This is a genomic window from Pseudomonas sp. HY2-MNA-CIBAN-0224 (assembly GCF_040310285.1).
GTDB lineage: Bacteria > Pseudomonadota > Gammaproteobacteria > Pseudomonadales > Pseudomonadaceae > Aquipseudomonas > Aquipseudomonas helleri.
The window spans coordinates 1-57,671 of record NZ_JBEOPQ010000012.1; the positions used below are offsets into that span (position 1 = coordinate 1).

Consider the following 57,671-nt stretch of genomic DNA (forward strand, 5'->3'; position numbering starts at 1 on the left):
GAGCTTGCCTCGCGATCTTTAAAAGATCAAAAGATCGCGAGGCAAGCTCGCTCCTACAGAGTGATCTTTTAATCGATCACCCGCGCACTCCACTCGCCATTGACCAAGCGCTGCAAGCCCAGCGGGTTGCTGTTTTGCAACGCTGCGGGAAGCAGGGTGTCGGGGTAGTTCTGGTAGCACACGGGGCGCAGGAAGCGATCAATTGCCAGCGAACCCACCGACGTACCGCGAGCATCCGAGGTGGCCGGGTAAGGGCCGCCGTGGACCATGGCATCGCACACTTCGACGCCGGTCGGGTAGCCGTTGACCAGAATACGCCCGACCTTTTGTTCAAGGATCGGCACCAGCCACTGATAGTGCTGCAGGTCGCCCGGTTCGCCAGTCAGGGTGGCAGTCAGTTGCCCGCGCAAGGCCAGCAAGGCCTCTTTTAACTGCGCGTCATCAGCCACTTCGATGATCAAGGTCGCCGGGCCAAACACTTCTTCTTGCAGCAACGGGTCCTTGTCCAGCAGCAGGCTGACATCGGCCTTGAATAGTTGTGGCTGCGCTTGCGTGCCGCTCTGTGCGTGCCCCGCCAGATGGCTGATGCCCGCGTGATTGATCAACTGCTCGACGCCCTTGGCGTAATTGCGCAGGCCACCGGCATTGAGCAAGGTGTGCGGCGCCTGTTCGCTCATGTATTGGGTCAGTTGTTGCACAAACCCGGTGAACTCAGGCGAGCGCACGCCGATGACCAAGCCCGGATTGGTGCAGAACTGGCCGCCGCCCAAGGTCACCGATGCGGCCAGGTCTTTGGCGATGCTGGCCGCGCGTGCTGCCAGGGCTTGAGGCAGGAGGATGACCGGGTTGATGCTCGACATCTCGGCAAACACCGGGATCGGCTGTTCGCGCTCGGCGGCCATTTTGCTCAGGGCATTGCCGCCATGCAGCGACCCGGTAAAGCCCACGGCCTGGATAGCCGGGTGCTTGACCAGCGGCTCGCCGACGCCTGCGCCAAAAATCATGTTGAACACGCCTTTGGGCATGCCGGTTTTTTCGGCGGCGCGGATAATCGCGCAACCAACCTGATCGGCGGTCGCCATGTGCCCGCTGTGGGCCTTGAACACTACCGGGCAGCCTGCGGCAAAGGCCGCGGCGGTATCGCCACCCGCCGTTGAAAACGCCAGCGGAAAGTTGCTCGCGCCGAACACCGCAATCGGCCCTACACCAATCCGGTATTGGCGCAGATCTACGCGGGGCAGCGGCTTGCGATCCGGCAGCGGCAAGTCAATGCGTGCGCCTAAAAAGTCACCACGACGCAACACCTTGGCAAACAGGCGCATCTGCCCGCTAGTGCGGCCACGCTCCCCTTGAATGCGCCCGGCCGGCAGCGCAGTTTCGCGGCAGACCAGCGCGACAAAATCGTCACCCAACTGGTCGATTTCATCGGCGACGGCGTCGAGGAACTCGGCGCGGCGCTCGGGGCTGAGTTGGCGGAAGCTCGCAAAAGCTTCATCGGCGGCCTGGGCGGCCAGGTCGACCTCTTCGGCGGTAGCTTGATAAAAGTGATAAGGCAGGGCTTCGCCCGTGGTCGCATCAAGGCTTTGAAGGAGGGTGGTGCCTGCGGCGCTGCGGCGACCGGCGATAAAGTTGTGGCCTGTAACAGTCGACATGTGTTCAATCCTTACTTATTAGGCGTGCGTGCAGCGCGGCTCAGCGCACCAGACACGGTTTTTTGTTATCGAATTTCCAGCCGGGAATCATGTATTGCATGGCGATGCTGTCGTCCCGTGCGCCGAGGCCCATGCCTTTGTACAACTCGTGGGCCTTGGCGACGGCGTCCATGTCGATGTCGACGCCCAGGTCGGGTCTGGCCGGCACCTGGATCTCCCCGTCAATGATTTGCAGCGGGTCGCGGGTCAGGTGCTGGCCGTCCTGCCAGATCCAGTGGGTATCAATGGCGGTGATCTCGCCGGGCGCGGCAGCAGCGACCTGGGTGAACATGGCCAGCGAAATATCAAAGTGGTTGTTGGAGTGCGAGCCCCAGGTCAGGCCCCATTCGTGGCACATTTGCGCGACCCGCACCGAGCCTTGCATGGTCCAGAAATGCGGGTCGGCCAGCGGGATGTCGACCGACTGCAACTGGATCGCATGGCCCATTTCCCGCCAGTCGGTGGCGATCATGTTGGTGGCGGTCGGCAGGCCGGTGGCGCGGCGGAACTCGGCCATCACTTCGCGCCCGGAATAGCCGTTTTCGGCGCCGCACGGGTCTTCGGCATAGGCCAGCACTTTATGCTGGTCGCGGCACAGGGCGATGGCTTCCTTGAGCGACCACGCGCCGTTGGGGTCCAGGGTGATACGCGCGTTGGGGAAGCGTTCGGCCAGGGCGGTCACAGCTTCGATTTCTTCAGCGCCGCGCAGCACGCCACCCTTGAGCTTGAAGTCGTTAAAGCCATATTTGGCCTGCGCAGCTTCGGCCAGTCGCACCACGGCTTCGGGGGTCATGGCGTGTTCATTGCGCAGGCGAAACCAGTCATCGGCGCTGTCTTCACTGCGGTATCCCAGATCGGTTTGCTGGCGGTCGCCGATGTAAAACAGGTAGCCGAGCATCTTCACCGCATCCCGCTGCTGGCCTTCACCTAGCAAGGCCGCCACCGGCACCTCAAGGAACTGGCCAAGCAGATCGAGCAGGGCAGACTCCATGGCTGTCACGGCGTGAATGGTGATGCGCAGATCAAAGGTTTGCAGGCCACGGCCACCGGCATCACGGGCAGCAAAGGTGCTGCGCATAGTGTTGAGCACCCGCTGGTAGTTGCCGATGGACTGGCCGACCACCAGGCTGCGGGCGTCCTCCAGGGTTTCACGGATGCGTTCACCGCCCGGCACCTCACCCACGCCGACATTGCCACTGCTGTCCTTGAGGATCACGATGTTGCGGGTAAAGAAAGGCCCGTGGGCACCGCTGAGGTTAAGCAACATGCTGTCGTGGCCAGCCACCGGAATGACCTGGAGGCTGGTGACCACGGGCGTTTTGCTGGCGTGATGAGGGTGTTCGGCAGTCATGGCATGGTCCTTATTAGAATTAGATTCAGGGCTGGGCGAATCAAGTTGACAGACATCATATGACTTGAGTTTTCACCTCGCAATGCCTCAATCAAACCAATCAGTTATAAAAAGACCCGGAAACGGTGATTTCTATAAGCGGGTCGCCACTTTTACGTCCGGGTAAGCCCGTTGAGAAACGCACGGTTTTAAAAAGCTCTATCAAGTCATCGTATGTGTTGTGGTTTGGCTGTCAGCCAATGAATCCGTTGTACCCGCGTGCTATCGTGGGCGACTTTTTTTGAGGGGATATTCAATGCGAATGCTGATTGGCGCTGTAGGCCTGGCCTTGCTGGCGGGGTGTGTCTCACCGGCGATGAATGAAGCCCGCAACCAGGCCCCCACGCGGACCCTGATCTCTGACAAAGAGACGCCGAAGGTGGCCGAGTGCATCAAGTTCACCTGGGAAGACGAGGGTGTCTTCGGGGTGGACGCCAGTGCCTATATCGACAAAGACAAATCCGGTCGTTTGACGGTTTATACCCGTGGCGCCGAGTCGTTTGTCGACCTGCAGCCGCAGGGCACCGGCACCGCCTTGAGCTATTACGCCAAGCAGCCAAACGACAGCGCTGCGTTGCGCCGTTTGGCCATGGTTGCCACGTGTTTGTAAGGCGCGCCTCGTTGTGCTGAGACATGGCTTTGTACTGACCCGGCACTGGCGTGATACGCCGTCAGGGGTTGAAGTGGAGTTCTGGCTGGCCACCGATGAGGGGCCGCAGCACGTGCGCCTGCCGGTGCAGACGTCTGTCGCGTTTGTGCCGCAGGAGCAACGTGCCCAAGTCGAAGCGCTGGTGCAGGATGAGCGCAATATCGAGTTGCGTGAGCTGGCCCTGCGTGACTTCCACTCGCGGCCGGTGCTGGGCCTTTACAGCCAGCAGCATGGGCAATTGATCGACATCGCCCAGCGCCTGCGCCGCGCCGGGGTTGAGGTGTTCGAGGCCGATATTCGGCCACCTGAACGCTTTTTGATGGAGCGTTTTATCACCGCCCCGGTGAGTTTTAGCGGCCAGCCCCAAACGGATGGCCCGCTGCTGGATACGCGGATGAAACCGCACCCGGACTATCGGCCGCGTTTAAAACTGGTCTCGCTGGACATTGAAACCAGCGCCCAGGGCGACCTGTATTCGATTGCCCTCGAAGGTTGTGGCCAGCGCCAGGTGTACATGCTGGGCAAGGCGACGGACGCCGACACCCCGGTGGATTTCGACCTTGAGTTTTGCGCCACCCGTGGCGACCTGTTGTTGCGCCTGAACCACTGGATGGCGCTGCACGACCCCGACGCGATCATTGGCTGGAACGTTGTGCAGTTCGATATGCGCATCTTGCACGAGCATGCCCGGCGCCTGGGCATCCCGCTGCTGTTGGGGCGTGGGGGCAGCGAAATGCAGTGGCGTGAGCACGGCTCGCGCAACAATCATTATTTCGCCAGCGCGGCGGGGCGCTTGATCATCGACGGTATCGAATCGCTGCGTTCGGCGACCTGGTCGTTTACCTCGTTCAGCCTGGAAAACGTCGCGCAAACCTTGTTGGGTGAAGGCAAGGACATCAGCACCCCCTACCAGCGCATGGACGAAATCAACCGCATGTTTGCCGAGGACAAGCCCGCTCTGGCGCGCTACAACCTCAAGGACTGCGAACTGGTGACGCGCATCTTCCACAAGACCGAGCTGCTGACCTTTTTGCTGGAACGTGCCTCGGTCACCGGGCTGGAAGCTGACCGCAGCGGCGGTTCGGTGGCGGCGTTCTACCACTTGTACATGCCGCTGATGCACCGCCAGGGCTATGTTGCCCCCAACCTCGGCGATAACCCGCCGCAGGCCAGCCCCGGCGGCTTTGTCATGGAGTCGCAGCCGGGGTTGTATGAGTCCGTGCTGGTGCTGGACTACAAGAGCCTGTATCCGTCGATCATCCGCACGTTCTTGATCGACCCGCTGGGGCTGATAGAAGGGCTGCGAGAGCCTGACGATGAACACTCGGTTCCGGGCTTTCGGGGCGCGCGTTTCTCCCGTACCCGGCATTGTTTGCCCGCGATCATCGAGCAGATAGCCAATGGCCGGGAAGTGGCCAAGCGCGAGAAAAACGCACCGCTGTCACAAGCGCTGAAAATCATCATGAACTCGTTTTATGGGGTGCTGGGCTCCAGTGGCTGCCGCTTTTTCGACACCCGGCTGGCCTCGTCAATCACCCTGCGTGGCCATGAAATCATGCTCAAGACCCGCGGCCTGATCGAAGCGCAGGGTTACAGCGTGATCTACGGTGACACCGATTCGACCTTTGTCTGGCTGCGCAGCGAACACAGCGAAGCCGATGCCGCCCGCATCGGCCGTGAACTGGTGCAGCACGTCAACCAATGGTGGCAAGCCCATGTCCGCGATGAGTACGGCCTGGTCAGCGCGCTGGAACTGCAATTCGAAACGCACTACAGCCGGTTTTTGATGCCGACCATTCGCGGGGCTGAAGAGGGCAGTAAAAAGCGCTATGCCGGGCTGGTGATGCGCCCTGACGGGCAGGCAGAAATGGTCTACAAGGGCCTTGAAGCCGTGCGCAGCGACTGGTCGCCGCTGGCGCAACAGTTTCAGCAGGCGTTGTACCTGCGCATCTTCAACCGCCAGCCATATCAGGATTACGTGCGCGATTTTGTGCAGCGCACCCTGGCGGGCCAGCATGACGAATGGCTGATCTACCGCAAACGCTTGCGCCGGCCGTTGAGCGACTACGAGCGCAACGTCCCGCCGCACGTGCGCGCGGCGCGGCTGGCAGACGAATACAACGACCAGCAAGGCCGACCCCGGCAATACCAGAATGGCGGCTATATCAGCTACGTCATCACCGTAGCGGGGCCGCAGCCGCTGGAAAACCGCACCGCCGAGGTCGACTACGACCACTACCTGACCCGGCAGTTGCAGCCCGTGGCCGATGCGATTCTGGTGTTTGTCGACGATGACTTCAGCGCGCTGGTGGGCGGGCAGATGGGGTTGTTTTAAGCGTCGCTGGCGGGCGTCGCGGCCTTGGAACGGGCACGGTCTTTTGCGGCCTTGGCTTCAGCGGCCAGACTTTCCAGACAAAACTGCTCGGCGTAACTCATCAGAATCTCGGTAGTATCGCCTTTGATCGTGCGCGAACCGGCAAGAATGTAGCGCATGCGTTTTTCAGTGACACCGATGCGCTGGGCAATCCAGGCCGGGGTCTGACCGATGCGGTCCACCAGTTTATTGGCGTATTCAGTGGAATGGTTATAGCGTTCAGCGTTGGGAAACATAGAGGGTCCTGGGGCGGAAAATAAAAGCCGGACGGCAGGGTACTCCTTTTCGCCACAAACCCCTTTATTTAAACGACCGGGGTGATAAGAGGCGGCTCCCACGGGGTTGTAGTCGCTGACGAGCACCGCGAGGCTGCGATCGATTGCGCAGCGATCGCGAAACCTGTGCCCCCGAATCTGTCTGGATGAGCGCGTTGGCTGATTTACGACGACTGTGTCGCCGATCGCAGCCTTCGGCAGCGGCTACAAATGGGTGTTTCAGCCGACAGCCGGGTAGCTGATGGGGCGCTCTGCGCGTTGCAGTTCACTGGCGATCAGGGTGTTTTTCAGTAGGTAGGCAATGGTCATCGGTCCCACACCGCCCGGTACCGGAGTGATGGCGCTGGCCACGCGACTCGCGCTCTCAAAATCCACGTCGCCCACCAGTCGGGGCCCGCTGCTGGTGTCGATGCGGTTGATGCCGACATCAATCACCACAGCGCCCGGCTTGAGCCAACGGGCATCGATCATCTGCGGCCTGCCCACGGCCGCGACCACGATATCCGCCAGTCGGCACAGCGCCGCAGCATCGACGCTGCGCGAATGCACCACGCTGACGCTGCAATTGGCCTGCAACAGCAAGGTCGCCATGGGCTTGCCGACGATGTTAGAGCGACCCACCACCACGGCGTGCAGGCCGCTCAGGTCTCCGAGGGTTTCGTGCAGCAGGCGCATGCAACCGCTGGGCGTGCAGGGTGTGAGCACCTCGTCGCCTTGCACCAGCCCGCCAACGTTTTCACGATGAAACCCGTCTACGTCCTTGATCGGCGCAATGGCCTGGATCACCGCTTGTTCATTGATGTGCGCAGGTATAGGCAGTTGCACCAGAATGCCGTTCACGCCCGGGTCGGCGTTGAGGCGCTGGATCAGTTGCAGCACCTGCTGCTGGCTAACATTGTCGGGCAGGCGGTCCTCCAGCGAGCGGATGCCGACGTCTTTGGCCCGCAGCAGCTTGTTGCGCACGTAGACTTCGCTGGCCGGGTCCTGGCCGATCAGCAGGACCGCCAGCGCCGGGTAAATTTGTTGTGCGGCGAGGGCGCGGACGTCTTCGCGAACCTCGTCGAGGACCTGCGCCGACAGGGCTTTGCCGTCGATGATGCGGGCGTGTGTCTGGGCTAAAGGGTTCAATCGAATCACCGTTGTCTTGAGGTTTAAAAAGGGCTGGGGCATCAGGGACGTGCCCTGATGCCCCAGCCGTAAACGTCAGATCACCGCCAGTTGATGGCAGCCATAGACCACGAGCACACCCGCGATCAACGTGGCGTAGGGCAACCAGCCCGCGCGTTTTTGACCCGAGTCGGCCTCGATATAGAGGTCGTTGAGCATGGCTTCGGGGAAGCGCCCTTTGTCCTGGAGGTAATGGCGGAAGCAAAACACCGGCAGGATCAGCAGCGCCAGCAGCAGCCCTGTCAGCAATGTGCCCGCGCCCCAAATGTCGGCGCCCAGGCCCATGCAGGCCAGGTTGACGAAGCTCAGTACGCCACCGGCTGCCAGCAGCAGGGTGGGCGCCTTGTAGGGGCGGGCCCAGTCCGGGCGGTCCATGCGGTGGATCCAGCCGGCATTGAGGTTGAGGAAGTTAAAGATGATGTAGCTGACGTTGGACGCCGCCAGCACGAACACGTAGTCCGACATCAATAACAGCAGCAGGTTGAACCCCAGGTCGGTCCACATGGCCGCTGTCGGCGCACCATGCTCATTGGTGCGGCCAAGGTATTTGGGCAGCCAGCCGTCTACCGACGCTTGGTACAGAGTGCGCGACGAGCCCGACATGGAGGTCATGATCGCCAGCAAAGTGGCGAGCACCAGCATGATCAGCACGATGTTGGCCACCAGCTTGCCGCCACCGATGCTGTCGGCCATCACTTGGCCGACGCCCATGCCGCTGTAGATGGCAGGGGACAACAGACCGCTGTAGACCGCCGGGGTAACCACCGCACCGCTGGCATCGAGCACCGCCGGTGTCACCAGTTGGCCCAGCCCGAGGCTGCCCTGAAACGCCAGCGGGACCAGGGTGAAGACGAAGATACACAGCACGCCCGCGTAAAAAATCGCCTTGAAGGTGTCGCGTTTCGGGTCCTTGAATTCGCGGGTGTAGCACACTGCCGTTTCGAAACCGTAGGTCGACCAGGCGGCCATGAACAACCCGCCCGCCATCAGGGTCCAGCCGGACATGTTCCAGCTACCGTCGACCACTTGCCCGGCTGCATCGTGGGCCAGCGGGTAGAGCGGGAAGAAATTGGCCTGCAGGGTGTCGCCGGTAAACAGCGGAACCACACCGACCAGCAGCAGCGGAATCAGCGAAGTCATGCCCAGCACCAGGGTCAGGCGTGCCGAGCGCAGGATGCCGCCGTGCTGCACGGCAAACACCGTCAGCAGAATCAGCAGACCGATGGCGAAGGTGGCGTTGATGCGCAACGACAGCCCGCTCTTGACCCAGCCCAGATCGAGCAGGGTCAGTTGCCAGGTGTTGATCAGCGAGTCGGCCGGAAACAGCGCCGTCAGGATATAGCCTGCGGCCAGCCCCGAGCCGATGGACAGCACCGGCGACCAGGCCAGCCAGTTGCACCACACCGACACCGGGGCAATCAGCTTGCTGTAGCGCACCCAGGCCACGGCGCCATACACCGAAGCACCGCCGGATTTATGCGGGAACAATCCGGCAATTTCGGCGTAAGTGAAGGCCTGGATAAACCCGAACAGGATCGACACGATCCACACGATCCAGGCCGGTTTGCCCACCGTTACGGCAATGGCGCCGATGGTGAACAGCACCAGCGCCGGCACGCCGCTGGCGACCCAAAACGCCCCTCGCCAATCGATTTTTCGCTGCAGGCTGCCCACTGAACGGGCGGACTGCGGTACGGCCTCGAACGTAGTCGCTTCCATCTTCTTGATCCCATGTCTGTATTGCGTGGTAGTGGGGCAGGCAAAGTGGGGTGACGTTCGTCGATCAGCTACGCACCCGGCTCTTGTCCGGGTCATAGAAGATCGCTGCGCTGACCGTGGCGCTGATGCGCTTCTGCAGGCCATCGACTTTTCCAACTTCCAGCTCAGTACCGGCTTCGCTGCACGCCACATCCACCCGGCATAAAGCAATGTTGCTGCCCAGCAGCGGTGAGCGGCAGGCGCTGGTGACCACCCCGACCTGGGCCCGGCCACGGTAGACCGGGTCGCCGTGGTGTGCGCCTTCGTTGCCGCTCAGATACAGGCCCACCAGCTTGTGCGTGGGGTGGGCACTGCGGCGCAGCAGGGCGTCGCGGCCGATAAAGTCATCGGTTTTGCCTTTAAGCGGCACCGAAAAGCCGATCCCGGCTTCAAACGGATCGGTCTGATCGCTGAATTCATACCCGGCAAAAATCAGACCGGCTTCGATGCGCAGCATGTCCAGTGCTTCCAGGCCCAACGGGACGATGCCCAAGGGTTGGCCCAGCGCCCAGATCCGGTCCCAGACGCGCTCGGCATCTTCGGGCTGGCACCAGACCTCAAAGCCCAGTTCGCCGGTGTAGCCCGTGCGCGAAATCATCAGCGGGCAGCCGTCGTAACCGTCCAGGCGGCCCACCAAAAAGCGGAACCAGCCCAGGGTTTCAACACTTGGCTGGCCGGGCGGGGTCCAGACCATCTGTTGCAGCAGCTCGCGGCTGCGCGGACCTTGTACGGCGAGGTTGTGAATCTGCTCGCTGGCGGACTTGATCCAGACTTTCATGCCCAGTTTTAGTGCTTGTTCACGCAACCAGACGCCGGCGTAGTCCTCGCCGCAGATCCAGCGAAAATTGTCCTGGCCCAGCCGCAGCAGAGTGCCGTCGTCGAGCATGCCGCCGTGTTCGTGGCACATGGCCGAATACACCACCTAGCCGATTGCAAGACGCCGCACGTCGCGGGTCAGGCAGTACTGCAATAAGGCTTCGGCGTCCGGCCCGAGGATTTCGAATTTGCGCAGGGCGGTGAGGTCCATCACCGCCACCCGCTCGCGGCAGCCGAGGTATTCCTCGATGGCGCCGTAGCCGTCGTAGCGCAGTGGCAGCCACCAGTTGCGGTAGTCGACAAAACTGCTGGTGAGGGCGCGGGTACGCCCGTGGAATGCGCTTTCGCGGGTCAGGATCGGGTCGGCATCCGCCGTTGCTCGAGTGCTCATGGCGATGGAAAAACGCTCCCTTTCGCTGTAGATGCGGACATGAATGTCCGTCGGGTTCCAGCCGTTTGCCGGGTCGATGTCGTCCGGACACGACGTGCTGCCACACACCAGGTCGGTCATGGCCCGCAGCAGCACGTAATCGCCGGGGCGTGACCAGGGCTCGTCGAGGGTCAGGTGCTGGTGGGCATCGATCCCGGTGTTAAAGAAAAAATTGATCGCCGGCCAACCGGCGCGGGGTTGTACGCCATGCGCGGCGAGTACCCGGCTCAGGTTGTCGCTGCAGTTGTCGTGCCCAAAATAGCCATGGGTTTCGTAGTAGCGTGCCGCGCAGGCCAGGGCGAAGGAGTCGTGGCGGCCAACGGTGTCTTGCACCACTTCGAGCATCGGTTGCATCTGGCGGTCGAAAAATTTCGAAAACAGGCCGGGCAGCGGGTAAGCGCTGCCGTTCAGGGTGCGGGTCACGGTCTGGTCGAGGTCCAGCTCCTGGCCGCGATCCAGCGCCCTGCGGTCCAGGGCGACAAAGTCAGAGCATTGCCGGCCAGCCACATCCAGTACCTGCACATACTGGCCCTTGGCGACGGTATAGCTGTGCGCCGTGCCGGGGCGCAGGGTGAATTCGTCGACCAGTTCAGCCAACGGCTCGGGCAGCGCGGGCAGCAGCAGGGCCGAGGGATTGGCCCGGGTCACCAGCACCCGCAGTTCGCTGGGCCGGTACTGGCGGTCAACCGCGGTGGGTTCGGCGGGGGCGGCGATGAGCACCAGCCGTTCGGCCTCGGCAACCCACTGCTGCTGGTGTCCGGCCGGGCTGTCGGTGCCCCAGAGCAAGGCTGGGTGCGGCAGGTTGTTAACCTCGATGGCGCGTTTGCCCAGGGCTTGAGTGATTCGTCGGGCTTGCAGCGTGGGCTCGCTCAGCCGGGTGCGCAGGTAAGTGTTGGCAGCCGATGCGCTCAGCCCCCAATCGCTTAACGCGCTGGCACCTTGCGCAGTGAGCGCCAGCAGCTCACACGGCTGCTGGCCTTCAAGGTCGATCACTTGCAGGCTGTCACCGGGTTGCAAGGCGATCAGGGTCAGGCCGCCCGCCGCTACCCGGTAGCGCTCCAGATTGGGCGCCCGGGCAAACAGCCCGGGTTCGTGGGGCCGGGAAATGCGTGGTGCATTCATTAACAGGCTCCCGGGTCAGCCGACTGACTTGATGGTGGTGGGCGGCTCGCCCAGATACGCCGCCATGGAGTCGTCCAGCGCATGCAGCCACGGCGTGTGGTGGGGCGGCGATTGGGTGCCGGTTATCAGCGAGCGGTACGACTTGTCGCGATAACCCATGATGTTTTCGGCTTTGTCATGCTTCCAGTGCAGGAAGGTTTGATTGACCGCCGCGATGTCGAAGTTCGGGTAATCGGTGGCGTTGACCAGCTCCTGGATGTACGCGCCCTGGAATTCGAACATCTGTTGGTTGGTTTCCAAGGTTTGTTCACGGGCCTGCCATTGCTGGCTGTCGGCGACCCTCTGCGCGTGTTCGGGCAACGCAATGCGCCCCAGAATCACATCGCGGGCGTACCAGGCCTGGGCGTCGAACATGTTGAACGAGTACCACTGGTCTTGCATGCCAAGGTAGATCAGGCGCGGGTTGGGTTCCCAGAACACGCCCTTGTAAAGGTTCATCGGCCACAAGCGGTTGTCGGTCTTGAGGCTCAATTCGTCGGGCAGGAACGGGAAATGATGCTTGTAGCCGGTGCACAGAATCACCGCATCGATGTGCTTGCTGCTGCCATCGGCAAACCAGGCGCGGTTGTTTTCCAGGCGTTGCAGCTGCGGTTTTTCTTCCCAGTTGTCCGGCCAGGCATAGCCCATGGGCGCGGTGCGATAGCAACTGGTAATGCTCCGTGCCCCGTATTTGTAGCATTGCGAACCGATGTCTTCGGCTGAGTAGCTGCTGCCGACAATCAGCAGGTCCTTGCCCTTGAATTCCAGCGCTTCGCGAAAATCATGGGCGTGCAGGATGCGCCCGGCGAATTGCTCGAAGCCTTCGAAGTACGGGACCTTGGGCGTAGAAAAGTGCCCGCAGGCGTTGATCACGTAGTCGAACTGCTCGCTGGTCAATGTGTCGCTGTTGTAGTCGTGGGCCTGCACGGTAAAGCGCTGGCTGGCCTCATCGAAAGTCACTTGGCGCACCGCATTGTTGAAGCGGATGTAGTCGCGCACTCCGGCTTTTTCGACCCGGCCCTTGATGTAGTCCCACAGCACTTCACGGGGCGGGTACGAGGCGATGGGGCGACCAAAATGCTCTTCGAAGGTGTAGTCGGCGAACTCCAGGCACTCTTTCGGCCCGTTCGACCACAGGTAGCGGTACATGCTGCCGTGCACCGGCTCGCCGTTTTCATCCAGGCCGGTGCGCCAGGTGTAGTTCCACATGCCGCCCCAATCGTTTTGCTTCTCGTAACACACCAGCTCGGGGATCTCGGCGCCCTTGTCACGGGCCGACTGGAAGGCTCGAAGTTGCGCCATGCCGCAAGGGCCGGCACCGATGATTGCCACGCGTAAGGTCATGATCGTGCCTCGGGTAAAAGGGGAAATCAGCGAAAGATCACTGTCTTGTCCTGGTTGATGAACACCCGGTGTTCCAGGTGGTACTTCAGCGCTTTGGAAAGGGCCACGGTTTCGGTGTCGCGGCCGATGGCGACCAGCGAGTCGGGCAGGTGGGTGTGATCAACGCGCTGGATTTCCTGCTCGATGATCGGCCCTTCGTCGAGGTCGCTGGTCACGTAGTGGGCAGTGGCGCCGATCAACTTGACGCCACGGTCGTACGCCTGGTGATAGGGCTTGGCGCCTTTGAAACCGGGGAGGAACGAGTGATGAATGTTGATCGCCCGGCCCGACAGTTGCTGGCACAAGGTGTCAGACAGGATCTGCATGTAGCGGGCGAGCACCACCAGGTCAGTTCCGGTCTCGTCGACAATGCGCATCAGCTCGGCTTCCTGGCGGGCCTTGTTGTCTTTGCTGATAGGCAGGTAAATGAAGCGAATGCCTTCGCGCTCGGCCATGGCCCGCAGGTCCAGATGGTTGGACACCACGGCGGTGATCTGCATGTCCAGTTCGCCCTTGCGGTGGCGGTACAACAGGTCGGTCAGGCAGTGGTCGAACTTGCTCACCATCAGCAACACGCGGGTGGGCTGACTGGAGCAGAACAGTTGCCACTGCATGTCAAAACCACCGGCCAGAGCGCCCAGCCCGGCACGTAAGGCGTCTATGTCACCGGTGACGCCGTTGTTGAAACGGAACACCGCACGCATGAAAAACTGCCCGGTGAACTCGTCGTCAAACTGCGCCAGTTCACTGATGTAGCACTGCTGGCGGGCCAGGCAGTCGCTGATCGCAGCAACGATGCCGGAGGTCGCCGGGCAGTTGATCTTGAGGATGTAATGTTCGGTCGAAGTGTTCATCAAAGGCTCCGAGGGTAAAAAAATGGGCGGATCAGCCTTTGGCCGTGCGCTTGGTTTTTTGCGGGTCGTCGAAGGGCAGGGCGTGGCTGGCGGCGCTGGCATTAAGGCTGCCGCGCACCTGCAACGGCGTGCCGGGGGTAGCGCAGTCGACGCTCAGGCGGGCTATCGCCATCGAGCGTTTGCTCAGGCGCGAGTACATGGCGCAGGTGATGACCCCGACCTGTTTGTCGCCTTGCCACAGGGTGTCGCCCGCCTCGGCGGGGCGTTCGCCGTCGAGCAGCACGCCAGCGATCTTGAAGCGTTCTTTGCCGCGTAAACGAAAGTGCTCTTCGGCGCCGCGAAACTCGCGTTTGTCAGGGGAGACGGTGAAGTCCAGGCCCATCTCCCACAGCGTGTCCCCGGCCTTTTGGTCGGCGAAGGGGTACATTTGCGAGTTGTCATACGGGAAGAACATCAGTGCGCTTTCGACCCGCAGCCAGTCCAGCGCGGTGAAGGCACACGGGATGATGCCCATGCCGGCGCCGTGCTCGACAATCGCGTCCCAGATGGCCGGTGCGTCGGCGGCCTTGCAGAAGATCTCGTAGCCGCGCTCGCCGGTGTAGCCGGTCCGGGAAATCATCACCGGGCGGTCAAACAGGCGGGTTTGCAGGTGGTGGAAGTACGGCAGCTGGCGAATGCCCGGCACGTATTCCGCCAGAAAATCTACCGCCAGCGGCCCTTGCAGCGACAGGTCGTGCAGGTCGTCATCGAACAGCACCGCCACTTGCCGACCTTGCGCCGAACGCACGAGCATTTCGTAGCCGGTGCCTGCGCCGTGCACCACCATGAACGCGTTGGGCCCGGTGCGGTAAACGATGCAGTCATCGACGAACTTGCCTTCTTCGTCGAGCATCGAGGCGTACACCGACTTGCCGGGGTAGAGCTTGGCGATGTCGCGGGTGGTCGCCCATTGCAGCAGGCTCTCGGCATGCGGGCCGACGTAGTGGACTTTTTTCAGCCCCGAGACGTCCATCAAGCCTGCGCGGGTGCGGATCGCTTCATGGTAATCGGCCAGCGGGCTGGCATAGGTCCAGGCGGTGCCCATGCCGTTCCAGTCTTCGAGGTGGGAGCCGAGTGCGCGGTGACGCTCGGCCAGTGCAGAAATACGCCATGAATGTGCCATGTGAAAATCCTTGTCTGGAGGAAGGGGTCAGGAGGCAGAGGTCAACTCTGCGGATCGAATTGCGCCAGCCACTCGACCAGGGTCTGGCGGTAGCGGGTCATGCCCTTGTAGTCAGCAATCGGCTCGGGCAGGTCGCGCAGCACCCGATGCAGGCGGCAACCCCAGCCGGGCTGGGTCACCAGTTCTTGCAGGCTGATCAGGTAGGTACGAATGCTGAACATCACCGCGTTGCTGCGCGGCAGGCGCAGCATCACTTGCAGCTCGACGCGCAGGTGCACCTCCTGGCCGACGTTGTCAGCGGTGATGCGGCCGCGGTCGGCGCCCCATTCGTGAAAGGTCTCGGGTGATGAATCCAGACGCGGCTTGATCGTCAGCGTCCAGTTCAGGCGCCGAACCGGCTGGCCTGTTTGCAGGTTGAGCAGGTATTTCAGGGCCCGTTCGAAAATGCCCATTTGATGGGCCATCGGCACCGGCGAATGCCACTGTTTGAAGCTCATGCCGGCGTCAAAGGCCAGCGACCAGTCGGCCGGGCTGGTGACGATGCCCGCATCCATAAACAAGTCGTTGTCACGTTGATCGAGCAGGGCGAAGTCGCCTTGTACCTGGCGCCCGATAAACTCCAGCGGCTCGCACGGCAAGCTGCTGGCGTCCCCGAAAACAAAGTGCTGATCAATGTCCAGCAACAGGTTGCGCCAGTGCCAGCGCTCGCCGTCACGATTGAGCACGAACCACTGCGGGTAATCGGCGGCAAGGCTTTCCATCAGTAATTGCAGGGCATCCCAAGCGGCTACCTGCATGTGTGGCAGGACCAGATAACGGCGCGGGTCTTTGTCCAGCACCTGGGCGCGTTCGGCCATTTCCGAGCGGTAGTGTTCGTCGATGTCGAACGCGCAGTGATAAATCGAACCGGGGTCACGGGAGGTGGCGGGTTCGATGTTCACCGAGTACAGGTAGCTGTCTTCGGTGAACGGGAAAGGGAAGCGGCGAATGGCGGCCGGGCTATTGCGAAAGCTGAAGTCGTCGCGGTAGCTGAGCACGGGGCTTGATGGGGTGAGCATGGTCGACTCCTCCTAGAGATCCAGCGAGACGCAAGGGTGGCCGCGCGAGACGCAGGGCATTAAGAATTCGGCTTGCTCGGCGGGGCTCAGATAACTGTCGCGGTGCTCGATGACGCCACCGCTGTGGCGCACCTTGCATTGGCCGCACACACCTCCACGGCACAGGTTGGGCACGTTGAGCCCGGCAGCTTCCAGGGCTTCGAGCAGGCTTTGCTCGGCGCCGACCCGCAGTTGCCGGGCGCTGCGCAGCAGGTTAAGGTCAAACGGCTGGCCGGGCTGCGCTGCACTGAAGGCCTCCCAGTGCACCCGCTGTGCGGGCCAACCGAGGGCGTTAGCCTGCTGGCGAACGGCATCGAGCAAGGGTTGCGGGCCGCAGCTGTAAACGTGGCTGCCCAGCGGTCGCTCGCGCAGGATGTGGTTCAGTTCGGGTCGTTGGTTATAGGTGTGCAGGCGCGTGCCAAGGCGCTGTTGCAACTCGTCGACGTAGGCATCGCTCTGGCCCTGGCGATACACGTAGTGCAATTCGAAGTTTGCCTGGCGCTGTTCCAGGGCCGCGATATAGGCCATGAACGGGGTGATGCCGATGCCACCGGCAATCAGTATGTGCAGGCTGGCGGTCGAGTGCAGGGCAAACAGGTTGGCCGGGGCCGACAGTTGCAGGGTGTCGCCCACCTGCACCTCGCGGTGCAGAAAACGCGAGCCGCCACGTGAGTGTTCTTGCAGGCGCACGGCAATCCGGTAATGGCGGTTGTCGGCCGGATCGCTGGTCAGGGAATAGGCATTGCGCAACGTGCCTGCGGCCAACGGTAAATGGACTTGCACATGGCTGCCGGGGGAGAACGCGGGCAAGTGGCCCGAGCACGGCGTGAAGGTGAACTCGCGCACCGCTTGAGTGAGCATCCGCGTGGCGCTGACCTGCACCTGGAGCGGGCGGCTCATGAGTGAGCTCCTGCATACGGCTGGTCCGGGTTGCGGCACACGCCGATGTAGGCGCCCAGCCGCCGGGAAAAATGCTCGCGCACTTCCAGCTCGACGTCACAGCCCAGGCACGCCAGTTGCGCGTTGGGTGAGGCGGCCTGGAGCAGGCCGCAATGCACGCAATACACCTGGCGCGGGCCGCTGAGGGTGTGGCTGAGGTCGATTTCCTGTTCTTCGAGCCCGGCGTCGCGGGCCAGGCCGTGGATGCGCCACATAAACGCTTCGTCGCCCATCACGTAGAGGTGGCTGCCCACCGTGGCGCTGCCCAGAAGCTGTTGCAGGCGTCGGGCAAAGTCCGGGTGCTCGGCGTTCAACACCTGAGCCGGATCCAGTTCGCTGACAAAGGGCGCACTGGCTGCGGTGCTTTGCATGACCACGAGGTGCTGGCGGGCATTGGCGCCAAGGGGCGCTGCCTGATAGCGCGGCAGGCTGTGGCGTTGCTCGAGGGCGGCATTGAGGCTATCCGTCATGTGGGCTGTCCTGGCTGATCCACCCCGGTAAACAGGGCGAAAGTGGCGTTTTGTGTTTCCTGTTGGGGAAGATAGTTTCCTAAGGGGAAAATCTTCTCAATCTGGCCAAAGGGCTACCTCTTTGGAGATAAGCCAAGCGTGGCGGGCCTCCGGGGCACGGAAGTTGCTCGTGTTTGCGTGGGTTCACAGGGAGTTAACGAGAGTGCAAACACGATCGCGATGGTGGTCGCTCTGGTTGGGGCGTGTCCGCCCTGAACAGGCAAGCAGCGTGCGCAAGCTGCTGATCGAACTGCCCTTGAGTCAGTTGCACGTGGACAGTGCCGTGAACGATTTTTTGGACCGTTTTGAAGCACTGCTACCGATGGCCAGACTTGATCTGATGCTCGCCGAGGAGGGGCCGCAGACTGCGCACTGTGGTGTGCTCAAGCGTTGCCCGGCAGTGGCCGGTTGCCCCTTGCTTGATCATCCGGCTATTGACACCGCGCATGCCTGTGTCCCGTGTCGGCGGCGTGGCGTGCAGCGGCTGTTGTGCGCCACGGCGGCCGCCGCCGATGTGCCATCGGGCTGGCTGTTGCTGGACACCCCGCGGGCGGCCGATGGCAGTTGGCGCCAGTTGTTGAACGAAGTTGCCCAGGGGGTCAGCGTCACCCTGCGCGTGCGCGGCTACAGCCGGGAGCAACAGCGCAAGCAGGCCACCTCGCAGCACGCGGCTCTGGCCCGCGAGCTGCACGACTCCGTGGCCCAGCAGTTGGGTTATCTGTCGTTTCAGGCGCGGGTGCTGCACGCGCAGATCAACACGCCTGAGCAGGCGGGCGCGGTACTCCAGGAACTGCGCAGCGGTTTGAGCCAGTTACAGCGCCAGGTGCGCGAACTGATCACGAGCGCCCGCCTGACCATGGACGGGCGCTCGTTGCGCCAAGCCCTGGCGGACTCGGTGGCAGAGTTTTCCCGGCGTTGCATCATCGTCTTCGAGCTGGATAACCGCCTGGCCGACAACGCCTTGAGCGCGGAAACCGAATTGCAGGTGCTGCAGATCATCCGCGAGGCGCTGGCCAATGCAGTGCGTCACTCGCACGCGCGGCATGTGCGCATTGAACTGCGGCAAAGCCAGGGCGGCGAGGTATCGGTGTCGGTCGAAGACGACGGCATCGGCCTGAGCCCTGCATCCGGTGAAGAAAACCATTTTGGTCTGGCGATCATCCGCGAGCGGGCGGCCAGCATTGGCGCACGTTTGAGCATCGACGCCAACCGCCCGCACGGGGTGCGTGTGCACCTTGCGCTGGTCGGCCATCCAGACGTGCCAGAGGGGAGTTTCGATGCAGAGCACCACCTTATTGCTGATCGATGATCATCCGCTGTTTCGCAAGGGCCTGGCGCAGCTGTTCAGTGCCAGTGACGACTTCGAAGTGGTCGGGCAGGCTGCGAGTGGGCGCGAGGGCATCAACCTGGCCGTCAGTCTGGCACCGCAGCAAGTCCTGCTGGATTTGCACATGCCCGGCCTGAGCGGCTTGCAAGTGCTCGACGAACTGCGCCAGTTGCGCCTGGAGTGCCAGATCGTGGTGCTGACCGCGTCGATGGACCGTAGCGAGTTGCTCAGTGCCTTGCGCTTGGGCGCCAGCGGTTATGTGCTCAAAGAAACCGAACCCGATGCCTTGCTGGCCTACATGCGCAATTGCAACAAGGGCGCGATTGTTCTGGATTCCACCTTGATCGCTTTGCTTGCCGATCAAAACGAGGCGGTGAGTGTGTGCGATCCGTTGGACACAAGTCACCTGACCGAGCGTGAAGGCCAGACTCTGGCGCTGATTGCGGCGGGCATGAGCAATAAACAGATCGGCCGCAAACTCGGGATCAGCGACGGCACGGTGAAGATCTATGTGAAGAACCTGCTGCAAAAGCTCAGCCTGCACTCACGCCTCGAACTGGCAGCCTGGGTGCATAACGGTGCATCGAACCGGTCCGAGGAGCGTCATTAAATGATGGAACGACGAGAAACACAGCCGCAGGTGCCGTCGTGGGCGCTGATGGATGGTTTTGCGGCGGCGCTGCTGGAGCTGCGCGACAACGGGCAAATCGTTCATTTCAACCGCGCCTGGGTCGAGTTGATGGACCAGCCGTCGGCACAGCGCAACCTGATCGACTACGTACACCGTGAAGACCGCTCGTTATGGCGTCAGGCCCTGCTGGAGTTGCAACGGCGCCCGGCTACCACGTTCAGCCAGCGCTTGCGCTTTGTTCACCCCTCAGGCGAATTGCGCTGGCTGGAGGTGAGCCTCAAGCGTGGGCCTGCCGGGTTTTATCTGGTGGCAGGCGACGTCACCGCACACAAACGCCGCGAGATTGCCCTGCAGGCCAGCCAGCGCAGCAGCGCCAGCTTGCTCGACAGCATGCCGGGGTTGATTTATCGCGGGCGCAACAACCGTGACTGGACCATGGAATTTGTCAGCGCCGGGTGCTTGCGCCTGACCGGCTACCCGCCGGAGCGTCTGGTGGACAACCATGAATTCACCTACAACAGCTTGATCCTGGAAGAAGACGCCGACTACGTCTGGCGCGAAGTGCAATACGCCCTGACGCGTTGCGAACCTTTTGAATTGAGCTATCGCATTCGCTGCGCGGATGGCGTGATCAAAAAAGTCTGGGAGAAGGGCGTGGGCATCTATGCCGACACCCGCGAAGTACTGGGCATCGAGGGCGCTATTTTCGAACGAGGCACATAAGGGGCTCGTCTACAACACCGTGCTGCCGCGCAGCAAACAGGCCACTGAATATCTTCAGCATCCCCCAATTGGTTCCCTCTCCTTCGGGAGAGGGCTAGGGTGAGGGTTGCTCTTGATTTGAGTACATATCCGTTGCTGCGGCAACGGCCACTTAGGGTTCCGGCCTTACGCCGTGCCACTTTGAAAAGCGCAAAGTAACCAAACGCTTTTTGCCCCAACCCCTCGGTGCCTCGCTGTGGCTCGGCATGCCCTCACCACAGGCCCTGCTCCGTGGGCCCGCCGCGATCGGCCATCCCTGGCCGTATCGCGGCTAACCCGGCGTCCTGCCGGGTTACCCGCTGCGCAAAACCTGCGTTCGGCCAGCGCGGTTTAACGGGGCCTCTTAGATCAAGATCACAAGCCAGATCAAGATCAACAGATCGCGAGCAAGCTCGCTCCTACAAAGCCTTCAGAATCAATCACTTATTTTCTTTTTGATAAGAGCGAGCTTGCCGCGCGATCTTTTGATCTAAGAGTCCCTCTCCCGAAGGAGAGGGAACCGATTGGGGGATGCTGAAGATACTCGCTGGCCTGTTTGCTACGCGACAGCGCGGCGTCGAAGACGGGGCGGCAGATCAGGTGACGGTGTTGCAGAGCTACGAGCGGCGCGGTTCGTTGTTGACCATCTCGCGCATCAGCGCCAGGTAGCGGCTGGCGCCTAACCCCAGCGGGCGGTTTTTGACCCAGACGATGTCGACCCACAAGCGCATCTGGCTGGCCATGTTGTCAAACACCACTTCGGTCAGCGCACCGGTTGCAATCAAGGGTTGCACCAACGGTCGCGGTAACCACGCCCAGCCCACCCCGGCTTGTACCAGATCAAGGGTCGCCAGGTAGCTGTCGCTCAACCACACGCGGCGTGACAGCACCACCCGCGGGTCGGAGCCGGTGGGCTCGTCGGTGGCGACGATAATCTGCCGGGTATTGACCAGCTCTTCTTCACGCAGCGGGCTTTTTTGCTCGCCACCCGCAGGATGGTCTGGCGATACCACGGCCACTAGCAACTGGCTGCCGGCTTCGAGAAAGGTTTCGCGCTCATCAATACCCGGACGCTCAAAAACCAGCGCCAGTTGCACCGTGCCCTCGTGCAGCATGCGAATGGCCTGGGACTGCGAAGCCGAACGGATCTCGATTTCCAGGGTGGGAAATTCCTTGGCCAGCGTCGCCAGCGGGCGGCTCCAGACTCCGGTTTGCAGCTCCGGGGCCATGGCCACGATAAAGCGTTGCTCCAGCCCTTGATGCAGTTGCAAGGCATGGGCATCGAGCAGGTTCAATTGGCTGGCGACCTGCCTGGCCTGCGGCTCCAATGCGCGGGCAGCGGGGGTGGGGATGGCTTTTCGGGTCGAGCGGTCGAACAGCACCAGGTCCAGTTCGGCCTCCAGTTGTGACACCGCCATGCTCACCGCTGAAGGTACACGACCGAGCTTGCGCGCTGCCGCAGAAAACGAACCGCTGTCGACGACGGCGAGGAAAACCTTGAGTGTTTCGCTGGTGAAGGCCATGGGTTGTCAGTTTTGTTGATGATAATCGTCTTTTTTTATCAGCTTTATGAACCTAAATTCCAGTCCCATCACAACCGCAGGTGGGATGCAGCATGTTCAAGGTGAATGATCAGGGGCGCGTCGCGCTCGTCAGTGGCGCCGGTAGCGAACGGGGTATCGGCATGGCCATTGCCCGCAGGTTGGGGGCGGCCGGGGTCAAGCTGATCATTACCGCCAGCAGCGCGCGCATTGCTGAACGGGTCGCAGAGCTGCGTGCAGAAGGCTTTGACGCCCACGGCCGGGTCGCAGATCTGACCGATGAAACTCAGGTGCGTGAGCTGGGGCAATGGGCCGAAAGCCTCTGGGGGCGCATCGATATTTTGGTGAACAACGCCGGCATGGCCATGCAAGGCAGCCCGGAACCGTTCAGTGAACTGGCAAGCATGGATTTGCACACCTGGAACCTGTCGCTGGCGCGCAACCTGACCAGCGTCTTTTTGCTCACCCGCGCCGTGTTGCCGGGCATGAAAGCCCGTGGCTACGGGCGCATCGTCAATATCAGCTCGACCACCGGCACGCGCGGCAGCAACCCTGGCGAGTCGGCTTACAGCGCGGCCAAGGCCGGCATGCTCGGGATGAACATGGGGCTGGCCCTGGAAGTGGCCAGCCACGGCATTACCGTCAATGCGGTGGCCCCCGGCTGGATCGCCACCGGCTCCAGCACGCCCGAAGAAGCAGAAGCCGCACGCTACGTGCCCATAGGCCGTGCAGGCGACCCGCGAGAAGTGGCCAGCGCCGTGGCGTTTTTGGCGTCATCCGAGGCCAGCTATATCACCGGCGAAGTGCTGGTGGTGGATGGCGGTAATTGTCTGATCGAAAACAAGGCGCCCTGAATGTCTGAGTCCACCATTTCAGTGCTGGTGACCGGTGCCGCAGGCGGCGTCGGGCGAGCGCTGGTTGAGCATTTTACAAAGCAGGGCTGCAAGGTCTTCGCCACCGATCTCACGGCTTTAGAGGTTGACTACCAAGCCGATATTCGCCGCCCCGCAGCGTGTAAAGCGGTGGTTGCCGCTGCGGTGGCGGCCATGGGTCGCCTGGATGTGCTGATCAACGCCGCCGGTGTCTGGCGTGAAGGCCCGGTAGAGGAATGCAGCGAAGAAGACTTTGATCTGGTGCTGGATGTGAACCTCAAGGGCACTTTTTTTATGTGCGCTGCGGCCATCCCGTATTTAAAGGAATCTGAGGGCAGCATCGTGAATATTTCCAGCGATGCCGGTCGCCAAGGCAATAAAAACGCCGCCGCGTATTGCGCCAGTAAAGGCGGGGTGACGTTGCTGAGCAAAACTCTGGCGCTGGACCTGGCGCCCTTTGGCGTGCGTTGCAACGCGATTTCCCCCGGCGATATCGAGACCCCGATGCTCAGGTTTCAGGCCGAGCAATACGGCCAGGGCGATACGCAAGGCTATTACCGGGGCTTGCTGGACAAGTACCCGCAGGGCGCGCGTGCCCGTTTTATTCAGGCGCAGGAAATTGCCGAACTGGCGTTTTTCTTGAGCCAGCCCGGTGCGCGCTCGATTACCGGCGCCGACCTGGCCATCGATTGCGGCCTCTCGGCTGGCAACTAACAACAACACGCAGCAAAAAGGACTTAAGCATGTCGATCAGTGGAATTAGCGAAGCAGCGGTTGAAGTGTTCGCAGCGGCCGAACGCGAGCGTTTTATCCAGAACAACCCCAAGTCGATTGCGCTGGCAGAGCGGGCCCGGGCCAACTTGTATAACGGCGTGCCCATGCACTGGATGAGTGACTGGTCAATGCCCACGCCGCTGTTTGTGCAGCAGGCCAAAGGCGCACGTTTCACCGATGTGGACGGTCATGAATACGTCGATTTTTGCCTGGGCGATACCGGCAGCATGTTCGGGCATTCTCCCGAGCCGATTGCCCGCGCCATGGTCGAACAAGCCCACAGAGGCCTGACCACGATGCTCCCCGGCGAAGATGCAGTGGTCTGCGGCGAGCTGCTTGCCGAGCGCTTTGGCTTGCCGTATTGGCAAGTGACCGCGACGGCCACCGATGCCAACCGCTACGTGGTGCGCTGGGCAAGGGCGATCACCCAACGCAAGACATTGCTGGTGTTCGACGGCTGCTACCACGGCACCGTGGATGACGTGATGGTGCGTAACCGCGAGGGCGCTACGGTGCATCGTTCCGGGCTGGTCGGCCAGGCCTATGACCTGACCCGGTACAGCCGGTCGATCCCGTTCAATGACGTCGACGCGCTTGAGGCGGCGCTGGCGCAGGGCGATGTCTGCGCGCTGTTGTGCGAACCGGCGATGACCAATATCGGCATGGTCCTGCCCGCAGACGGCTTTATGCAAAAGTGCCGCGAACTGACGCGCCGCTATGGCAGCCTGCTGATCATCGATGAAACCCACACCATCTCCACCGGCATGGGCGGTTGTACCCGCCTGTGGGACTTGCAGCCGGACTTTTTTGTGGTCGGCAAACCGATTGCAGGGGGCGTGCCCTGCGCGGTATTCGGGTTTACCCAAGAAGTCGCGGCGGTGATGCAGGCCGTGCAACAACAAAACGCTGAGCAAAGCACCGGGCATGGCCACAGCGGCATGGGCACGACCTTGTCAGCCAATGCCCTGGCCATGCATTGCATGCGCGCCAATTTGCAGGAGGTCATGACCGAACAGGCTTACCAGCACATGTTGCCGCTGGCAGCCGACCTGGCCCAAGGGCTGCGGGGAGTGTTCAAACAGCACGGCCTGCATTGGTCGGTGACGGAGCTGGGCGCGCGCTGTGAGTTCCAGTTCTGTGCCACGCCCCCCAAAACCGGCGCGCAAGCCGAGGCGGCGTTCCATGACAGCCTGCAGATGGCCCTTCACCTGTACCTGATCAACCGCGGGATCCTCATCACGCCGTTCCACAACATGACCCTGTGCTGCCCGTCCACCAGCGCGGCGGATGTCGAACGTTTAATTAGCGAACTGGATCAGGCACTGAGCACCTTGCTGGCGCTGCCGGGTGCCCGCGTCGCCACTCACGAGGTTTGAAATGCAATTTGCCGATAGAAAAGAAGCTGAAGCCTTTTTGGCTGCCAACCCGCAGGTGCGCAGCATTGAGCTGTTCCTGATCGACGCCAACGGCGTGCCGCGTGGCAAGTTGCTGCATCGCGATGAGCTGCTGGCCATTTACGATAACGGGCGACCGCTGCCCAGTTCGATTCTGGCGTTGACCCTCCAGGGTGAAGACGTTGAAGGCACCGGGCTGGTCTGGGACGTGGCCGACGCAGATTGCTGGACGTACCCGTTGCCCGGCAGCCTGACCGTGCAACCCTGGCGCACCACGCCGACCGGCCAGTTGCAGGTGAGCATGCACCCTGAGCAGGGCTTGCCAGCGGCCCCGGCCGATCCCCGGCATGTGCTTGCGCAAACCATTGACCGGCTCAAGGCCGACGGTTACCACCCGGTGATGGCGGTTGAGCTGGAGTTTTATTTGCTCGACCGCCAACGTGACGCCAATGGCCGCCCGCAACCGGCACTGCAAGCCAATGGCGTGCGCCCGCAGGCGCCGCAGGTCTACGGGATTTACGAGCTTGAGCAGCTACAGCCGTTTCTGGACGACCTGTATGTCGCCTGCGAAGCGCAAGGCTTGCCGGTGCGCACGGCAATTTCCGAGTACGCGCCCGGTCAGGTCGAGCTGACCCTGGAGCATCGTTTCGACGCACTGCAGGCCATTGATGAAGGCGTGCGCTACAAGCGATTGGTCAAAGGGGTGGCCAACAAGCACGGACTACAGGCCTGTTTTATGGCCAAGCCGTTCAGCGATCAGGCGGGCAGCGGTTTGCACCTGCACGTAAGCCTGGCCGATGAACAGGGCCACAACCTCTACGCCAGTGATGACTCGCACGGTACGCCGCTGCTGCGCCACTCCATCGGCGGGATGATGCACACCCTGACGGACTCGCTGGCGATCTTTTGCCCTCACGCCAACTCGTACCGGCGCTTTCAGGCCAGCAGTTATGCGCCGCTGGGCAAGAGCTGGGGGGTGAACAACCGCACCGTGTCATTTCGCGTGCCCGGTGGCCCTGCACAGAGTCGGCACATCGAACACCGCATCTGCGGCGCCGACGCCAACCCTTATCTGGCGGCGGCTGCGTTGCTGGCAGGGATCCATCTCGGTATCCGTCAGCAGATCGATCCAGGGGCGCCGATTGTGGGCAATGGCTATGAGCAGGCGACCGACTTTCTGCCCACCGACTGGCTCACTGCGCTGCTGGCACTGGAGCGCTCAAGCTGGGTACGGGAAGCGTTGGGGGAGGGGTTTATCAAGGTCTACCTGGCCATCAAGTGGCAGGAGTACCGGCTGTTCAACGCTGAAGTGGGTGAGCAGGACTGGCGCTGGTATTTGACCCACGCTTGAACTGTGCAAAAACCTGTAGTCGCTGCCGAGGTACGAGGCTGCGATGGGTTGCGAAGCGACCCCTCTGACGACGGTCCTGCGGCCCGCATCGCAGCCTCGTGCCTCGTCAGCGACTACGTCTTTTAACTTTTTATACTGTTGCCGATCTGCCAGACGTATTTGGGTTCGATGCCGTTGACCACCCAGTCGCCGATGATCCGTGCCTTGAAGATCCACGGGTTATGCGAAGCGGCGGTGCGGGCATTGCGCCAGTGACGGTCCAGCGACTTGTTGATGCTGACACCCGAGGCACCCAGCGCATTGAACAGGTCGGTGGTTGCCCGCAGTACCAGTTCCGAGACCACGACCTGAGCCTTGGACGTTTCAATTTCGGCGTCGATATTGGCCTGGCGTTCGGCTTCGGCATCGTTGGCAAAACGCGCAAGGTAAGCGCGCTGCAGCGGTTCGGCCGAGCGCAGGGTGGCCGCTTCGGCGGCGTAGACCTGTGCCGAGATTTGCCCCACCACCTGCTGTATTTGCGGGTCGCCGTGGGTGGTATCGGCAGCGCCCTGGCTGAACACGCGCTTGCGGGTGCGCACTTCATGGGCCACATCGCGCTCCACGGCACGGCCAATCCCGGCCAGTACTGCCAGCAAGACCAACTGATAAAACGCCGTTTGGTATTTGAAGCGGGTTTCGAACGGGATCACCTGCTCGGCGTTCAGCGGTACCTCGACATACAGCGACGTGCCGCTGCCGGTGGTGCGCTGGCCAAAGCCGTCCCAGTCATCGCTGTGGCTGACGCCCGAGTGGCGGGCGTCGACGATGGCAATCACATCGGCGCCGTTGTCCGAGCGCTGCGCGTAGACGTCCACCCAGTCTGCAAAAATGCTGCCGGTGCTGTAATACTTGGCGCCGTTGAGCACGAAATTCTCGCCTTCCGGGCGCACTTTGGTGATGACCTCGCCGATTTTAACTGCGCCGATTTCGGTCCAGCCATTGCCTACCAGATCCCCCGCCACAAAGCGCGCAAACCAGGCATCTCGCGCCGGGCTTGGCGGAGCATTGAGACGGTCTTCGACAAAGGCAAAATGGCCACGCAGCGATTGCACAATGTTCGAGTCGGCCTCAGCCAGTTCGATCAGCAACTGGAACAGCTGGCTGATTGAAGCCCCCGCGCCGCCGAACTCCACGGGCACCCGCACTGCGCCAAAACCGGCTTCTTTCAGCCAGCGAATCGGCTCAAAAGGCAGGTCGCGCGCCTGCTCGCGCTCCACCGTCCCGGCGGCGATTTGCCGGAACAGTGGGCGAAAACGATTGGCCAGCGTTTCGTAGTCGGTGCCGACGGACAGAGGGTTTTGACTCATGACAATGCTCCTGCATAAATAAAGGTCACTGGCATGTCCGTTGCACAGTCTGTGCCGTTACATCGCAAGCCGATAATTCGGGCGTTTGGTGCTTTTTTGTCAGCCCAACTGTTGGCTTTGCAACAGTGGATTAACACGTTGTACGCCAATCCAACAGCACCGCTCCGGGCTTGCCTTGCGACCTTTTTTGAGGATCAAAAGATCGCGAGGCGAGCTCGCTCCTACACGTATGTGTTGCTATCGCAACTGTTGCGTAGCCAACAGCAAGTGGACAGATTGCACGGTAGTTGTTGTTATTTGCGCAGCGTTAAATTCGATAACTACCTGATTTATATGAATATTTAAAAGCGGCACGACCTGTGCAATGGAGACCTCAGTGTTTTCCATTGGATTGGAGTCTGCCCATGAGCATTTCTGTATCACCCCCTGCCAAGGCCTATGTGATCACTTCGGATGCCGAGGCTATCGAGATCGCCAAAGCCCTGGCGGTGCGTTTTGCTGAAGAAGCCTCGGTGCGTGACCGGGACCGGCGTTTGCCGGTGGCCGAGCTGGATCTGTTTGCCGCCAGTGGCCTGTGGGGCATTACGGTGCCCAAGGCCTACGGCGGGGCCGGGGTGTCGTATGTCACCGTTGCCGAAGTGATCAAGATCATTTCGGCTGCCGATTCGTCCCTGGGGCAAATCCCGCAAAACCACTTGGGCGTGCTGGATATCCTGCTGCACACCGGCAGCGAAGAGCAAAAGCGTTACTACTACGGCAAAGCCCTGGAGGGCTGGCGTTTCGGCAACGCCTTTTCTGAATCCAAGAGCAAAAATGTCGGCGCTTTCCAGACCCGTATTCGCTTTGAAGACGAGCATGCTGTGGTCGACGGTGAGAAGTTTTACTGCACGGGCGCACTGTTCGCCCATATCGTCCCGGCGGTGGGCGTGGATGAACAGAATCGTCCCTATATCGCCTTCGTCGAGCGCGACAATCCGGGGCTGACCATCATCGACAGTTGGGACGGTTTCGGCCAACGCACCACCGCCAGTGGCGGTGCTGTGCTGGCAGGCGTGCGTGTGCCATTGAGCGCCGTGATCCCGGCGTACAAAGCCTTTGAAGAGCCCACGGCAGACGGTCCGATCTCGCAAATCATTCAGGCGGCAGTGGACACCGGCATCGCCCATGGCGCCTTTGAACAGGCGCTGATTCATGCGCGGTTGTCCCGCCCGTGGGTCGACAGCCAACTGGATCACGGCTGGCAAGACCCTTACACGATTGCCGCGATTGGCGATTTGCAATGGCGCCTGCACGGCACCGACGCGATTCTGGCCAAGGCCGGGCGGGCCATTGATCACGCGTTGCTCTCGCCGAGCGAAGAGAGTGTGGCTGAAGCCTCGGTGATCGTGGCTCAGGCCAAAGTGCTTTCAGCCGAGATTGCCTTGCTCGCCAGCAGCAAGCTGTTCGAACTGGCCGGTACACGCTCGGTGCTCGGCAAACACAACCTCGACCGCTTTTGGCGCAACGCCCGTACTCACACCCTGCATGACCCGGCGCGCTGGAAATACCACCTGATCGGCAATCGTCTGCTCAACGGCATTCTGCCTCCACGCCATGCCTGGAACTGATAGAGGACTCATCACCATGAACAGCCCGGCAATCGCTTTGCCCAACCAGCTTGCTGCAGCGGCCGAAGACTTGCGTCTGGCCCGTCAAGGCCTGGAGCAGACCCTCACATTCGTTCGCGAACAGGCCCAGCCTTGGGCGCTCAGCGGCCTGAACAAGGCGGTGGACGATCCGTACATCATCGGCAAGTTTGGCGACCTGAACATTCGTCTCGACGTGGCCGAAGCCCTCTACCAGCGCGCGCAACACTTTGTTGGCCCGGCTGCCGAGACCCTGGTGGCGACGGCAGAAGCCGTGCTCGCCAGCGCCGAAGCATTGCAGGCGGTGGGCAACGTGCAGCAAGAACTCACTGGCAGCCGTTCGCCGTCGCCTTCTCTGGAAGGCCGCGAACCCTTGCGCTGGCAGGCCCAGATTATTGGTAACTACCGTTTGAACGGCGTCATACCGCCTCAGCTTCAGGAGTAAACAGATGTCCCGTGAAATTCGTCTCAACGCTTTCGACATGAACTGTGTGGGCCACCAGTCGCCCGGCCTGTGGGCGCACCCGCGTGATCGTTCGTGGCAATACAAGGACCTGGAATACTGGACCGATCTGGCAAAAATCCTCGAGCGCGGCAAGTTTGACGGCTTGTTTATCGCCGACGTGCTGGGCATTTACGATGTTTATCGCGGCAACGGCGAGGCGGCGATTCGTCAGGCGGCGCAAGTGCCGGTCAACGACCCGCTGCAACTGATTCCACCCATGGCGATGGTTACCGAGCACTTGGGTTTTGGCCTGACTGCGTCGTTGTCGTTTGAGCATCCGTACCCGTTCGCCCGTCGCCTGTCCACGCTTGATCACCTGACCAAGGGCCGTGCTGGCTGGAACATCGTGACCTCGTACCTGGAAAGTGGTGCCAAGAATCTCGGGCAAAAAACCCAGACGGCCCACGACTCGCGCTACGACTTCGCCGAGGAATACCTGGAGGTTTGCTACAAACTCTGGGAAGGCAGCTGGGAAGAGGGCGCGATCCTGCGTGACCGGGAGCGCCGGGTATTCAGTGACCCGAGCAAAATCCATGAGATCCAGCATGTCGGCGAGCACTTCCAGGTGCCCGGCATTCACCTCTGTGAGCCATCGCCGCAGCGTACGCCGGTGCTGTACCAGGCCGGCGCCTCCAGCCGTGGCAAGCAGTTTGCCGCTGAACATGCCGAGTGCGTGTTTGTGGCGTCGCCGTCCAAGGCCTTGTTGAAAAAGACCGTGGCTGATATTCGCCGTCGTGCTGCCGAGGCGGGCCGTGACCCGTCGAAAATCCTGATTTTCAACCTGCAAACGGTGATCGTCGCTGAGACCGACGCCAAGGCCAAAGCCAAGTTCGAAGAGTACAAAAGCTACGTCAGCTATGAAGGGGCAATGGCCTTGATTTCAGGCTGGACCGGTATCGACTTCAGCCAGTTCAAGCCTGACGAGCCGCTCAAACACGTGCACACCAACGCCATTCAATCGGCAGTGGAAACCTTCTCGACTGCCGATCCGAACACGATCTGGACGCCAAACGCACTGGCCGACTGGGTGGGTATCGGTGGTTTTGGCCCGTTGTTTGTCGGCGGCCCGGAAACCGTGGCCGACCTGCTTGAAGAATGGGTGGCCGAGACCGACGTCGACGGCTTCAACCTGGCTTACGCCGTGACCCACGAAACCTTTATCGACGCGGTGGAGTTGCTGGTACCTGAGTTGCAAAAGCGCGGGGTGTACAAAAAGGAATATGCGCCGGGTACATTGCGCGAGAAACTGTTAGGCGAAGGCCCGAAACTGGCGGATTGGCACCCCGGTGCCGGCTACCGTAACCTCGGCGAACTGAACCGGGCGCGTGAAAAAGAACGTGCGTGATGAGCTGTTTTCAAAAGAGAGAATACCCATGAGTGAGCCACAAGGCGGACAGGCAACGCCTGCCATCCGCGAGGCCGATGTGTTGATTGTTGGCGGTGGCCTGAGCGGCACCTTGCTGGCCATGCAATTGCTGCGTTTGCCGGGTGCCCGGAATATCGTACTGGTCGAGCCGCGGGTCGAACTGGGGCGGGGCGAGGCTTACAGTGCCACTGAACTGGGGCACACCCTGAACGGCAATGCGGCGCGCATGAGCATTGACCCGGACGATGCCGACGATTTGACGCGCTGGCTCAAAGCGCATATTGCAAGCGGTGGCTGGCCTGAGTCGGCGTTGCAGAATGTGCCGGTCGAGCACCTGTTCCCGCCACGCGGGCTGTTTGGCCAGTATGCCCAGCAGCGGCTGGCCGAAGCATTGGCCTGCGGTGCGGCGCAAGGGTCAAGCCTGACCCATGTGCGTGACGAAGCCATTGACCTGCAAACCGAGCAAAACCGGGTTCAGGTGACCCTCAAGGACGGGCGGCAGTTGCAGGCGGCGGTGGCCGTGTTGGCCACCGGCATGTTCCCGGCCGCGCGTACGGCGCAGCGCCAGTCCAGCGGCCTTAATGCGGCGGCACTGGACCCTTGGGATGTGCAGGCATTACGCGGTTTGCCGGTGGATGCACGGGTGCTGATCATTGGCTCCGGGCTGACCATGGTCGATGCCCTTGAGTCGTTGAATCGGGCTGGGCATCGCGGGCCCATCGAGGTGTTTTCACGGCACGGCCTGTTGCCGCACGTACGGCGTCAGCCACCGGCTTGGGAAGACTTTTTGACCCAAGACCCGGAGATTCGCAGCCCGTTGCAATTGCTCCGGGCGTTGCGTCGCCAGTGCGAACTGGCCGAGGCGGCGGGCATTGACTGGCAGGCGCCGCTGGACACCGTGCGCGTGCATATCGGTCGGTTGTGGAGCCAGGCCAGTGATGTTCAGCGTCGCCAGTTTGTGCGCCATGTGCGGCCGTGGTGGGAAAGCCATCACCACCGTTCGCCGCCACAGGGTAATGCCTTGTTGGAGCAACTGTTGGGGGAAGGGCGGTTGACCATCAATGCCGCGTCACTGCAGGGCGTGGAGATCAGCGCTGACGGACGTCCACGGGTTCGCCTGCGCTATCGTGGGCAGGCGCAGGTGCGAACGGTTGAAGGGGATGGCCTGATCAACTCCACCGGCATTGAATACGACTGGCGTCGGGTCGATAAAGCCTTGCCGCGTCAGTTGTTGGAGCGGGGTTTGATTCGTGCAGGCAACCTGGGCCTGGGTATTGCTGCTGATCCGTCGGGGGCTGTGCTCAATGCACAGTCGGAACCGGCGAAACGCCTGTTTGCCATGGGCCCGCCGTTGCGCGGCGAATGGTGGGAAAGCACCGCCGTGACCGATGTGGCCTTGCAGGCCAAGGCGTTGGCGGCGCGGTTGGCTGAACGCGGGTTGTAACGGCTTCACTCTTTTGGTGGGAGCGGGCTTGCTCGCGATAGGGCACACGCGGACGTCAATGACACCGCGTTGTCTGTATCGCGAGCAAGCCCGCTCCCACCGACATAAGAGTGGATTATTCAGCCGTTGACGGTTTTTCCCATAGGTTGATCCCGCCTTCCTGGGCAAAGCGGTCGATCTCGGCCAGTTCTTCTGCACTGAACGCCAGGTTCTGCAACGCACCGACGTTTTCGACAATTTGCTCGGGGCGGCTTGCGCCAATCAGTGCCGAGGTCACGCGCGGGTCACGCAGGGTCCAGGCCAGTGCCAGTTGGGCCAGGCTCTGACCACGGCGTTTGGCGATCTCGTTGAGCGCGCGTACATGGGCAATGTTGCTTTCAGACAAGTGCTTGCTCTGCAACGAACCACCACCCGGGCGATTGACCCGCGCATCAGCCGGAATGCCATTGAGGTACTTGTCCGTCAGCAAACCCTGCGCCAGCGGGGTGAAGGCAATCACTCCGGTGCCGAGTTCTTCGGTGGTGTCCAGGAGGTCTTTTTCTACCCAGCGATTCAACAGGTTGTACGCCGGTTGGTGGATCAGCAGCGGTACTTTCCACTCTTTGAGCAGCGCCGCGATTTCACGGGTTTTGACTCCGGAGTACGACGAAATACCGATGTACAGCGCCTTGCCTTGTTGTACGGCGGTGGCCAGGGCGCTGGCGGTTTCTTCCAGCGGGGTGTCCGGGTCGAAGCGGTGCGAGTAGAAAATATCGACGTAGTCCAGGCCCAGGCGCTGCAGGCTCTGGTCAAGGCTGGCGAGGACGTACTTGCGTGAGCCACCGCCCTGACCGTAAGGGCCGGGCCACATGTCCCAACCGGCTTTGCTGGAGATGATCAGCTCATCGCGATAGTGCTTGAAGTCTTCGCGCAGCAAGCGGCCAAAATTGATTTCGGCACTGCCATACGGCGGGCCGTAGTTGTTTGCGAGGTCAAAGTGGTTGATACCCAGGTCGAAGGCGGTGCCCAGCAAGGCGCGCTGGGTGTCGATGGGCGTGCTGTCGCCAAAGTTGTGCCACAGCCCCAGGGACAGGGCTGGCAGCACCAGCCCGCTACGGCCTACGCGGCGGTAAGGAATGGATTGGTAGCGGTTTTCGGCAGCGATGTAAGTCATCGAATAGTCTCTGTTCCAGTGTGTTGAAGACTATGCGTTCCGGTTGGCCGGACGCTTCAAGCCCAGGTATTGGCGCAGCCCCGGCGTGCAAGGTGCCGCAGGCTGCGAGCTTATGACCTTTTAAAAAAGCAGCCTACAGGTTATTTCGACTGCCCGGGAAGCACATCATTGGCGATCATTTCGCCAAAGGGCCCGGTCAGGTTGGTGATGCCGCGACCCGCCAGGCTGGCGTAAGGTTCTGGCAGCAGCGGGAACACCAGTTCAGCAAAGCGATAGGCTTCTTCCAGGTGCGGGTAGCCCGAGAAGATAAAGCTTTCGATGCCCAGGTCGGCGTATTCCTTGATGCGTTCAGCCACCTGTTGCGGGTTGCCCACCAGCGCGGTGCCGGCGCCGCCGCGAACCAGGCCGACGCCTGCCCACAGGTTGGGTGAAATCTCCAAATTGTCGCGGCGCCCGTCGTGCAGTGCGGCCATGCGCCGTTGGCCTTCGGAATCAAAGCGCGAGAAAGACTTTTGCGCGGCGGCTATGGTTTCGTCGCTGATGTGTTCGATCAGGGTGTCGGCGGCTTTCCAGGCTTGCTCCTCGGTTTCACGGACTATCACGTGCAGACGAATGCCAAAGCGTACGGTGCGGCCCAAACGTGCCGCGCGTTCACGCACATCGGCGATTTTCTCGGCCACGGCCGCAGGCGGTTCGCCCCAGGTCAGGTACACGTCAACCTGCTCGGCGGCCAGGTCATGAGCGGCGTCGGACGAACCGCCGAAATACAGCGGCGGATAAGGTTTTTGCACAGGCGGGTACAGCGCCTTGGCGTTCTGCACGTGTAAGTGCTTGCCTTCAAAGTCGACCGACTCGCCTTGCAGCACCCGGCGCCAGATTTTCAGAAACTCATCCGACACTTCGTAGCGTTCGCTGTGGCTGAGGAAGCTGCCATCACCGCGGTTTTCATCCGGGTCGCCGCCGGTCACCACGTTAATCAACAAGCGCCCGCCGGACAGCCGGTCCAGGGTGGCCGCCATGCGCGCCGACACGGTCGGCGAGATGATCCCCGGACGAATCGCCACCAGATAACGCAGGCGCTCGGTCAACGGTACCAATGCCGAGGCGATGACCCACGAGTCTTCGCAGGAGCGTCCGGTCGGGATCAAAACGCCGTAGTAGCCCAGGTCATCAGCCGCCTGGGCGACTTGTTTGAGGTAGTTGAGCGTGACCGGGCGAGCACCTTTGGTGGTGCCCAGAAAGTGGCCGTCACCGTGGGTGGGGAGGAACCAAAACACATTCATGAAGAAGTCCTTAAGCGATTTTCAGCAAAGGTGTGGCCGAGGCGCCAAACAGCGGCGCGGCACGTTCTGCAGCAAGGCGGATACGAGCCTGCAAGGGCTCGCTGATTATTTGATAATTGGCGAAATCAGACTCGGTGGCATACACGCCGATCGGCAGCGTCAACGCCTGGAAAAAGCTGAACAGCGGACGCAACTGGTGTTCGAGCACCAGCGCATGGCGGTCGCTGCCACCGGTGGCGGCCAGCAACACCGGGGTGTCGATCAGGCCGTTGATATCCACCAGATCGAACAGATGCTTGAGCAGGCCGGGGTAGGAGCCGCGATACACCGGGGTGGCAATGATCAGCAGGTCGGCGTTTTCAATCGCCTGGATCTCGGCATCGACCTCAGGGCTCAGTTCCTGGCGTGACAAGGCGCCGCCCAGTTGCCGGGCAATAGTGCCCAGCTCAATCAAGCGGCTTTCGATAGTGAGCCGGGTTTGCAGTTCATCGAGAATGGCCTTGGCCAACACCAGAGTGCGCGAAGGGCTGTACGCCCCACCCGAAACGACGACGACTTGCAGCGCGTTAGACATGTTCGAATCCTTGGCTAGTGTTCAGCAAACTGTGGACAGGTACTCCCTGTCAGCAATCTCCGTACCAACAGGCAAACCCCTTTAATTCGGGGGGTTGGCCGGAGGCGGGCAAGGCGGGCGCTGTTGGTTGAGTGGTTAAGTGCAGATTTGCTGTTTGATTTGCAACAGTTGCTGGATGAACACTTGGGCGATGCAAGAGGGTGATGGCGGACATAGATTCGGACACAAACAATGGCCGCAACGATCCCTTTTTGGCCTGCCTACCCCTGTGAACCGCTCCAGCGGTCGGCAAGAATCAAATCAACTTATAAGAGTTGTCTTCCTGACCCTTGCCCTTTTTGCGGGCTGCTGCCGTGTACAAAACATAACAACTATCGATCTCACGCCAAAGATGGGGAATACATTCATGAGCACGATCAAACGCTTACTGGGCGCCACGGTCTGTGGGTTGTCACTGTTGGCCAGCGCGGTGCAAGCCGATCAGCGCGAATTGCGGGTGTACAACTGGGCGGACTACATCTTGCCGTCAGTGCCCAAAGACTTTGCCAAGGACACCGGGATCAAAGTGACCTGGGACACCTTCGACACCAACGAATCGCTGGAAGCCAAGCTGCTGACCGGCAACTCGGGCTATGACCTGGTGGTGCCGTCCAACCAGTTCCTCGACACCCAGATCAAGGCCGGGGTGTTTCAGAAACTCGACAAATCCAAGCTGCCCAACTGGCAGCACCAAGACCCGCAATTGCTCAAGCTGCTGGAAACCAACGACCCCGGCAACCAGTACGCCGTGCCCTACATGGTTGGTACGGTGTTGATCGGCTTTAACCCGGCCAAGGTCAAGGCGGCTCTGGGCGATGACGCGCCGGTAGACAGCTGGGACCTAGTGTTTAAGCCCGAGAACATGGCCAAGCTGAAATCCTGTGGCGTCGCGATGCTGGATTCGCCGTCGGAGATCTTGCCGCTAGCCTTGCATTACCTGGGCCTGGACCCGAACAGCCAGAACCCGGCCGACTATGAAAAAGCCAAAGAGCTGATGCTGAAGATTCGCCCGTATGTCACCTACTTCAACTCGGCCAAATACATGACCGATATCGCCAACGGCGACATCTGCGTGGCCATTGGTTACTCAGGCAGTTTTTACCAGTTTGGCAATCGGGCCAAAGAAGCGAAGAACGGGGTGGTGGTGGACTGGCGTTTGCCAAAAGAGGGCGCACCGATCTGGTTTGACACCTTCGCTATCCCTAAAAGCGCCAAGAATGTCGAAGAAGCGCATGAATTCCTGAACACCTTGCTGGAGCCCAAGGTGATTGCGTCGATCAGTGACTTTTTGGGTTACCCGAACGCCAACAAAGACTCGCTGCCACTGATCAATAAAGACATCACCGGCAACCCGAACCTGACGCCGACGCCAGAAGCGTTGAAATCACTGTATGTGGTGCAACCACTGCCACAAAAGCTGGAGCGTGTACGGACCCGCACCTGGACCAGCATCAAATCGGATAAATAACCGCCCAAGCCCTGTAGGAGCGAGCTTGTCTCGCGATCTTTTGATTGTTTAAAAGATCGCGAGGCAAGTGTCTTACTCTTCGATCAAGACTTTAGGGTTGGAGTTGCCCCATACGGTGTACAGGTCAGCCAGCAATGCACCGTTGATGTCTTCAACTTCGCTCTGGCTGATCTCGGCGTCGCCCTGTTTGCCGAACAGCACCACTTCATCGCCACTTTTGACGTCCGGCGCATCGGTCACGTCAACCATCAAGGTGTTCATCGACACTTTGCCCACCACCGGCACGCGGTGGCCGTTGATCAGCACGATGCCCTTATTGGTGAACGCACGGCGATAGCCGTCGGAGTAACCGACCGTAATGTTCGCCAGCTTCGAATCACGCGCCAGGGTGTAGGTGCGGTCGTAGCCGACGGTATTGCCTTTCGGGTAGCTGTTGACCGAGGCTACGTGCGACTTGAACTGCATAACGCGCTTGTAGTCGGTGTGCGAAGGCACCGTGTCACCGAACAGCGCGCCGCCAGGGCGGACCATGTCCAGGTGCGATTCAGGCACTTCCAGGGTGGCAAACGAGTTGGCCGCATGCAGGGTGATTTTGCTGCGATCCAGCTTGGCCTCTTTGATCAGCCACTGTGCCTGTTCGTTGAACGCCTTCAGGCCCGCGCGCACGTCATCGGCGTCTTCCACGGCGAAGTGGGTCATGATCGCCCGTACTTGCAGGTTTGGTACCTTGGTGATGGCGACGGCATCGCTGCGGCCTTGAGCGGTGCTCATTTCTACACCGTTACGGCTCATGCCGCTGGAGTTCAAGCCCAGGTGCACTACCAGAGGACGGCCGAGTTTCTCGGCAATTTGCGCGGCTTTTGTAGCGAAATCGAGGTTGCCGACCAACTCTTCCATGTTGTACGGCAGCGCCGCTTCCAGCTCGCTCAGGGCAGCGGTGCGCACGCGAATCAATTGGCCTTTGTAACCGCTCTCGCGGACCACGCGGGCTTCTTCGTTGCTGGCAACGCCGACGCAAGGTACGCCGGTGGCGATGATCGAAGGCATCAACAAACCAATGCCGTGGCCGTAGGCATCGGCCTTGAGCACCGCACAGATTTTCGATTTGTCGCCGAGGGTGTTTTTCAGGACCTGAATATTGTGTTCGAACGCGGTTTTGTTGATTTCAACCCAGGCGTTGCTGTCTTGGGTGTTCACCTGCGCGACGCCATTGGCCATCGTCAAAGGCGGAGCGGCGAAGGTCGGGGTTTGCAGCAGTGTCATGCCCAGAGACAGGGCGAGCAGGGTGCGAGCAAAAGGGAGCATGCGAGTTTCCGTACTTTATTTTTAGGGGCGCGGAGTATAACGCTGGTGGTACTAAGTTATGTACGAAAACTAATGCCTCAAACTGCGTATTGCACAACCCGTCAATACCTTGAGGTGTTCTTGCCGTTAAATCATCGTGGGCGCCTGCCTTGAGGGGTGCGGACTCATCGGTTTTAAATCGTACCTGCAAAATATTTATGTAACCTCAGCACCGCGTACTTCACACGTAGATTGATTCTTCCGAAAATTTTCAGGAAGAAAGTATGTTCGAAAATAATCCGTTGCTGGCGTCCTATGACTTGCCACCCTTCTCAAGGGTTCGGGCCGAGCATTTAGTGCCGGCCATTGAAAAAATTATTGCTGACAGCCGAGTTGAGGTTGCCCGAATCATCGATAGCCAGAGGCTATATCCGACGTGGGATGACCTGGTATTGGCCATGGATGAAGTTAACGCACGGCTGGATGGCGCGGTGCATGTCATTAAAATTCTCAGCGGGGTGAACACTCAGCAAGCGTGGATTGAGGCGGCGAGTAGTTGCTTTGAGCAAATAACTGCCTACAAGGAGCTAATGGGACAGAACCTTGAGCTGTATGAGCTTTATCTAACACTGTCCAAGAGTAAGGTAGCGGCATTGTTTGATAAACCGCGTAAAGCAGTGCTGAGCAAAATCTTGCGTGAATATCGCTTGTCTGGCATTCGGCTCACAACGGAGCAGCAACAGCGTCTGCGTGAGTTGAACCGTCATATCAGTCAGCAGGAGAATGAGTTCAGATCACGCCTGCAGCAAGCTAACACTGCCTGGACCAAACACATCGACGATGAGTCGCTGCTGGTGGGACTGCCTGAGGAGACAAAGCTGCGTATGGCGAACGCGGCGCAGCAGAAAAGCCTGCAAGGCTGGCTGGTCAACCTGGGAAATGATCAGTTTCGTGAGGTCATGCTCTACGCAAGCCACCGGCCTCTGCGCGAGGACGTGTGGGTGGCCTACCACTCTCGTGCCTCAAATCAGGGACAACCTGATGACCCATTGAATAATGATGATGTGCTGAGATTGCTGCTGGGATATCGCCATGAAAAAGCCAGGTTGCTTGGGTTTGACAACTTTTCCCAATTATCCCTTGAAGAACAGATCGTGGAATCCACTGATCAGGTTTTGGCTTTTTTAAGAAAAGAGCTGGAAGAGCAGCGACATACTTTTACGCTTGAGACACAACAACTTCAGGGCCTCGCTGTGCGAGAGGGCATTACGCGGTTGGAGCCTTGGGATTATGAGTATTTGGCCGAGAAGGTACGCCAAGCCAAAGGAGGCTCACAGGAAGAACTGCGTCAATACTTTCCGCTGGATACGGTCATCAGCCGTTTGTGCGATTTCACCTTGCGGTTGTTTGGTGTCGAACTGTTCGAACGTTCAGATTTTGATAGTTGGCATGCAGATGTGCGTCTGTTCGAAGTCAGAGAGCATCAGGAACCCATCGGTTATTTGTTTGTTGACCCTTATCGACGTGAATTGGGCGGGCCATTGGGAGAGACTCTCTCACTGCGCAACCGCCGAATCACCGCGGAAGGTCGCCCCCGTTTACCGATTGCTGTGCTGCGTAGCAAGTTCACAGCCGGTAAGGGTGATAAGCCCTGCCTGCTAGATCACCAACAATTACGCGTTTTGCTGCATGAATTTGGTCATTGTTTGCAGCAACTCTTGACCGGTGAAGAGTATCGGGAAATATCCGGAATTACGGCGCTTGGATATGGCTCGGCTGAGTTTGTCAGTCAGGTTTTTGAGCAATGGTGTTTTTCCGAACAGTTCCTGATCTGGATATCGAGCCACTACCAGAGCGCAGAGTCGATTCCTGCCAGCCTGGTGACTCGATTGATTGCTTCTGTCAAAACGCAAACCAGTTGGGCAACGGCAGGCTTAATGCTGATCATGCTGTTTGATTTTGAGGTCCATCGTACTTATGGCGATGGGCGCAGCACTAAGGAAGTGTTTGACAGCTTGAACGCTGAAATCGGCCACTTGCAGTGGCCGCACAATGTGCGTCCGGTCAACAGTGGTGATTTTATTGCTTCGAATTACGGCGCGAGAACTTACTCATATAAATGGTCAAGCGTCTTTGCTACCAAGACCTTCGAACAGTTTGTCCGTAAAGGGGTATTCGACCCTACTACCGGGCGGGCCTTCCGTGAAGCGTTCATTACACGCAGCGGGTCGCGCTTATTAGCCAAGTCGCTCGAAGTATTTGTGCACCCACCCAATACTGGCAGGCCATTATCTTTCCCCTCGGCCCCAACGCTAACCGACCCGCTCTAACACATTAGCAATGGCACAGAGCCCTGCGCGCTGCTGGTTGAGCAGCTAAGTGTCACTGCCCGTCAGCCTCTAAACACGGCTTTAAGCAGCGGGTCGTTCAAATACGCCACGTTGAGCCGGGTCCAGGGGTTGGTGCGCGATTGTTCGGGAGAAAAGATATGCCCCGGCGCGATCATGAAACCCTTGGGCTGCAACTGGCGGGTCAGGTCTTTGGCGTCGTCGATGTGGGTAAAGCGTGCCCACAGGTACAGGCTTTGGTGCGGGCGGCAAAACACCTCGGCGCCGATCTCATCGAGTATCGCCAGTCCGGCTGTTGTGGCGGCTTGCAGGCGTTCTTGCAGGCGAATCAAATGGCGCAGGAAATGCCCCTCGGTGAGGATCACGTCCATGGTTCGCTCACACAGCTCCGAAGAGCTGGTGTGCAACAACATTTTCAAGTCCCCCAGCTCATCAATCACGTCCTTGCTGCCGGCGATAAAGCCGACCCGCAGCGCCGCAGACACCGATTTGGAAAAACTGCCCACGTACAGTGAGCGTTGCAGTTGATCGAGCGCAGACACCTTTATGACAGATGCCGGTTTAAAGTCGGCCAGGGCATCGTCGTCAACCAGAATGAAGTTGTGCTGCTGCGCGAGTTGCACCAACCGATGGGCCTTGCCCGGCGAGATATCCGAGCCGGTCGGGTTGTGGCCCACCGACTGGATAAAAAACAGTTTTGGTTTGTGGCTGCGCAGGTGCTGCTCCAGCACCTGCAGGTCCGGGCCATCAGCCAGGCGCGGTACGCAGAGCATGTGGGCGCCTTGCAGTTGCAGCTTGCCAAACAGCGGGTAATAGCCGGGGTCTTCAACCAGCACCGTATCGCCGTGGGCAATGAAACGCCGGATGATCAGGTCCAGCGCATGGTTGGCGCCGTGAGTGGTGACGATCTGGCGGGGGCTGGCGGTGATCGAATAGCTGGCCAGTTTTTGCGCCAGATGTTGACGCAGGCTGGCATTGCCCAGGCGGTTGCCGTAGCGAAACAGCGTGTTGACCTCAGTGCGCATGATCTGGCGGGTGAACTTGTCCAGGCGCATGTCCATCAGCCATTCCACCGGCGGGAAGCCTTCGCCGAGCGGCGAATGCCCCGGCTCACGGACGAACTGCTGGCGCATCAACCAGATGGTGTCCATCGCTCGCGCATAGGGCTGCGGTTCGTCCGGTTCGCTGTGGTTGGGGCTGCCCTGACGGACAAAAAAGCCCTGGCCATGGCGCGGTTCGACCAGCCCTTGGGACGCCAGGGCCTCATAGGCATTAATCACGGTATTTTTCGAATGGCCGAACAGGCGCATGCATTCACGCAACGACGGCAGGCGGTCGCCCACCCGGTATGTGCCATTGCCGATCTGTTCGACCAGTGACGCGGTCAGTTGCTGAGCGAGTGTCAGACGCACCATGGTTGGCCATCCTGCTGTTTTTTGGCGAGGGTACAGCTTGGGTACTGTTTGTGCGAACTGTACCTTTTATGCGGGCACAGGGCGCTTTAGGGTGGCGCTCAAAGACAACAATAATGACCACAGGATTGAACCATGAGTATTGATTCGCGCCTTCCCAAGTTTCGTAGCCTGGCGCCCGCCGAGCGTTTGCAGCATCTGCAAGCGTTGCTCGACCTGCCCGCTGATGACGTCGCGCTGTTGCGTGAGCCGGGTGCACTGGCGCTGGAGCGGGCTGACGGCATGATCGAGAACGTGATCGGCACCTTCGAGTTGCCCTATGCCGTCGCAAGCAACTTCCAGATCAATGGCCGCGATGTGATCGTGCCCATGGTGGTCGAGGAGCCTTCGGTGGTGGCGGCGGCGTCCTTTATGGCCAAGCTGGCGCGGGAGGCGGGCGGGTTCCAGACCTCCAGTTCGTTGCCGTTGATGCGCGCGCAGGTGCAGATCGTTGATGTCGCTGACCCGTTCAATGCGCGCTTGAGCCTGTTGCGGCGCAAGGACGAAATCATCGAGCTGGCGAACCGCAAAGACCAACTCCTCAACTCGCTGGGTGGTGGCTGCCGGGACATTGAAGTCCACACCTTTGCGCAAAGCCCGCGTGGGCCGATGCTGGTCGCGCATTTGATCGTCGATGTGCGTGATGCCATGGGCGCCAACACGGTCAACACCATGGCCGAGGCGGTCGCGCCGCTGATCGAAGAAATCACCGGGGCCAAGGTGCGCCTGCGCATCCTTTCCAATCTGGCTGACTTGCGTCTGGCCCGTGCGCAGATCCGCATCGCCCCCGAGTTGCTCACCACGCCTGCATTCAAGGGCGAGGAGGTGATCGAAGGCATTCTCGACGCTTACAACTTTGCCGTGATTGACCCGTACCGCGCCGCCACCCACAACAAGGGCATCATGAACGGCATAGACCCGTTGATTGTCGCCACCGGCAATGATTGGCGGGCGGTGGAGGCGGGCGCACATGCTTACGCCTGTCGCAATGGCCATTACGGCTCGCTGACCACCTGGGAGAAAGACGGCCAGGGCAATCTGGTGGGCACCCTGGAAATGCCGATGCCGGTCGGGCTGGTGGGCGGTGCCACCAAAACTCACCCTCTGGCGCAATTGTCGCTGCGCATTTTGCGTGTCGAGAGTGCTCAGGAACTGGCGGAAATTGCCGTCGCGGTCGGGCTGGCACAAAATCTCGGCGCGCTGCGGGCGTTGTCGACCGAAGGCATTCAGCGCGGGCACATGGCCTTGCATGCGCGCAACATTGCGCTGACGGCAGGTGCCAAGGGTGAAGAGCTCGACTGGCTGGTCAAACAGATGGTCGAAGCCCACGATGTGCGCGCGGATCATGCGGCGGCACTGCTCAAGCAAAAACGCGGGCTGTGATGACCCCCCTTCATCTGTAGGAGCGAGCTTGCTCGCGAGCCTTTAAAAGATCGCGAGCAAGCTCGCTCTTACAGGTATGGGCATCTCTCTTCACCTCCATAACAATAAAAGCAGTGGGAGAATCCTTTGAAACCTGAACTCTATGAAGTCTGGGGTGACACGGTTGATGTGCGCCATCTTGTGTACGCCATTGTGATTGGCGCCATCGTCAGCCTCAGCGCATTTTTTATCGCACAGCACTTTTTGCTTGAGTGGGTGGCCTCCGCGCAGATGGCCCGGGCCTACGCGATGCTGGTGGGCATTGTGGGTTGTCTGGTGGGCGGGGCAATCAGTGCGAGCCTGTTCAAACCCAAGCGCCATGTGGTCGAGCACGAGGCAGACCCGGCCTGGCGCAGCCAGATCCTGAAGGATCTGCAAAACGAGTTTGGTGACCTTGGGCGTCTGGCTGATTTGCCCCCCGAAACCATCGCCGAGCTCAAGGAGATGGACCTGTACGAGCTGTTCGTGGACTACGAAAAGGGCTTGCACACCGCCGGGAATGACCCGGCCCCAGCGGTCGATGGCCTGGCTGCCAATGGAGCCCGCTCATGATCGTTTCATTGTTCGATCAAGTGCTGATCGCCCTGGGCATGGGCATTCTGGGGGCGGTGATTTTTGCTGCCATCGGGCTGATTTCAGGCAGCGATGAAACCACCACCCTGGCACCGCTGACTTTGCTGGTGGTGCTGCTGGGCGTGCCTGCACCGGGGGTGTTGACCTTCTTTCTGGCCGGTGCGGTGGCCAAGCATATGACCCACGCTGTGCCCACGGCGCTGCTGGGGATTCCCGGTGACACCATGGCCACGCCGTTGATGCGCGAGGCCAACTTTTTGCGCAACCTCGGGGTGCCGCACATTGCCTTGCGCAAGATGATTTCCGGGGCGGTGATTGCTGCGCTGATCGCCGTGCCCATGGCGGTTCTGTTTGCGGTCATGCTGGCGCCGTTTGGCGACACCATCAAGCGTTCGGCGCCGTGGATTTTCCTGGCGGCAGCGATTGCCATTGCGTGGTTTTCGAAAGGGCGATTGGCGGCGGTACTGGCCTTGATCCCCTTTGTGCTGATCATTCTCGGCCTGCAAACCCTCACCGGCCAATACGGGGTCAAGCTCACCGTCAGTTACTTTCTGGGGATCGCCATCGGGCCGTTGATTGCAGCCCTGTTCGCGATGATGGCCCCGGCCGAGCGCGAAAACATGCGTCGCAGTGAAGTGCGCACGTTTTCACTGTCGCCGGATGTAAAAAGCGGCGGTGGCTTCTTTCCCAACCCGCTCAAGGTATTGGACCGCAAACAAAGCCTGTGGACCGGCATCACCGCTGTAATCTCCAGCGCCACCTTCGTGTTCAGCCCGGTGGCCATGACCGTGATCATGGGTGAACTGGTCGGCTCGCGGGTCAAGCATGTTTACCATCGCCTGACGACCGTGATTACCGCGCGCAATGGCGTGACCGAGTCCACTTACATTGCCGAAGCGCTGATTCCGCTGATTGCCTTTGGCTTGCCACTGAGCCCGGTGGCGGCGGGCCCGGCAGCGCCTTTGTTCAACGCGCCGCCGCGCTTTAGCGTGGACTCGGCCTCGGGCGAGGTGCACAACCTGCACTCGTTGCTCAGCACCTGGGAGTTTCTCGGCTATGGCATGTTGGCAGTGGTGGTGGCCTTGTTGATCGCCTATCCCTTCACCATGAACTACGCGTATCGCGCGGCGTCGTACGTGTCGCGCAAAATCAGCCACGAAGCGGTAATCGCGACGTTTGTCGGGCTGATTCTGGTGATCGGGATCTGGGAGGGCGGTTTGCTCGGCTTGCTGGTGATTGTCACCGTTGGCCTGCTGGGCGGTTTTCTCTCGCGCTTTCTGGGCTTCAACATCGGCGTGCAGTTCATGGGGTATTACACCGCGGTGCTGACCGTACCGGCCCTGGTTGCGCTGTTGGCGGGCTGAGTGACCTGCCCCGAACCGGCGGTGCTGTGTACACTGCATCGCCTCAGGTCATGTCAAAGGAGATCCCGGTGGATCTACGCCAGTTGGAAGCGTTTGCTGCGGTCATGTCGGCGGGCAGTGTCACGGGGGCAGGGCAGATGCTCGGGCGCTCGCAGCCTACCGTGACCCGGCTGATACAGGAGTTGGAGCAGGAACTGGGATTTGCCCTGTTCGAACGCAGCGGGCCGAAAGTCACCCCGACGCAAAAGGCGTTCATGCTCTCGGCCGAGGTCGAGAATGCCCTGCAAGGGGTGCGTCACGTACAGCAGCGGGCACTGAACATTGCCCGTGATGAAAACCTCAGTTTGCGTCTGGTGGCCACCCCGGCCCTGGCCTCGGGCCTGTTGCCGCCTGCGCTGGCGCAGTTGCCGCCGGGGCTGCAGCCGCAACAACTGCAAATCCAGAGCCTCAGCGCGCAAGAAGCGGTGCAGGCGGTATTGGCCAAAACCGTGGATCTGGGGGTGGTCAGCTTGCCGCTGGAACATCGCGGCCTTGAGTTGCACTGGATTGGCGAAGCCGCCTGCGTGGCGGTGCTGGCGGCCGACTCGCCGCTGGCGGCAGAGCCGGTGCTGAGCATGCAAACCCTGGCACAACAGACCTTGATCAGCATCTCCAACCCGTTCCGCTTCCGCCGACGCATCAACCGCGCGTTCGAAGCCGCCGGGGTTGAGCCGCAGCACATTCTTGACACCAACACCTCGCTGACCGCCATGCAAATGGCCCGCGTGGGGCTGGGCGTGGCGCTGGCCGACCCGTTTACGGCCTTTGGCGTACCATTGAACGGGGTAGTGGTGCGACCGATTGAAAGCAACGTCCCGTTCTTTTTTGGCTTGATCTCGGCCTACGCCACACCGTTATCAGAAGTGGCCAAGGCGTTGGTCGAAACCCTCAAAACCTCATCCCAGGCCTTGCTGCCGGGGATGATCGTGCACCCGGCCAGCAGCCATGATGCATTGATGCAAAGTATCTACGCCGGTTAAACCCTTCCCGTGTAGGAGCGAGCTTGCCTCGCGATCTTTTGACCTTCTAAAAGATCGCGAGGCAAGCTCGCTTCTACAGTTTTTATTCCATACGGAAATATCCATATCCTTTTTTGCCAGTTGATGGAATAACCGCTGCTCCTTAGTATTCATTTACTGCATTCAATGCGCTAATGAATCATGAAAATGAATTGAAGGCTGCCAACACAGACCTTCAGCTTCGCGGGCATCCAGCCGACCTCGGCAAATCGCCGCAAGACGTGTTTTAACTTTTTTTGGCGATTTATCGGGGAGTTTGCATATGCAATCCGGCGCTTCATCGGCTTCACTTTTTACCCCGGCAGCCCTCGCGCTGACGGGCCTGTGCCTGGTCAGCGGACCGGTAGCGGCACAAGAAGATGACGACAAGGCTCACGCTAAAACGGAGCCGGTCATGCAAACTGTGGTTTCGGTCGGTAACCGCGGTACTCAGCGCACGGTGGCTGAAAGTGCCGTGCCGATCGATGTGATCAGCGGCCAGGAACTGCTCAAGCAAGGTGCGAGTACCAGTTTGCGCGATGCCCTGGCGCAAACCCTACCTTCGTTCAACGTGGCCAAGGTGACCGGCGGCGCCTACAGCAACGTGGCCCGTTCGGCCGGTTTGCGCGGTCTGGGTGGCGGCTATGTGCTGGTGCTGGTCAATGGCAAGCGTCGCCATGGCGGTTCGGTTGCCTCGGAAAACTCGGTGCTGTCCGAAGGCTGGAACCCGGCCGATCTGGACCTGATCCCCATCAGCGCCATCGACCGCGTGGAAGTGCTGCGCGACGGTGCGGCAGCACAATATGGTTCGGATGCCATCGCGGGGGTGATCAATATCATCCTCAAGTCCAACAGCAGCGGCGGCAGCGCCAGCACCATGGCCGGGCGTCGTTCGCATTATCACAGCGGGGTGGGCTCCAACGGTGAGACCTATCAGCAGACCTTCGATATCGGTTTGCCGCTGCCCAATGACGGCTTTTTCAACTTCGCCCTGGATGCCAAAAAGCAGGACAGCACCAAGCGTTCAGGGGTGGCCACCGGCAGTTTTTACTACCCGGTGAACGGCCAGCCTGACCCGCGTGAAAACACTATCGACAAGCGCACCTATGGCGGTGGCCTGCCGGAGATCAAGCAGCTCAACGTGTCGTACAACGCCGAGTTGCCGCTTAACGATTCGATCTCGCTGTACTCCTTCAGCACGGTCGGCCAGCAAGATGCGCTGGTGTCGATCGCTTACCGTCGACCCAACGGCAACACCATCATCAACGAGCTCTACCCGGATGGCGTGGCTCCGGATTTCACTTTTGACAGCTTTGACTACCAGAGCGTGTTCGGTGCCCGTGGCGATGACTTGGCGGGCTGGGGCTGGGACTTGAGCACCTCATACGGCTCGAACCGGCAGAAGCAAAGCACCAAAAACAACCTCAACCCGTCGTTGGGCCCGGACAGCCCGCGCCACTTCGACCTGCAGACCAACACGTTCACCCAGTGGACGACCAACCTGGACCTCAACCGCAAGCTGGACATCGGCACGCGCAACCCGCTGAACTTTGCCACCGGCCTTGAATACCGTTTCGAGCAGTACCGCACAGAGTCCGGGGACGCCGATTCTTATGCCAACGGCGGTTACCGTTACCCGCAAGGCCACCCGCGGGCGGGCCAGTTGTCGGCCATCGGTGCGCTGGGCAACTACCTGCTGCTGCCCGAGGATGAAGTCAATCTGCGTCGCAGCAACTCGGCCGCTTATGTCGACCTGGGGCTGGATGTGACGGACAAGTGGTTTGTCGGCGCCGCCGGGCGGTTTGAGCATTACACCGACAGCTCGGGCAATACCTGGACCGGCAAGCTGTCGACCCGTTATGCCTTTACCCCGGAGCTGGCTGCGCGAGGCGCCATCAGCACCGGTTTTGTTGCGCCGTCGATGGTGCAACAGGGCTACGCCAAGACCGGTTTGGGCCGTCGCACCGTGAGCAACGAAACCCAGGACATCATGATCAAACGTGTGCAACCCAACTCGGCGATTGGCCGGGCGCTGGGCGCTGAAGACCTGGATCCGGTGAAGTCTGAAAGCATCTCGGCGGGCCTGACCTGGAGCCCGGTGCAGAACCTCAACATCGCATTGGATGCTTACCTGATTGACCTGCAAGACCGTATTGCACTGATCAGCCCGCTGTCGGGCCCGGCAGTCGACAAGATCCTCGCGGCCAATGGTTTCTCCCATGTGCAGCAGGTGCAGTACTACGCCAACGCCTTTGATACCCGCACCAAGGGCCTGGATCTGGTGGCCGACTACACCCAGCACCTGGACCGTTACGGGCGCTTGCGCTGGAACCTGGGGGCGAACTGGAACAAAGCCACCATTACCGACCTCAAGGCCAATCCCGGCCAGTTGCAAAGCCTCGGCCTGTCGCGTTTTGAGCGCACGGAGCTGGGCGGTGTGACCGACCTGGTGCCCAAGAGCAAGTACATCGTCGGCGTCAACTGGCAAGTCAGCGACTGGGACATTGGCCTGCGCAGCACCCGTTACGGCAAGGTCAAGCGCTTGGGCAGCGGCACCAGCGGCATTGACGAAACCTTCAGCGCCAAGTGGATCACCGATGTCGACGTGAACTACGCCCTGACCGACAACATCACCGTGTCTGTGGGGGCCGACAACGTGTTCAACGTGTATCCGGACAAGCACCAGATCATTGATGTCTCCGGTGGCTCGTACTACTCGTCGATCTCACCGTTTGGCTCTTACGGGGCGTTTTACTACGGCCGTCTGAACATCGATTTTTAAACCCGGGGCCAACACCTGGCCCGCTCTTCGCAGGATCTGCCGCAGTCTGCGGCAGATCCTGCGAAGCGTTCATGACTTTAATAGAGATACCGACAATGCCCCACACCACAGCTCCCATTGGCCTGCCAGCCCTCGAAGCGCGCCTGCGCGAGGATTTGCAGTGGCTCGATTTACCGGCTCAGCCGTGGGTCAAACCTCGTCATCAAGAAGGCCAGTTGCTGCTTGAAGTGGCCGTGATTGGCGGAGGGATGGCCGGGTTGGCGCTGGCAACCGAGTTGCGCCATCTGGGGGTGAAGGCGGTGGTGTTCGACCAGTCCGAAGAAGGCTTTGAAGGGCCGTGGGCGACCACTGCACGCATGCAGACCCTGCGCTCGCCCAAGCAATTGAGCGGCCCGGCGTTGGGTTTGCCGGCCTTGACCTTTAGGGCCTGGTTCGAAGCCCAGTTCGGCCTGGCCGCGTGGGAGCAACTGGACAAGATTCCGCGCCTGCAATGGGCTGAGTATTTGCGCTGGTATCGACACGTGCTGCGCCTGGATGTGCGTAACCGCCACCGCGTGACGCGGGTGCAACCAAAGGCGGACGGTCGCGTCGAACTGAGTATTGATGCCGACAGGCAAGCCCTTAACGTTTCGGCCCGGCACGTGGTGCTGGCCACCGGTCGCGATGGTTTGGGCGGGCCCTGGGTACCAGCAGTGGCTGACGCGCTGCCCCGCGAATACTGGGCGCACTCGGCTGACGGTTTGCAGGACCACTGGTTTGTCGGCAAGCGCGTGGCGGTGATCGGCGGCGGCGCCTCGGCCATGGACGCTGCCGGCACGGCGCTGGAGGCGGGCGCCCGGTCGGTGGACGTGCTGGTCCGGCGCAAGGATTTACCCCGCATCAACAAGGGCAAAGGTGCCGGCAGCCCGGGCATGACCCACGGTTACTGGCGCCTGCCGGATGACTGGAAATGGAGCATCCGCCACTACCTCAACCTGCAACAAGTGCCGCCGCCGCAGGGCAGTACGTTGCGCGTGTCGCGGCACGCCAACGCGCGGTTCTTGCTGGGCAGCCCGGTTGAGTCGGTGGCGGTGCAAGCCGATGGCAGCCTGTTGTTGCAGACGCCGACCGCCCATTTGCACTACGACTTTCTGGTGTTTGCCACCGGCTTTCGCAGCAACTGGGCCTTGCGCCCGGAGTTTTCGCCGTTTGCCCCGCACATCAAACTGTGGAGCGATCGTTACAGCGCACCGGCCGGGCAAGAAGATCTTGAGCTGTCGCAGTTGCCCGACTTGGGGCCGTTATTCGAATTTCTCGAACGTGTGCCTGGCTCCTGCCCGGGGCTGGACCGCGTGCATTGCTTCAGTTACCCGGCAGCGCTGACTTACGGCGGTGTGTCCGGCGATATTCCGGCCATCAGCGAAGGCGCCAAACGCATGGCTCAAGGGTTGGCCGGGCAATTGTTCAACGACGATATCGAGCTGCATTTCGAGGCGATGCAAGCCTATGCCGAGCCTGAATTGAAGGGCGATGAATGGCAGCCGGGCATCCTGCGCGCCGAGGAGTTGCGCACATGACCGGATGGTTGTTGCGGCGGCTGGGGCAAGCCTTGCTGGTGATGCTGCTGATGACCCTGATTGTGTTCGTCGGGCTCAATGCCATCGGCAACCCGGTGGACATTCTTATCGGTGAAGACCTCAATCAGGCCGAGCGCTTGCAGGCGATTGCCCGGCTGGGCCTGGATCAGCCGCTGTGGCAGCAGTACCTGAATTTTCTCAGCGGGATTGTGCACGGGCATCTGGGCAAGAGTTATGTCTATCACGAAGACGCCCTGCAACTGATTGTGCAGCGCCTGCCCGCGACCTTCGAACTGGCGTTTAGCGCCTTGTTGATGGCCATCGTCATCGGCGTGCCGCTGGGGCTGTTTGCCGGGTTGTACCCGGACAGCAAGGCGGCGCGGCTGATGATGGCGGGCAGCATTATCGGGTTTTCGCTGCCGGCTTTCTGGGTCGCCTTGATGCTGATTCTGCTGTTCTCGGTGCACCTGGGCTGGTTGCCCGCCAGCGGCCGTGGCGAGACGCGGGAATTGTTTGGCATTCAGTGGTCATGGCTGACCCTCAATGGCTGGCAGCACTTGTTGCTGCCCGCGTTGAATCTGGCGCTGTTCAAAGTCTCGCTGGTGCTGCGCCTGACTCGCGCCGGGGTGCGTGAAATCCTCCCCCAGGACTTCGTCAAATTCGCCCGGGCCAAAGGCTTGTCGCCCAGGCGGGTGATTGTGATGCACGTGCTGCGCAATACCTTGATCCCGCTGGTCACCGTGCTGGGGCTTGAGTTGGGCTCGACCATCGCCTATGCGGTGGTCACCGAAACCATCTTTGCCTGGCCCGGAGCCGGCAAGCTGATTCTGGACAGCATCAACAACCTCGACCGGCCGGTGGTGGTGGCGTACCTGCTGGTCGTGGTGGTGATTTCTGTGAGCCTCAATCTGCTGGTGGATGTGTTGTATCGCGTGTTGGACCCGCGTGTCCGTCTGGAAGGTGCGCAATGACCGCCCTGCAAAACCCGCCGCGCGTGTTGCGCGTCGAATCGTTGTGGCAACGCGGTGCGCTGGATTTTATCCGCTCGCCTTTGGCGATGATTGGCCTGCTGATTTTGCTGTCGATCACCCTGGCCGCGCTATTTGCACCCTGGATCACCCCGCAAAACCCCTATGACCTGATGCAATTGGACGTTCTCGATGCGCGCTTGGCGCCCGGAGCGCACAGCGCCGAGGGGGCTTACACCTATTGGCTGGGCACGGACGGGCAGGGCCGTGATCTGTATTCGGCGATTGTTTATGGCTTGCGCATCAGCTTGCTGGTGGGCGTGGGTTCGGCCTTGATCGCGGCCGTGATCGGGACGTTGCTGGGGCTGATTTCGGCGTATGCAGGTGGTTGGGTTGACGCGTTAGTGATGCGTCTGGTGGACCTGCTGCTGTCGTTTCCGGGGATTCTCATGGCGCTGATGATCCTCGCCTGGCTGGGCAAGGGCGTGGGCAACGTGATGCTGACCCTGGTGCTGCTGGAGTGGGCCTATTACGCCCGCACGGCACGGGGCCAGGCGCTGGTCGAGAGCCGCCGCGAATACGTCGAGGCTGCACGCGGGCAGGGCATCAGCCGCTGGCGGATTCTGGTGGGGCACATTCTGCCCAACTGCCTGCCGCCGCTGATTGTGATCGGCGCCTTGCAGATCGCCCGCGCCATCACCCTGGAAGCGACCTTGTCGTTTCTCGGCCTCGGTGTGCCGATCACCGAGCCGTCGCTGGGCCTGCTGATTGCCAACGGCTTTCAATTCATGCTCGGCGACGAGTACTGGATCAGCGTGTTCCCCGGCCTTGCGCTGCTGTTGACCATCGTTGCGATCAATCTGGTGGGCGACCGTCTGCGTGATGTACTCAACCCGAGGCTGCAACGATGAATGCATTCCAGCAAGACGTTCGGCCTGCGACCCTTGAAGTGCGCAACCTGTCGACCTCTTTCCATACCCGTGACGGCGTGCTGCCTGCCGTGCGCGAGGTGTCCTTGCGCTTGCAGCCGGGGCAGATTCTGGGGCTGGTGGGCGAGTCGGGCTCGGGCAAGTCGGTGACCGGTTTTTCAATCCTCGGACTGGTGGATGCACCGGGGCGAATCAGCGGTGGAGAGATTATCTTTCAGGGCCGCGACCTGACCCGGTTATCAGCCAAAGAGCTGCGCCATTTGCAGGGCAATCGGATCGCCATGATTTTTCAAGACCCGATGATGACCCTCAACCCGGTGCTGCGCATCGATGCACAAATGATCGAAGCAGTGCGTGCGCACAGCCCGATGAGCCGTCGCGAGGCGCGCCAGCACGCCTGTGACACCTTGGCGTCGATGGGTATCGCTAGCCCGGAAGAGCGCCTGCGCGCCTACCCGCATCAGTTGTCTGGCGGCATGCGCCAGCGGGTCGCTATTGCGATTGCCTTGCTGCACCGCCCGGACTTGATCATCGCCGACGAGCCGACCACCGCACTGGATGTGACGATTCAGGCGCAGATTTTGGGCGAGGTGCAGAAGCTGGTACGCGAGCAGGGCACGTCACTGATCTGGATCACCCATGACCTGTCGGTGGTGGCCGGGCTGGCCGATCAAGTGGCGGTGATGTACGCCGGACGCATTGTCGAGCAGGGCAGCGTCGATGCGGTGCTCGACCGTCCGCTGCATCCGTACACCCAAGGCCTGATCGACAGCCTGCCAAGCCGCAATCAGCGCGGGCAACGCCTGCGGCAGATACCCGGCATGGCCCCCAATCTGCTGTCGATGCCCGCCGGTTGCGCCTTTGCCCAGCGTTGCAGCCGGGCCAGCAGCGCGTGCAGTGAATTGCCGCCCGCCGTTGAAATTGAACCGGGGCGCAGCCTGCGCTGCTTTCATCCCGCCGTCTATGAAGCTGGAGCTGCCCATGGCCAATGAATCCGTGCCTTTGATCGAACTTCGTCAGGTCAGCAAGCAATTTGGTCAGGCCCCTGGTGGCCTGCTGCAACGCTTGGGCTTGAGCCAGCCACGGCCCTTGACCCGCGCCGTGGATAACGTCGACCTGCGCATCGCCCGTGGCGAAGTGGTGGGACTGGTGGGTGAGTCCGGCTGCGGCAAGTCGACCTTGGGGCGCATGGTCGCGGGCCTGCTGCCAGCGTCCAGCGGCAGCGTCAATGTCGAGGGGCAACCCTATGAGTCCTTGAGCACAGGTGCGCGGCTCAAGGTGCAAATGATCTTTCAGGACCCTTACGCCAGCCTCAATCCACGCTTGCGGGTTGACCGCATTGTCGGTGAGGGCGCCTTGCGCCAGGGCTTGACCAGTAGCCGCGATTTTGACGACTACGTCAGTGCGCAACTGCGCCGTGCCGGGTTAAGTCCGGAGCTGCGTCAGCGCTATCCGCATCAGTTCAGTGGCGGCCAGCGCCAGCGCATCGGCATTGCCCGGGCCCTGGCGGTGCAGCCCGAGTTGCTGGTGTGCGATGAGTCGGTGGCGGCGCTGGACGTGTCGATTCAGGCGCAGATCCTCAACCTGTTTATGGACCTGCGCGAGCAACTGGGCCTGACGTACCTGTTTATCAGCCATGACTTGGGCGTGGTCGAGCACCTGTGTGACCGAGTGGTGGTGATGTACCTGGGGCGAGTGGTGGAATCGGCCACGGTGGATGAGTTGTTCAGCCGCGCCAACCACCCGTACACCCAGGCATTGCTGGCGCAGATCCCGCGTTTCGAGCTGCGCCGCAGCCAGTACCAGGCCATTCGCGGCGAAATGCCCAGCCCGCTGAATCCGCCGTCCGGTTGCCACTTTCACCCGCGCTGCCCTCACGCCAGCCAACGTTGCCGCGAACAGGCGCCGACGCTGCGTGAAGTGTCGCCGGGGCACCTCAGCGCCTGCCATCTCAACCTTGTTTCTTGAACCTTCGGATACCTGCCATGAAACCGCTGCTGCTTACGTTACTGACCGCTGCACTGTTGACCGGCGCGGCGGGGGCCAATGCCCAATCCCTGCGCATTGCCTACGCCGATCCGGTGTCGTCGCTGGATCCGCAATTGAACAACCACGCCGGTGACCGTTCGCTGGCGCTGCATGTGTTTGAGTCGCTGCTGGAACGTCGCGACGACAAGACCTTGCCGGGGCTGGCCGAAAGCTGGAAAACCGTGGATGCCACTACGTGGGAGTTCTACCTGCGCAAGGACGTTAAATGGCAGGATGGCCAGCCGCTGACCGCCGATGACCTGGTGTATTCCCTGCAGCGGGCGCGTAACGTTCCCGGCAGTGTGGCGCCGTATTCCAGTTCGCTGCGCACGGTCGAGTCGGTGAGCGCCCCTGACCCTTACACCTTGCGGGTCAAAACGTCTGAACCCAATCCATTGCTGTTGCAAAACATCGACTCGATTTACATCGTCAGCCGGCATGTCGGTGAGCACTCCAGCACAGCCGACTACAACAGCGGCAAGGCGATGATCGGCACCGGCCCTTATCGGTTGGTCTCCAATGCCCAGGGCGACCGTAGCCTGTTTGAGCGCAACACCGACTACTGGGGCAAGCCTGCAACGTGGGACACGGTTGATTACCGTTACATCGCCAACCCGGCCAGCCGCACGGCCGCCTTGCTGGCGGGGGACGTGGACGTGATCGACAAGGTGTCGCCCTCGGACGTGAAAAAACTCAGCGCCACCCCGAGTGTCAGCGTCTTTGCCTACCCCGGCTTGCGCGCGTTGCTGATTCAGCCGAGCTTCCGTGCGGGGCCCAACGAGTTTATTCGCAACAATGCGGGCCAGCCGCTGGCGCAAAATCCGCTGCGTGATGTGCGGGTCCGCCAGGCGCTGTCGCTGGCGATCAACCGCAAGGCAATCGCTGAGCGCATCTTGCAAAACACCGTGACCCCGGCCAACCAGTGGATGCCGGCCAACACCTTCGGCTATAACCCGGCGGTCACAGACATCGCCAATGACCCGGCGCAGGCAAAAAAACTGCTGGCCGAGGCGGGCTACCCCGACGGCTTCCAGCTGACCGTGCACGTGCCGGGTGATCGCTACCCGCTGGCCCCGGAAACGCTGCAAGCCGTGGCGCAGTTCTGGGCGCGCATCGGGGTCAAGGTTGATCTGCAAGTGGTGCCGTGGTCGGTATATGCCAGCCGCGCCAACAAAAACGAGTACGCGGTCACGGTGATCGCCTGGGGCAACGGCACCGGCGAGGCCAGTTACGGGCTGGCCAACGTGCTGGCCACGGCCGACGCCAACAAAGGCCTGGGCTCATCGAACTGGGGGCGCTACAGCAACCCGCTGGTGGATCAGGCGTTGCAACAGGCCTCGGCCGAGTTTGACGACAGCAAGCGCGAGGCCATTTTGCGCGAGTCAGTCAAACTGGTGACCGACGACGTGGGCGTGTTGCCGCTGTTTCATTACCAGAACATCTGGGCGGCGCGTAAAGGGCTGCGGGTCGAGCCATGGCTCAGTGACCGGACCACGGCGATGATGGTCACCGAGGAAAAAAAGTAATGGCGCACATGCATATCACCCCGGCCGACGGCTTGCTCGATGAGCCCCGGCAGATTGTCCTGGAAGGCTTGGCAGCGGGCGCACGGGTAACCTTGACCAGTCAGACCGTGCGCGGCAACGGGCTGCTCTGGCGCAGTTCGGCGACGTTTATCGCCAACGCCCAGGGCCGGGTTGACCTGACGCAGGACGCGCCGGTGGCAGGCGATTACGCCGGCGTTTCGGCCATGGGCCTGTTGTGGAGTCAGCGGCCAGAGCAGGGGCGCAGCTCGGCGGTGTTTCCTGACGCCGTGCTGGAACCGTTGCTGACCCGCATCCAGCTGCAAGGCAGCGACCTGGAACACACCCTGATCCAGCGCCTTGCCGCCCCCGGCGTGACGCGCCGCGAGATCCGCGAGGATGGCCTGGTCGGCACCTTGTTTGAGCCCCCAGGCACAGGCCCGCACCCGGCCGTGATGGTGCTCAATGGTTCTGGCGGCGGGATCAACGAAGCCCGCGCCGCGCTGTATGCCTCACGTGGCTACAGCGCCTTGGCGCTGGGTTACTTCAAGGCGCCGGGCTTGTCGGATTACATCTCCAATACGCCGCTGGAGTACTTCCAGCAGGGTTTGGCCTGGATGCGCCGTGAACTGGCCCCGGCCCATGACTTTATCGCCCTCAGCGGACAGTCGCGCGGCGGTGAACTGGTGCTGTTGTTGGGCAGCCTGTTCCCGGACGCGGTGAGCGCTGTGATCGGTTACGTGCCCAGTGCGCTGGTGCATGGCGGGCAAGCTGCGGCAGACCCGGCCGTTGGCCGCGATGGCCCGGCCTGGCTGTTAAACGGGCAGCCTTTGATGCATCTGTGGAACCACAATCGGCATGCCTCATGGGCCGCCCGCGATGCCGGGCAGCGCAATGCTGTGTCGATGAATACAGCATTACAAGACGAAGAGGCTGTGGAGCGGGCACGGATCGCCGTTGAGCGCATCCGCGGGCCGGTGCTGTTGCTCACCGCAGGTGATGACGCTGCCTGGCCATCCAGCCATTTCGGGCAGATGGTCAGCCAGCGCCTTGCCCGGTTCGAACACCCGTGGCCGGTGGCGCAGCACGATTACCCGCAGGCCGGACACAGCATTTTGCTGCCGTACATTCCCGCCACCTACAGCGACGACGGCGAACCTTCAGCCAATGCCCGGGCCAATGAGCAATCGTGGCAGGCCGTCAGGGATTTTCTGCATAACGCCGTGGCGGCACGCCGGGCGCAATCCAAGGAGTTGCAATGAACAGTTCTGCCACACCCGATCTGCTGGATCGGTTGTTACTCACCGCCGGAGGCCC

The 57,671-nt window shown here is 61.0% G+C and carries 47 protein-coding genes and 1 pseudogene (1 of these 48 running past the window's edge); 29 read left to right on the forward strand and 19 right to left on the reverse strand.

The window, feature by feature from the left end; genetic code table 11:
- Window positions 1–68 precede the first annotated feature (68 nt).
- On the reverse strand, window positions 69–1,652 hold the full coding sequence (locus tag AAEZ03_RS08480) for an aldehyde dehydrogenase (NADP(+)) (protein WP_350577685.1): 1,584 nt from the start codon (window positions 1,650–1,652) through the stop codon (window positions 69–71).
- Between the two features lie 40 nt (window positions 1,653–1,692).
- Window positions 1,693–3,042, reverse strand: a complete 1,350-nt coding sequence (gudD, locus tag AAEZ03_RS08485) for a glucarate dehydratase (RefSeq protein WP_350577688.1) — start codon at window positions 3,040–3,042, stop codon at window positions 1,693–1,695.
- Between the two features lie 295 nt (window positions 3,043–3,337).
- On the opposite strand from gudD, the gene AAEZ03_RS08490 reads away from it, so the two are divergent.
- Together AAEZ03_RS08490 and AAEZ03_RS08495 are read left to right on the forward strand one after the other, a co-directional pair.
- Entirely contained in the window at window positions 3,338–3,691 is a 354-nt protein-coding gene (locus AAEZ03_RS08490; RefSeq protein WP_153434738.1) for a hypothetical protein, read from the forward strand.
- 13 nt (window positions 3,692–3,704) lie between these two features.
- Window positions 3,705–6,065: a DNA polymerase II gene (locus AAEZ03_RS08495; RefSeq protein ID WP_502947915.1), complete on the forward strand. Its 2,361-nt coding sequence runs from the start codon at window positions 3,705–3,707 to the stop codon at window positions 6,063–6,065.
- Here AAEZ03_RS08495 and AAEZ03_RS08500 read toward each other — a convergent pair.
- From AAEZ03_RS08500 to AAEZ03_RS08545, 10 genes and pseudogenes are all read right to left on the reverse strand, one after another.
- Window positions 6,062–6,340, reverse strand: a complete 279-nt coding sequence (locus tag AAEZ03_RS08500; RefSeq protein WP_048369134.1) for a hypothetical protein — start codon at window positions 6,338–6,340, stop codon at window positions 6,062–6,064. The genes AAEZ03_RS08495 and AAEZ03_RS08500 overlap by 4 nt on opposite strands.
- 258 nt (window positions 6,341–6,598) lie before the next feature.
- Entirely contained in the window at window positions 6,599–7,549 is a 951-nt protein-coding gene (locus AAEZ03_RS08505) for a bifunctional 5,10-methylenetetrahydrofolate dehydrogenase/5,10-methenyltetrahydrofolate cyclohydrolase (RefSeq protein WP_502947916.1), read from the reverse strand.
- Window positions 7,550–7,582: 33 nt separating this feature from the next.
- Entirely contained in the window at window positions 7,583–9,265 is a 1,683-nt protein-coding gene (locus AAEZ03_RS08510) for an APC family permease (RefSeq protein WP_350577697.1), read from the reverse strand.
- Window positions 9,266–9,329: 64 nt separating this feature from the next.
- Window positions 9,330–11,672: pseudogene (locus AAEZ03_RS08515) on the reverse strand (trimethylamine N-oxide demethylase).
- A 15-nt stretch (window positions 11,673–11,687) separates the two neighbouring features.
- On the reverse strand, window positions 11,688–13,055 hold the full coding sequence (locus AAEZ03_RS08520; RefSeq protein ID WP_350577700.1) for a trimethylamine monooxygenase: 1,368 nt from the start codon (window positions 13,053–13,055) through the stop codon (window positions 11,688–11,690).
- Between the two features lie 26 nt (window positions 13,056–13,081).
- Entirely contained in the window at window positions 13,082–13,948 is an 867-nt protein-coding gene (purU, locus tag AAEZ03_RS08525) for a formyltetrahydrofolate deformylase (RefSeq protein WP_048369128.1), read from the reverse strand.
- 31 nt (window positions 13,949–13,979) lie between these two features.
- Window positions 13,980–15,110 (reverse strand): aminomethyl transferase family protein, encoded by a 1,131-nt coding sequence (locus tag AAEZ03_RS08530; RefSeq protein WP_350577704.1) that lies wholly within the window; start codon window positions 15,108–15,110, stop codon window positions 13,980–13,982.
- A 41-nt stretch (window positions 15,111–15,151) separates the two neighbouring features.
- Entirely contained in the window at window positions 15,152–16,168 is a 1,017-nt protein-coding gene (locus tag AAEZ03_RS08535) for a heme-dependent oxidative N-demethylase family protein (protein ID WP_282364463.1), read from the reverse strand.
- Between the two features lie 12 nt (window positions 16,169–16,180).
- Window positions 16,181–17,107: a PDR/VanB family oxidoreductase gene (locus AAEZ03_RS08540; protein ID WP_350577707.1), complete on the reverse strand. Its 927-nt coding sequence runs from the start codon at window positions 17,105–17,107 to the stop codon at window positions 16,181–16,183.
- Complete coding sequence (locus tag AAEZ03_RS08545) at window positions 17,104–17,616, reverse strand: dimethylamine monooxygenase subunit DmmA family protein (protein WP_350577710.1); 513 nt, start codon at window positions 17,614–17,616, stop codon at window positions 17,104–17,106. Before AAEZ03_RS08545 ends, AAEZ03_RS08540 begins: the two co-directional genes overlap by 4 nt.
- A 202-nt stretch (window positions 17,617–17,818) precedes the next feature.
- Between AAEZ03_RS08545 and AAEZ03_RS08550 the strand changes: the two genes are divergently transcribed.
- From AAEZ03_RS08550 to AAEZ03_RS08560, 3 genes are read left to right on the forward strand one after another with little or no spacing between them, the layout of a single operon-like run.
- Window positions 17,819–18,964 carry an ATP-binding protein gene (locus AAEZ03_RS08550; protein WP_350577713.1) on the forward strand — a complete coding sequence of 382 codons (1,146 nt, stop codon included), beginning with the start codon at window positions 17,819–17,821 and terminating at the stop codon, window positions 18,962–18,964.
- Window positions 18,933–19,592, forward strand: a complete 660-nt coding sequence (locus tag AAEZ03_RS08555) for a response regulator (protein WP_153334131.1) — start codon at window positions 18,933–18,935, stop codon at window positions 19,590–19,592. Before AAEZ03_RS08550 ends, AAEZ03_RS08555 begins: the two co-directional genes overlap by 32 nt.
- Window positions 19,593–20,336: a PAS domain-containing protein gene (locus AAEZ03_RS08560; protein WP_350577716.1), complete on the forward strand. Its 744-nt coding sequence runs from the start codon at window positions 19,593–19,595 to the stop codon at window positions 20,334–20,336.
- A gap of 635 nt (window positions 20,337–20,971) precedes the next feature.
- Here AAEZ03_RS08560 and AAEZ03_RS08565 read toward each other — a convergent pair.
- A complete protein-coding gene (locus AAEZ03_RS08565; RefSeq protein ID WP_350577719.1) occupies window positions 20,972–21,877 on the reverse strand; it encodes a LysR family transcriptional regulator in 906 nt (301 codons plus the stop codon).
- A gap of 92 nt (window positions 21,878–21,969) precedes the next feature.
- Between AAEZ03_RS08565 and AAEZ03_RS08570 the strand changes: the two genes are divergently transcribed.
- From AAEZ03_RS08570 to AAEZ03_RS08585, 4 genes are read left to right on the forward strand one after another with little or no spacing between them, the layout of a single operon-like run.
- Window positions 21,970–22,749 (forward strand): SDR family NAD(P)-dependent oxidoreductase, encoded by a 780-nt coding sequence (locus AAEZ03_RS08570; RefSeq protein ID WP_123749451.1) that lies wholly within the window; start codon window positions 21,970–21,972, stop codon window positions 22,747–22,749.
- On the forward strand, window positions 22,750–23,481 hold the full coding sequence (locus tag AAEZ03_RS08575; protein ID WP_350577722.1) for an SDR family NAD(P)-dependent oxidoreductase: 732 nt from the start codon (window positions 22,750–22,752) through the stop codon (window positions 23,479–23,481).
- Window positions 23,482–23,510: 29 nt separating this feature from the next.
- Window positions 23,511–24,917: an aspartate aminotransferase family protein gene (locus AAEZ03_RS08580; protein WP_350577725.1), complete on the forward strand. Its 1,407-nt coding sequence runs from the start codon at window positions 23,511–23,513 to the stop codon at window positions 24,915–24,917.
- Window position 24,918: 1 nt separating this feature from the next.
- Window positions 24,919–26,286 carry a glutamine synthetase family protein gene (locus AAEZ03_RS08585; RefSeq protein WP_350577728.1) on the forward strand — a complete coding sequence of 456 codons (1,368 nt, stop codon included), beginning with the start codon at window positions 24,919–24,921 and terminating at the stop codon, window positions 26,284–26,286.
- A 122-nt stretch (window positions 26,287–26,408) separates the two neighbouring features.
- On the opposite strand, the gene AAEZ03_RS08590 is transcribed toward AAEZ03_RS08585, so the two are convergent.
- The gene (locus AAEZ03_RS08590) at window positions 26,409–27,632 is read right to left on the reverse strand and encodes an acyl-CoA dehydrogenase family protein (RefSeq protein WP_278938039.1); all 1,224 of its coding nucleotides are present in this window, start codon (window positions 27,630–27,632) and stop codon (window positions 26,409–26,411) included.
- A gap of 33 nt (window positions 27,633–27,665) precedes the next feature.
- Between AAEZ03_RS08590 and AAEZ03_RS08595 the strand changes: the two genes are divergently transcribed.
- The 5 genes from AAEZ03_RS08595 to AAEZ03_RS08615 are packed head-to-tail and all read left to right on the forward strand — an operon-like array spanning window position 27,666 to window position 32,572.
- Window positions 27,666–27,977: a hypothetical protein gene (locus tag AAEZ03_RS08595; protein ID WP_350577732.1), complete on the forward strand. Its 312-nt coding sequence runs from the start codon at window positions 27,666–27,668 to the stop codon at window positions 27,975–27,977.
- A 59-nt stretch (window positions 27,978–28,036) separates the two neighbouring features.
- Window positions 28,037–29,239: an SfnB family sulfur acquisition oxidoreductase gene (locus AAEZ03_RS08600; protein ID WP_350577735.1), complete on the forward strand. Its 1,203-nt coding sequence runs from the start codon at window positions 28,037–28,039 to the stop codon at window positions 29,237–29,239.
- A 16-nt stretch (window positions 29,240–29,255) separates the two neighbouring features.
- Window positions 29,256–29,702, forward strand: coding sequence for an acyl-CoA dehydrogenase (locus tag AAEZ03_RS08605; protein WP_350577738.1), 447 nt, complete (start codon window positions 29,256–29,258; stop codon window positions 29,700–29,702).
- Between the two features lie 4 nt (window positions 29,703–29,706).
- Entirely contained in the window at window positions 29,707–31,107 is a 1,401-nt protein-coding gene (locus tag AAEZ03_RS08610) for an LLM class flavin-dependent oxidoreductase (protein ID WP_350577741.1), read from the forward strand.
- A 28-nt stretch (window positions 31,108–31,135) separates the two neighbouring features.
- Window positions 31,136–32,572, forward strand: coding sequence for an FAD/NAD(P)-binding protein (locus AAEZ03_RS08615; RefSeq protein ID WP_350577744.1), 1,437 nt, complete (start codon window positions 31,136–31,138; stop codon window positions 32,570–32,572).
- A gap of 115 nt (window positions 32,573–32,687) precedes the next feature.
- On the opposite strand, the gene mgrA is transcribed toward AAEZ03_RS08615, so the two are convergent.
- The 3 genes from mgrA to msuE all read right to left on the reverse strand — a co-directional run bounded on the left by mgrA (window position 32,688) and on the right by msuE (window position 35,582).
- Complete coding sequence (gene mgrA / locus AAEZ03_RS08620; RefSeq protein WP_350577747.1) at window positions 32,688–33,725, reverse strand: L-glyceraldehyde 3-phosphate reductase; 1,038 nt, start codon at window positions 33,723–33,725, stop codon at window positions 32,688–32,690.
- Between the two features lie 140 nt (window positions 33,726–33,865).
- Complete coding sequence (gene ssuD, locus AAEZ03_RS08625; RefSeq protein WP_123749442.1) at window positions 33,866–35,008, reverse strand: FMNH2-dependent alkanesulfonate monooxygenase; 1,143 nt, start codon at window positions 35,006–35,008, stop codon at window positions 33,866–33,868.
- A 10-nt stretch (window positions 35,009–35,018) separates the two neighbouring features.
- Entirely contained in the window at window positions 35,019–35,582 is a 564-nt protein-coding gene (gene msuE / locus AAEZ03_RS08630) for an FMN reductase (RefSeq protein ID WP_048372627.1), read from the reverse strand.
- A 406-nt stretch (window positions 35,583–35,988) separates the two neighbouring features.
- Here msuE and AAEZ03_RS08635 point away from each other — a divergent pair, with 406 nt between their 5' ends.
- Window positions 35,989–37,089 carry a polyamine ABC transporter substrate-binding protein gene (locus AAEZ03_RS08635; protein WP_048372629.1) on the forward strand — a complete coding sequence of 367 codons (1,101 nt, stop codon included), beginning with the start codon at window positions 35,989–35,991 and terminating at the stop codon, window positions 37,087–37,089.
- A 72-nt stretch (window positions 37,090–37,161) separates the two neighbouring features.
- Here the strand turns inward: AAEZ03_RS08635 and alr are convergent, their stop codons facing one another.
- Window positions 37,162–38,394 carry an alanine racemase gene (gene alr, locus AAEZ03_RS08640; RefSeq protein ID WP_350577752.1) on the reverse strand — a complete coding sequence of 411 codons (1,233 nt, stop codon included), beginning with the start codon at window positions 38,392–38,394 and terminating at the stop codon, window positions 37,162–37,164.
- Window positions 38,395–38,657: 263 nt separating this feature from the next.
- Between alr and AAEZ03_RS08645 the strand changes: the two genes are divergently transcribed.
- Complete coding sequence (locus AAEZ03_RS08645) at window positions 38,658–40,703, forward strand: M3 family metallopeptidase (RefSeq protein WP_350577754.1); 2,046 nt, start codon at window positions 38,658–38,660, stop codon at window positions 40,701–40,703.
- A gap of 62 nt (window positions 40,704–40,765) precedes the next feature.
- Here AAEZ03_RS08645 and AAEZ03_RS08650 read toward each other — a convergent pair whose 3' ends face one another.
- Window positions 40,766–42,136 carry an aminotransferase-like domain-containing protein gene (locus tag AAEZ03_RS08650; protein ID WP_350577757.1) on the reverse strand — a complete coding sequence of 457 codons (1,371 nt, stop codon included), beginning with the start codon at window positions 42,134–42,136 and terminating at the stop codon, window positions 40,766–40,768.
- Window positions 42,137–42,268: 132 nt separating this feature from the next.
- On the opposite strand from AAEZ03_RS08650, the gene AAEZ03_RS08655 reads away from it, so the two are divergent.
- The 13 genes from AAEZ03_RS08655 to AAEZ03_RS08715 all read left to right on the forward strand — a co-directional run.
- Window positions 42,269–43,555 carry a hydroxymethylglutaryl-CoA reductase, degradative gene (locus AAEZ03_RS08655; protein ID WP_123749438.1) on the forward strand — a complete coding sequence of 429 codons (1,287 nt, stop codon included), beginning with the start codon at window positions 42,269–42,271 and terminating at the stop codon, window positions 43,553–43,555.
- A 126-nt stretch (window positions 43,556–43,681) separates the two neighbouring features.
- The gene (locus AAEZ03_RS08660; RefSeq protein ID WP_278938029.1) at window positions 43,682–44,146 is read left to right on the forward strand and encodes a hypothetical protein; all 465 of its coding nucleotides are present in this window, start codon (window positions 43,682–43,684) and stop codon (window positions 44,144–44,146) included.
- Window positions 44,143–45,531, forward strand: a complete 1,389-nt coding sequence (locus AAEZ03_RS08665) for a tripartite tricarboxylate transporter permease (protein ID WP_048372638.1) — start codon at window positions 44,143–44,145, stop codon at window positions 45,529–45,531. The genes AAEZ03_RS08660 and AAEZ03_RS08665 overlap by 4 nt, the downstream gene beginning before the upstream one ends.
- Window positions 45,532–45,599: 68 nt before the next feature.
- Complete coding sequence (locus tag AAEZ03_RS08670) at window positions 45,600–46,550, forward strand: LysR family transcriptional regulator (protein ID WP_048389469.1); 951 nt, start codon at window positions 45,600–45,602, stop codon at window positions 46,548–46,550.
- Window positions 46,551–46,851: 301 nt separating this feature from the next.
- On the forward strand, window positions 46,852–49,350 hold the full coding sequence (locus tag AAEZ03_RS08675; RefSeq protein WP_350577760.1) for a TonB-dependent receptor plug domain-containing protein: 2,499 nt from the start codon (window positions 46,852–46,854) through the stop codon (window positions 49,348–49,350).
- A gap of 95 nt (window positions 49,351–49,445) precedes the next feature.
- On the forward strand, window positions 49,446–50,906 hold the full coding sequence (locus AAEZ03_RS08680) for an FAD-dependent oxidoreductase (protein WP_350577762.1): 1,461 nt from the start codon (window positions 49,446–49,448) through the stop codon (window positions 50,904–50,906).
- Complete coding sequence (locus AAEZ03_RS08685; RefSeq protein WP_350577764.1) at window positions 50,903–51,877, forward strand: ABC transporter permease; 975 nt, start codon at window positions 50,903–50,905, stop codon at window positions 51,875–51,877. The genes AAEZ03_RS08680 and AAEZ03_RS08685 overlap by 4 nt, the downstream gene beginning before the upstream one ends.
- Window positions 51,874–52,785: an ABC transporter permease gene (locus tag AAEZ03_RS08690; RefSeq protein WP_123749435.1), complete on the forward strand. Its 912-nt coding sequence runs from the start codon at window positions 51,874–51,876 to the stop codon at window positions 52,783–52,785. The genes AAEZ03_RS08685 and AAEZ03_RS08690 overlap by 4 nt, the downstream gene beginning before the upstream one ends.
- A complete protein-coding gene (locus AAEZ03_RS08695; protein ID WP_153332017.1) occupies window positions 52,782–53,795 on the forward strand; it encodes an ABC transporter ATP-binding protein in 1,014 nt (337 codons plus the stop codon). Before AAEZ03_RS08690 ends, AAEZ03_RS08695 begins: the two co-directional genes overlap by 4 nt.
- Window positions 53,785–54,771, forward strand: coding sequence for an ABC transporter ATP-binding protein (locus AAEZ03_RS08700; protein ID WP_350577769.1), 987 nt, complete (start codon window positions 53,785–53,787; stop codon window positions 54,769–54,771). Before AAEZ03_RS08695 ends, AAEZ03_RS08700 begins: the two co-directional genes overlap by 11 nt.
- Before the next feature lie 17 nt (window positions 54,772–54,788).
- On the forward strand, window positions 54,789–56,357 hold the full coding sequence (locus AAEZ03_RS08705; protein WP_350577772.1) for an ABC transporter substrate-binding protein: 1,569 nt from the start codon (window positions 54,789–54,791) through the stop codon (window positions 56,355–56,357).
- Window positions 56,357–57,616, forward strand: a complete 1,260-nt coding sequence (locus AAEZ03_RS08710) for an acyl-CoA thioesterase/bile acid-CoA:amino acid N-acyltransferase family protein (protein ID WP_350577775.1) — start codon at window positions 56,357–56,359, stop codon at window positions 57,614–57,616. The genes AAEZ03_RS08705 and AAEZ03_RS08710 overlap by 1 nt, the downstream gene beginning before the upstream one ends.
- Window positions 57,613–57,671, forward strand: partial view of a CMD domain protein gene (locus tag AAEZ03_RS08715; RefSeq protein WP_350577777.1) — the beginning only. Its footprint extends 457 nt past the window's final position; the window shows 59 of its 516 coding nt (coding positions 1–59); it begins with the start codon at window positions 57,613–57,615; its stop codon lies beyond the right edge, outside the window. The genes AAEZ03_RS08710 and AAEZ03_RS08715 overlap by 4 nt, the downstream gene beginning before the upstream one ends.

Bases quoted from the DNA above. Each gene is read 5' to 3' on its own strand.
- AAEZ03_RS08570 (WP_123749451.1), top strand. From the start codon at position 21,970: ATGTTCAAGGTGAATGATCAGGGGCGCGTCGCGCTCGTCAGTGGCGCC.
- AAEZ03_RS08710 (WP_350577775.1), top strand. From the start codon at position 56,357: ATGGCGCACATGCATATCACCCCGGCCGACGGCTTGCTCGATGAGCCC.
- ssuD (WP_123749442.1), bottom strand. From the start codon at position 35,008: ATGAATGTGTTTTGGTTCCTCCCCACCCACGGTGACGGCCACTTTCTG.
- AAEZ03_RS08595 (WP_350577732.1), top strand. From the start codon at position 27,666: ATGTCCGTTGCACAGTCTGTGCCGTTACATCGCAAGCCGATAATTCGG.
- AAEZ03_RS08605 (WP_350577738.1), top strand. From the start codon at position 29,256: ATGAACAGCCCGGCAATCGCTTTGCCCAACCAGCTTGCTGCAGCGGCC.
- gudD (WP_350577688.1), bottom strand. From the start codon at position 3,042: ATGACTGCCGAACACCCTCATCACGCCAGCAAAACGCCCGTGGTCACC.
- AAEZ03_RS08490 (WP_153434738.1), top strand. From the start codon at position 3,338: ATGCGAATGCTGATTGGCGCTGTAGGCCTGGCCTTGCTGGCGGGGTGT.
- AAEZ03_RS08675 (WP_350577760.1), top strand. From the start codon at position 46,852: ATGCAATCCGGCGCTTCATCGGCTTCACTTTTTACCCCGGCAGCCCTC.
- AAEZ03_RS08705 (WP_350577772.1), top strand. From the start codon at position 54,789: ATGAAACCGCTGCTGCTTACGTTACTGACCGCTGCACTGTTGACCGGC.
- msuE (WP_048372627.1), bottom strand. From the start codon at position 35,582: ATGTCTAACGCGCTGCAAGTCGTCGTCGTTTCGGGTGGGGCGTACAGC.
- AAEZ03_RS08590 (WP_278938039.1), bottom strand. From the start codon at position 27,632: ATGAGTCAAAACCCTCTGTCCGTCGGCACCGACTACGAAACGCTGGCC.
- AAEZ03_RS08685 (WP_350577764.1), top strand. From the start codon at position 50,903: ATGACCGGATGGTTGTTGCGGCGGCTGGGGCAAGCCTTGCTGGTGATG.
- alr (WP_350577752.1), bottom strand. From the start codon at position 38,394: ATGCTCCCTTTTGCTCGCACCCTGCTCGCCCTGTCTCTGGGCATGACA.
- AAEZ03_RS08600 (WP_350577735.1), top strand. From the start codon at position 28,037: ATGAGCATTTCTGTATCACCCCCTGCCAAGGCCTATGTGATCACTTCG.
- AAEZ03_RS08540 (WP_350577707.1), bottom strand. From the start codon at position 17,107: ATGAGCCGCCCGCTCCAGGTGCAGGTCAGCGCCACGCGGATGCTCACT.
- AAEZ03_RS08615 (WP_350577744.1), top strand. From the start codon at position 31,136: ATGAGTGAGCCACAAGGCGGACAGGCAACGCCTGCCATCCGCGAGGCC.
- AAEZ03_RS08555 (WP_153334131.1), top strand. From the start codon at position 18,933: ATGCAGAGCACCACCTTATTGCTGATCGATGATCATCCGCTGTTTCGC.
- AAEZ03_RS08560 (WP_350577716.1), top strand. From the start codon at position 19,593: ATGATGGAACGACGAGAAACACAGCCGCAGGTGCCGTCGTGGGCGCTG.
- AAEZ03_RS08585 (WP_350577728.1), top strand. From the start codon at position 24,919: ATGCAATTTGCCGATAGAAAAGAAGCTGAAGCCTTTTTGGCTGCCAAC.
- AAEZ03_RS08530 (WP_350577704.1), bottom strand. From the start codon at position 15,110: ATGGCACATTCATGGCGTATTTCTGCACTGGCCGAGCGTCACCGCGCA.
- mgrA (WP_350577747.1), bottom strand. From the start codon at position 33,725: ATGACTTACATCGCTGCCGAAAACCGCTACCAATCCATTCCTTACCGC.
- AAEZ03_RS08650 (WP_350577757.1), bottom strand. From the start codon at position 42,136: ATGGTGCGTCTGACACTCGCTCAGCAACTGACCGCGTCACTGGTCGAA.
- AAEZ03_RS08575 (WP_350577722.1), top strand. From the start codon at position 22,750: ATGTCTGAGTCCACCATTTCAGTGCTGGTGACCGGTGCCGCAGGCGGC.
- AAEZ03_RS08520 (WP_350577700.1), bottom strand. From the start codon at position 13,055: ATGACCTTACGCGTGGCAATCATCGGTGCCGGCCCTTGCGGCATGGCG.
- AAEZ03_RS08690 (WP_123749435.1), top strand. From the start codon at position 51,874: ATGACCGCCCTGCAAAACCCGCCGCGCGTGTTGCGCGTCGAATCGTTG.
- AAEZ03_RS08480 (WP_350577685.1), bottom strand. From the start codon at position 1,652: ATGTCGACTGTTACAGGCCACAACTTTATCGCCGGTCGCCGCAGCGCC.
- AAEZ03_RS08655 (WP_123749438.1), top strand. From the start codon at position 42,269: ATGAGTATTGATTCGCGCCTTCCCAAGTTTCGTAGCCTGGCGCCCGCC.
- AAEZ03_RS08665 (WP_048372638.1), top strand. From the start codon at position 44,143: ATGATCGTTTCATTGTTCGATCAAGTGCTGATCGCCCTGGGCATGGGC.
- AAEZ03_RS08635 (WP_048372629.1), top strand. From the start codon at position 35,989: ATGAGCACGATCAAACGCTTACTGGGCGCCACGGTCTGTGGGTTGTCA.
- AAEZ03_RS08645 (WP_350577754.1), top strand. From the start codon at position 38,658: ATGTTCGAAAATAATCCGTTGCTGGCGTCCTATGACTTGCCACCCTTC.
- AAEZ03_RS08580 (WP_350577725.1), top strand. From the start codon at position 23,511: ATGTCGATCAGTGGAATTAGCGAAGCAGCGGTTGAAGTGTTCGCAGCG.
- AAEZ03_RS08500 (WP_048369134.1), bottom strand. From the start codon at position 6,340: ATGTTTCCCAACGCTGAACGCTATAACCATTCCACTGAATACGCCAAT.
- AAEZ03_RS08680 (WP_350577762.1), top strand. From the start codon at position 49,446: ATGCCCCACACCACAGCTCCCATTGGCCTGCCAGCCCTCGAAGCGCGC.
- AAEZ03_RS08510 (WP_350577697.1), bottom strand. From the start codon at position 9,265: ATGGAAGCGACTACGTTCGAGGCCGTACCGCAGTCCGCCCGTTCAGTG.
- purU (WP_048369128.1), bottom strand. From the start codon at position 13,948: ATGAACACTTCGACCGAACATTACATCCTCAAGATCAACTGCCCGGCG.
- AAEZ03_RS08565 (WP_350577719.1), bottom strand. From the start codon at position 21,877: ATGGCCTTCACCAGCGAAACACTCAAGGTTTTCCTCGCCGTCGTCGAC.
- AAEZ03_RS08610 (WP_350577741.1), top strand. From the start codon at position 29,707: ATGTCCCGTGAAATTCGTCTCAACGCTTTCGACATGAACTGTGTGGGC.
- AAEZ03_RS08695 (WP_153332017.1), top strand. From the start codon at position 52,782: ATGAATGCATTCCAGCAAGACGTTCGGCCTGCGACCCTTGAAGTGCGC.
- AAEZ03_RS08505 (WP_502947916.1), bottom strand. From the start codon at position 7,549: ATGCCCCAGCCCTTTTTAAACCTCAAGACAACGGTGATTCGATTGAAC.
- AAEZ03_RS08545 (WP_350577710.1), bottom strand. From the start codon at position 17,616: ATGACGGATAGCCTCAATGCCGCCCTCGAGCAACGCCACAGCCTGCCG.
- AAEZ03_RS08700 (WP_350577769.1), top strand. From the start codon at position 53,785: ATGGCCAATGAATCCGTGCCTTTGATCGAACTTCGTCAGGTCAGCAAG.
- AAEZ03_RS08535 (WP_282364463.1), bottom strand. From the start codon at position 16,168: ATGCTCACCCCATCAAGCCCCGTGCTCAGCTACCGCGACGACTTCAGC.